Origin of the sequence: Pantoea sp. Fr-CA_6 (genome assembly GCF_024520895.1) — a bacterium.
In the GTDB taxonomy this organism is placed as follows: Bacteria; Pseudomonadota; Gammaproteobacteria; order Enterobacterales; family Enterobacteriaceae; genus Pantoea; species Pantoea agglomerans.
Genome location: NZ_JALNPO010000005.1, coordinates 115344 through 172129, shown reverse-complemented (window position 1 = coordinate 172129; position 56786 = coordinate 115344). Strand labels below are relative to the sequence as shown.

The 56786-nt window shown below is 56.6% G+C and carries 53 protein-coding genes and 2 tRNA genes (2 of these 55 cut by a window edge); 34 read left to right on the top strand and 21 right to left on the bottom strand.

From position 1 onward, the window contains the following. Positions 1–238 carry the 3' portion of a BolA family iron metabolism protein IbaG gene (ibaG, locus tag NR201_RS11500; RefSeq protein WP_010251880.1) on the top strand. It extends 20 nt beyond the left edge of the window, so only the last 238 of its 258 coding nucleotides appear in the window; its start codon lies off the left edge, out of view; its stop codon occupies positions 236–238. A 66-nt stretch (positions 239–304) separates the two neighbouring features. Beyond that, complete coding sequence (gene murA, locus NR201_RS11495) at positions 305–1564, top strand: UDP-N-acetylglucosamine 1-carboxyvinyltransferase (RefSeq protein ID WP_010251868.1); 1260 nt, start codon at positions 305–307, stop codon at positions 1562–1564. 73 nt (positions 1565–1637) lie between these two features. Here murA and NR201_RS11490 read toward each other — a convergent pair whose 3' ends face one another. Further along, positions 1638–1922, bottom strand: coding sequence for a helix-turn-helix transcriptional regulator (locus NR201_RS11490; protein ID WP_022625265.1), 285 nt, complete (start codon positions 1920–1922; stop codon positions 1638–1640). A gap of 238 nt (positions 1923–2160) precedes the next feature. Further along, a complete protein-coding gene (ispB, locus tag NR201_RS11485; RefSeq protein ID WP_008925415.1) occupies positions 2161–3132 on the bottom strand; it encodes an octaprenyl diphosphate synthase in 972 nt (323 codons plus the stop codon). 257 nt (positions 3133–3389) lie between these two features. On the opposite strand from ispB, the gene rplU reads away from it, so the two are divergent. The 3 genes from rplU to cgtA all read left to right on the top strand — a co-directional run bounded on the left by rplU (position 3390) and on the right by cgtA (position 5389). Next, complete coding sequence (gene rplU / locus NR201_RS11480; RefSeq protein ID WP_008925416.1) at positions 3390–3701, top strand: 50S ribosomal protein L21; 312 nt, start codon at positions 3390–3392, stop codon at positions 3699–3701. 15 nt (positions 3702–3716) lie between these two features. Further along, positions 3717–3974, top strand: coding sequence for a 50S ribosomal protein L27 (rpmA, locus tag NR201_RS11475; RefSeq protein WP_003851093.1), 258 nt, complete (start codon positions 3717–3719; stop codon positions 3972–3974). A gap of 242 nt (positions 3975–4216) precedes the next feature. Next, positions 4217–5389 (top strand): Obg family GTPase CgtA, encoded by a 1173-nt coding sequence (gene cgtA / locus NR201_RS11470; protein WP_003851092.1) that lies wholly within the window; start codon positions 4217–4219, stop codon positions 5387–5389. Between the two features lie 72 nt (positions 5390–5461). Here the strand turns inward: cgtA and NR201_RS11465 are convergent, their stop codons facing one another. From NR201_RS11465 to NR201_RS11445, 5 genes are read right to left on the bottom strand one after another with little or no spacing between them, the layout of a single operon-like run. After that, positions 5462–5881 (bottom strand): hotdog fold thioesterase, encoded by a 420-nt coding sequence (locus NR201_RS11465; protein ID WP_029519501.1) that lies wholly within the window; start codon positions 5879–5881, stop codon positions 5462–5464. 2 nt (positions 5882–5883) lie between these two features. Beyond that, positions 5884–6642 (bottom strand): 2,3-dihydro-2,3-dihydroxybenzoate dehydrogenase, encoded by a 759-nt coding sequence (dhbA, locus tag NR201_RS11460; RefSeq protein WP_033759623.1) that lies wholly within the window; start codon positions 6640–6642, stop codon positions 5884–5886. Next, entirely contained in the window at positions 6639–7493 is an 855-nt protein-coding gene (locus NR201_RS11455) for an isochorismatase family protein (RefSeq protein ID WP_010672010.1), read from the bottom strand. The genes dhbA and NR201_RS11455 overlap by 4 nt, the downstream gene beginning before the upstream one ends. Before the next feature lie 18 nt (positions 7494–7511). Next, positions 7512–9128, bottom strand: coding sequence for a (2,3-dihydroxybenzoyl)adenylate synthase (locus tag NR201_RS11450; RefSeq protein ID WP_010251844.1), 1617 nt, complete (start codon positions 9126–9128; stop codon positions 7512–7514). 10 nt (positions 9129–9138) lie between these two features. After that, positions 9139–10317 (bottom strand): isochorismate synthase, encoded by a 1179-nt coding sequence (locus NR201_RS11445; protein WP_187506879.1) that lies wholly within the window; start codon positions 10315–10317, stop codon positions 9139–9141. Positions 10318–10494: 177 nt separating this feature from the next. On the opposite strand from NR201_RS11445, the gene fepB reads away from it, so the two are divergent. Further along, positions 10495–11463, top strand: coding sequence for a Fe2+-enterobactin ABC transporter substrate-binding protein (fepB, locus tag NR201_RS11440; RefSeq protein ID WP_010672007.1), 969 nt, complete (start codon positions 10495–10497; stop codon positions 11461–11463). Here the strand turns inward: fepB and entS are convergent. After that, on the bottom strand, positions 11458–12702 hold the full coding sequence (gene entS, locus NR201_RS11435) for an enterobactin transporter EntS (RefSeq protein ID WP_256849794.1): 1245 nt from the start codon (positions 12700–12702) through the stop codon (positions 11458–11460). The two genes, fepB and entS, sit on opposite strands and share 6 nt — an antisense overlap. Before the next feature lie 145 nt (positions 12703–12847). On the opposite strand from entS, the gene fepD reads away from it, so the two are divergent. Genes fepD through NR201_RS11420 form a run of 3 tightly spaced genes read left to right on the top strand, consistent with a single transcriptional unit; the run spans position 12848 to position 15602 of the window. Further along, on the top strand, positions 12848–13837 hold the full coding sequence (fepD, locus tag NR201_RS11430) for a Fe(3+)-siderophore ABC transporter permease (RefSeq protein WP_256849793.1): 990 nt from the start codon (positions 12848–12850) through the stop codon (positions 13835–13837). Beyond that, positions 13834–14814, top strand: a complete 981-nt coding sequence (gene fepG / locus NR201_RS11425; RefSeq protein ID WP_256849792.1) for an iron-enterobactin ABC transporter permease — start codon at positions 13834–13836, stop codon at positions 14812–14814. Before fepD ends, fepG begins: the two co-directional genes overlap by 4 nt. Continuing rightward, a complete protein-coding gene (locus tag NR201_RS11420) occupies positions 14811–15602 on the top strand; it encodes an ATP-binding cassette domain-containing protein (protein WP_256849791.1) in 792 nt (263 codons plus the stop codon). The genes fepG and NR201_RS11420 overlap by 4 nt, the downstream gene beginning before the upstream one ends. 43 nt (positions 15603–15645) lie before the next feature. On the opposite strand, the gene NR201_RS11415 is transcribed toward NR201_RS11420, so the two are convergent. The 3 genes from NR201_RS11415 to fes form a co-directional block, all read right to left on the bottom strand. After that, positions 15646–19575, bottom strand: a complete 3930-nt coding sequence (locus tag NR201_RS11415; protein WP_256849790.1) for an enterobactin synthase subunit F — start codon at positions 19573–19575, stop codon at positions 15646–15648. Continuing rightward, positions 19568–19786 carry an MbtH family protein gene (locus tag NR201_RS11410; protein ID WP_029519500.1) on the bottom strand — a complete coding sequence of 73 codons (219 nt, stop codon included), beginning with the start codon at positions 19784–19786 and terminating at the stop codon, positions 19568–19570. The genes NR201_RS11415 and NR201_RS11410 overlap by 8 nt, the downstream gene beginning before the upstream one ends. A 102-nt stretch (positions 19787–19888) precedes the next feature. Beyond that, entirely contained in the window at positions 19889–21094 is a 1206-nt protein-coding gene (gene fes / locus NR201_RS11405) for an enterochelin esterase (protein ID WP_256849789.1), read from the bottom strand. A gap of 250 nt (positions 21095–21344) precedes the next feature. Between fes and NR201_RS11400 the strand changes: the two genes are divergently transcribed. Beyond that, positions 21345–23612 (top strand): TonB-dependent siderophore receptor, encoded by a 2268-nt coding sequence (locus tag NR201_RS11400; protein ID WP_256849788.1) that lies wholly within the window; start codon positions 21345–21347, stop codon positions 23610–23612. Positions 23613–23675: 63 nt separating this feature from the next. On the opposite strand, the gene dacB is transcribed toward NR201_RS11400, so the two are convergent. Further along, positions 23676–25109 carry a serine-type D-Ala-D-Ala carboxypeptidase gene (gene dacB / locus NR201_RS11395; RefSeq protein WP_010251813.1) on the bottom strand — a complete coding sequence of 478 codons (1434 nt, stop codon included), beginning with the start codon at positions 25107–25109 and terminating at the stop codon, positions 23676–23678. A 249-nt stretch (positions 25110–25358) separates the two neighbouring features. On the opposite strand from dacB, the gene greA reads away from it, so the two are divergent. Then, on the top strand, positions 25359–25835 hold the full coding sequence (gene greA, locus NR201_RS11390) for a transcription elongation factor GreA (protein WP_010251811.1): 477 nt from the start codon (positions 25359–25361) through the stop codon (positions 25833–25835). Between the two features lie 106 nt (positions 25836–25941). Here greA and yhbY read toward each other — a convergent pair whose 3' ends face one another. Beyond that, positions 25942–26235: a ribosome assembly RNA-binding protein YhbY gene (gene yhbY, locus NR201_RS11385; protein ID WP_010251809.1), complete on the bottom strand. Its 294-nt coding sequence runs from the start codon at positions 26233–26235 to the stop codon at positions 25942–25944. 127 nt (positions 26236–26362) lie between these two features. Between yhbY and rlmE the strand changes: the two genes are divergently transcribed. The 17 genes from rlmE (at position 26363) to NR201_RS11305 (ending at position 44384) form a co-directional block, all read left to right on the top strand. Then, on the top strand, positions 26363–26992 hold the full coding sequence (gene rlmE, locus NR201_RS11380; protein ID WP_010251807.1) for a 23S rRNA (uridine(2552)-2'-O)-methyltransferase RlmE: 630 nt from the start codon (positions 26363–26365) through the stop codon (positions 26990–26992). Positions 26993–27105: 113 nt separating this feature from the next. Beyond that, entirely contained in the window at positions 27106–29031 is a 1926-nt protein-coding gene (ftsH, locus tag NR201_RS11375; protein ID WP_010251805.1) for an ATP-dependent zinc metalloprotease FtsH, read from the top strand. A gap of 79 nt (positions 29032–29110) precedes the next feature. After that, positions 29111–29950: a dihydropteroate synthase gene (gene folP / locus NR201_RS11370; protein ID WP_033770873.1), complete on the top strand. Its 840-nt coding sequence runs from the start codon at positions 29111–29113 to the stop codon at positions 29948–29950. Next, positions 29947–31281 carry a phosphoglucosamine mutase gene (gene glmM, locus NR201_RS11365; RefSeq protein WP_256849787.1) on the top strand — a complete coding sequence of 445 codons (1335 nt, stop codon included), beginning with the start codon at positions 29947–29949 and terminating at the stop codon, positions 31279–31281. Before folP ends, glmM begins: the two co-directional genes overlap by 4 nt. Before the next feature lie 216 nt (positions 31282–31497). Continuing rightward, positions 31498–31836, top strand: a complete 339-nt coding sequence (gene secG, locus NR201_RS11360) for a preprotein translocase subunit SecG (RefSeq protein WP_010251798.1) — start codon at positions 31498–31500, stop codon at positions 31834–31836. 37 nt (positions 31837–31873) lie between these two features. Continuing rightward, a tRNA-Leu gene (locus NR201_RS11355) sits at positions 31874–31960 on the top strand. A gap of 59 nt (positions 31961–32019) precedes the next feature. Then, positions 32020–32096 (top strand) — tRNA-Met (locus NR201_RS11350). Positions 32097–32308: 212 nt separating this feature from the next. Further along, entirely contained in the window at positions 32309–32761 is a 453-nt protein-coding gene (rimP, locus tag NR201_RS11345; protein WP_010251795.1) for a ribosome maturation factor RimP, read from the top strand. Between the two features lie 24 nt (positions 32762–32785). Continuing rightward, the gene (gene nusA / locus NR201_RS11340) at positions 32786–34273 is read left to right on the top strand and encodes a transcription termination factor NusA (RefSeq protein WP_256849786.1); all 1488 of its coding nucleotides are present in this window, start codon (positions 32786–32788) and stop codon (positions 34271–34273) included. A gap of 17 nt (positions 34274–34290) precedes the next feature. Next, positions 34291–36984 (top strand): translation initiation factor IF-2, encoded by a 2694-nt coding sequence (gene infB, locus NR201_RS11335; RefSeq protein ID WP_010251789.1) that lies wholly within the window; start codon positions 34291–34293, stop codon positions 36982–36984. 65 nt (positions 36985–37049) lie between these two features. Then, positions 37050–37457 carry a 30S ribosome-binding factor RbfA gene (rbfA, locus tag NR201_RS11330; protein WP_010251785.1) on the top strand — a complete coding sequence of 136 codons (408 nt, stop codon included), beginning with the start codon at positions 37050–37052 and terminating at the stop codon, positions 37455–37457. Beyond that, a complete protein-coding gene (truB, locus tag NR201_RS11325) occupies positions 37457–38401 on the top strand; it encodes a tRNA pseudouridine(55) synthase TruB (protein ID WP_061901826.1) in 945 nt (314 codons plus the stop codon). The genes rbfA and truB overlap by 1 nt, the downstream gene beginning before the upstream one ends. Before the next feature lie 131 nt (positions 38402–38532). Further along, a complete protein-coding gene (gene rpsO, locus NR201_RS11320; RefSeq protein ID WP_003851063.1) occupies positions 38533–38802 on the top strand; it encodes a 30S ribosomal protein S15 in 270 nt (89 codons plus the stop codon). Positions 38803–39112: 310 nt separating this feature from the next. Beyond that, complete coding sequence (pnp, locus tag NR201_RS11315; protein ID WP_010251767.1) at positions 39113–41251, top strand: polyribonucleotide nucleotidyltransferase; 2139 nt, start codon at positions 39113–39115, stop codon at positions 41249–41251. 129 nt (positions 41252–41380) lie between these two features. After that, on the top strand, positions 41381–42265 hold the full coding sequence (gene nlpI / locus NR201_RS11310) for a lipoprotein NlpI (RefSeq protein ID WP_010251765.1): 885 nt from the start codon (positions 41381–41383) through the stop codon (positions 42263–42265). Between the two features lie 105 nt (positions 42266–42370). Continuing rightward, positions 42371–42427: a protein YrbN gene (gene yrbN / locus NR201_RS22735; protein ID WP_098053093.1), complete on the top strand. Its 57-nt coding sequence runs from the start codon at positions 42371–42373 to the stop codon at positions 42425–42427. 16 nt (positions 42428–42443) lie between these two features. Then, positions 42444–44384 carry a DEAD/DEAH family ATP-dependent RNA helicase gene (locus NR201_RS11305; protein ID WP_031592043.1) on the top strand — a complete coding sequence of 647 codons (1941 nt, stop codon included), beginning with the start codon at positions 42444–42446 and terminating at the stop codon, positions 44382–44384. A 55-nt stretch (positions 44385–44439) separates the two neighbouring features. Here NR201_RS11305 and NR201_RS11300 read toward each other — a convergent pair whose 3' ends face one another. Further along, positions 44440–45186, bottom strand: coding sequence for an SDR family NAD(P)-dependent oxidoreductase (locus NR201_RS11300; protein ID WP_223565801.1), 747 nt, complete (start codon positions 45184–45186; stop codon positions 44440–44442). 174 nt (positions 45187–45360) lie between these two features. On the opposite strand from NR201_RS11300, the gene NR201_RS11295 reads away from it, so the two are divergent. Beyond that, positions 45361–46281, top strand: coding sequence for an AraC family transcriptional regulator (locus tag NR201_RS11295; protein WP_022625283.1), 921 nt, complete (start codon positions 45361–45363; stop codon positions 46279–46281). Here the strand turns inward: NR201_RS11295 and NR201_RS11290 are convergent, their stop codons facing one another. The 3 genes from NR201_RS11290 to NR201_RS11280 form a co-directional block, all read right to left on the bottom strand. Beyond that, positions 46282–47292 (bottom strand): luciferase-like monooxygenase, encoded by a 1011-nt coding sequence (locus tag NR201_RS11290; protein ID WP_010251755.1) that lies wholly within the window; start codon positions 47290–47292, stop codon positions 46282–46284. 120 nt (positions 47293–47412) lie between these two features. Next, positions 47413–48291: a U32 family peptidase gene (locus tag NR201_RS11285; RefSeq protein ID WP_033759648.1), complete on the bottom strand. Its 879-nt coding sequence runs from the start codon at positions 48289–48291 to the stop codon at positions 47413–47415. 9 nt (positions 48292–48300) lie between these two features. Further along, a complete protein-coding gene (locus NR201_RS11280) occupies positions 48301–49296 on the bottom strand; it encodes a peptidase U32 family protein (RefSeq protein WP_062759370.1) in 996 nt (331 codons plus the stop codon). A gap of 204 nt (positions 49297–49500) precedes the next feature. On the opposite strand from NR201_RS11280, the gene NR201_RS11275 reads away from it, so the two are divergent. After that, entirely contained in the window at positions 49501–50025 is a 525-nt protein-coding gene (locus NR201_RS11275; protein WP_010251750.1) for an SCP2 domain-containing protein, read from the top strand. After that, complete coding sequence (locus tag NR201_RS11270) at positions 50019–50525, top strand: GNAT family N-acetyltransferase (RefSeq protein WP_010251747.1); 507 nt, start codon at positions 50019–50021, stop codon at positions 50523–50525. Before NR201_RS11275 ends, NR201_RS11270 begins: the two co-directional genes overlap by 7 nt. Here the strand turns inward: NR201_RS11270 and NR201_RS11265 are convergent. Continuing rightward, positions 50509–50802 carry a GIY-YIG nuclease family protein gene (locus NR201_RS11265; RefSeq protein WP_031292823.1) on the bottom strand — a complete coding sequence of 98 codons (294 nt, stop codon included), beginning with the start codon at positions 50800–50802 and terminating at the stop codon, positions 50509–50511. The two genes, NR201_RS11270 and NR201_RS11265, sit on opposite strands and share 17 nt — an antisense overlap. Before the next feature lie 75 nt (positions 50803–50877). On the opposite strand from NR201_RS11265, the gene NR201_RS11260 reads away from it, so the two are divergent. Next, positions 50878–51306 carry a YhbP family protein gene (locus tag NR201_RS11260; protein ID WP_029519474.1) on the top strand — a complete coding sequence of 143 codons (429 nt, stop codon included), beginning with the start codon at positions 50878–50880 and terminating at the stop codon, positions 51304–51306. 34 nt (positions 51307–51340) lie between these two features. Here the strand turns inward: NR201_RS11260 and NR201_RS11255 are convergent, their stop codons facing one another. After that, positions 51341–51862, bottom strand: coding sequence for a type 1 glutamine amidotransferase domain-containing protein (locus NR201_RS11255; RefSeq protein ID WP_010251739.1), 522 nt, complete (start codon positions 51860–51862; stop codon positions 51341–51343). Positions 51863–52006: 144 nt separating this feature from the next. Here NR201_RS11255 and NR201_RS11250 point away from each other — a divergent pair, with 144 nt between their 5' ends. Then, positions 52007–52642 (top strand): NAD(P)H-binding protein, encoded by a 636-nt coding sequence (locus tag NR201_RS11250; RefSeq protein ID WP_154209834.1) that lies wholly within the window; start codon positions 52007–52009, stop codon positions 52640–52642. On the opposite strand, the gene nrdG is transcribed toward NR201_RS11250, so the two are convergent. Both nrdG and nrdD read right to left on the bottom strand, forming a co-directional pair. Further along, complete coding sequence (gene nrdG / locus NR201_RS11245) at positions 52634–53101, bottom strand: anaerobic ribonucleoside-triphosphate reductase-activating protein (protein ID WP_033778405.1); 468 nt, start codon at positions 53099–53101, stop codon at positions 52634–52636. The genes NR201_RS11250 and nrdG overlap by 9 nt on opposite strands. Next, entirely contained in the window at positions 53098–55236 is a 2139-nt protein-coding gene (gene nrdD, locus NR201_RS11240; protein ID WP_256849785.1) for an anaerobic ribonucleoside-triphosphate reductase, read from the bottom strand. The genes nrdG and nrdD overlap by 4 nt, the downstream gene beginning before the upstream one ends. 249 nt (positions 55237–55485) lie before the next feature. Between nrdD and NR201_RS11235 the strand changes: the two genes are divergently transcribed. Further along, positions 55486–56786: the 5' portion of a beta-N-acetylhexosaminidase gene (locus NR201_RS11235; RefSeq protein WP_256849784.1), read on the top strand. 1072 nt of this gene lie beyond the right edge of the window; the window shows 1301 of its 2373 coding nt (coding positions 1–1301); the start codon lies at positions 55486–55488; the stop codon falls past the right edge of the window.

The following is a 56786-nucleotide window of genomic DNA, read 5'->3' as shown; positions in this document are numbered from 1 at the left end:
GGCCGTGCTGATGGCAGCATTGCCTTTAGACGAAGTGCATGTGATGAGCAATGATGGCAGCCATTTTCAGGTGATCGCCGTAGGCGAACTGTTTGGCGAACTGAGCCGCGTAAAAAAGCAGCAGGCTGTCTACGCGCCGCTGATGGAATTTATTGCGGATAACCGCATTCATGCTGTCTCTATCAAAACCTATACTCCCGCTGAATGGGCGCGTGACCGTAAACTCAACGGTTTCTGATCCCCAGCGGGGTGAACTCGTCGCTGGCGAGTCCAATCTTTAGCTAGTTAATTGAGAGCCGTGTTAATGGACAAATTTCGTGTGCAAGGCCCCACCCGCTTAAGTGGTGAAGTAACCATTTCCGGGGCAAAGAACGCCGCGCTTCCTATTCTGTTTGCTGCGCTGCTGGCTGAAGAGCCGGTCGAGATCCAGAATGTGCCAAAGCTGCGCGACATTGATACCACCATGAAGCTGCTGAGCCAGCTGGGTGCGAAGGTGGAACGCAACGGTTCTGTGCATGTCGATGCCAGCGCGGTAGATGTATTTTGTGCGCCTTACGATCTGGTCAAAACTATGCGTGCCTCAATCTGGGCGCTGGGCCCGCTGGTGGCGCGTTTTGGTCAGGGTCAGGTTTCCCTGCCGGGTGGCTGCGCTATCGGCGCGCGTCCGGTTGATCTGCACATCACCGGTCTTGAACAGCTGGGTGCCGAGATCAAGCTGGAAGAGGGCTACGTGAAAGCGTCAGTCAATGGCCGCCTGAAGGGCGCACTGATTGTCATGGACAAAATCAGCGTCGGCGCGACCGTGACCATCATGAGTGCTGCGACGCTGGCGACCGGTACCACCGTGATTGAGAATGCGGCGCGTGAGCCGGAAATTGTCGATACCGCCAACTTCCTTAACACCCTGGGCGCCAGAATCAGTGGTGCAGGCAGCGATAAAATCACCATCGAAGGCGTAGAGCGTCTGGGTGGCGGTGTTTATCGTGTCCTGCCGGATCGTATCGAAACCGGTACCTTCCTGGTGGCTGCGGCCATTTCGGGTGGCAAAGTGATGTGTCACAAAACCCAGCCGGATACGCTGGATGCTGTGCTGGCCAAGCTGCGTGATGCGGGTGCCGATATCGAAACCGGTGAAGACTGGATCAGTCTGGATATGCACGGCAAGCGGCCAAAAGCGGTCAACGTGCGCACTGCACCGCATCCAGGTTTCCCGACCGATATGCAGGCGCAGTTCACACTGCTAAACATGGTTGCGGAAGGCACGGGCGTGATTACCGAAACCATCTTCGAAAACCGTTTCATGCATATCCCGGAACTGATTCGTATGGGCGGACATGCTGAGATTGAGAGCAACACGGCGATCTGTCATGGGGTTGAAACCCTGTCAGGTGCGCAGGTGATGGCGACCGATTTGCGTGCGTCTGCCAGCCTGGTTCTGGCCGGTTGTATTGCGGAAGGAACGACGTTTGTTGATCGCATTTATCACATCGATCGTGGCTATGAGCACATCGAAGATAAGCTGAAAGCCATGGGCGCAAACATCGAGCGCGTCAGCGAAGAGTAATCCCGCAGATGCTCTGAAAGAGCCAGCCCCCTTTGGGGGCTGGTTTTTTTTCGCCTGAGGATCGCCTGAGTTTTCAGGCGGTATCGGAATGATCGACAGGCGCCCGGATACGTTTTCTGCGATCCAGCAGGCAGTGGGTCTCGGGATCGTAATAGCGGCTGGGCCAGATCTCACAAGGATGAACCTTGATCGCGTCAGCGATCAACCATTCGCCCTTGGGCCATGGACGCGTGAGCGCATTAGCCAGCGTAGATGAACTAAGACCTGCTGCGCGTGACAGCGCCGCGAGTGTCATTCCACGCTTATGCAGCGCCGCGATAATGTCAGCCGGGTGCCAGTCTTCCATCCTTTTTTGCATATCCTGTTCTCCTTTTCCCTGTCATTGCGTCGTCCAGCAGGACGTGAGCTTTCCTTTTTACCCTTATCTGGAAAGATTGGTGTTTTTATAGCAAATAGTTCCCATTAGTTTCCAGTAATATTTGGATCCAGCATCTGATCTGTGGGGTGGCATGCAAAAGGAGTGCAACAGCTAAGAGATAACAAAAAGAAGTGAGAGCAGGGACGTAAAAACGGAGCCTGTCAGGCTCCGTGAGGGATCAGAAATCGCGCTGAACTGACATGTGCGCCAGCGACTCCAGCGCACTGCGCCACGGCGATTCGGGCAGAATACGCAAGGCTTCAATGGCTTTATCCGCTTCCTGTTCGGCGCGGCTGCGCGTCCATTCGAGTGAACCACACTGATTCATCGCTTCCAGTACCGGTTCAAGCAGATGGCGGCCATTTCCCTGCTCAATGGCTTCACGGATCATCTTCGCCTGCTCAGGTGAGCCGTGCTGCATAGCATGCAGCAGTGGCAGCGTGGGTTTGCCTTCACTCAGATCATCGCCGGTATTTTTGCCCAGCGTCTCGCCGTCAGCACTGTAATCCAGTAAGTCGTCAATTAACTGGAAAGCGGTGCCCAGATAGCGCCCATAATCCTGTAGCGCTTTTTCCTCTTCAGGTGTGGCTTCAGCCAGTATCGCCGAGGCCTGCGAGGCCGCTTCAAACAGACGCGCGGTCTTGCTGTAAATCACGCGCATGTAACTCTCTTCGGTGATGTCGGGATCGTTGACGTTCATCAGCTGCAGGACTTCGCCCTCAGCAATCACGTTTACCGCTTCTGACATCAGCGCCAGGATACGCAGCGAACCCATGCTGGTCATCATCTGGAAGGCGCGGGTGTAAATAAAATCACCGACCAGCACGCTTGCCGCATTGCCAAACGCCGCGTTCGCGGTCGCTTTGCCACGACGCATATCGGATTCATCCACGACATCGTCATGCAGCAGCGTGGCGGTGTGGATAAATTCGATCAGCGCCGCATTGGTCACGTGAAGATCGCCCTTGTAGCCCATGGCACGTGCGGATAGCACGGCAATCATGGGACGGATACGCTTGCCCCCACCACTGATGATGTAGTAGCCCAACTGGTTGATGAGCGAGACATCTGAATTCAGCTGGTCGAGGATGGTCTGGTTAACGGCAGCCATATCCTGTGCGGTTAATTCATTAATCTGTTCTAAGTTCATTCGTCTTTTCAGCTATGACTCGTTATCTCTGCCATGGTAAGTGCTTTTACCCAGCCAGCGTTCAGGTAATCTGTTACTGATTGTACTTGAATTTTCTGCCTGAGAAACGGTTGCATTCAGCCTGTGTTTTTTTTCTGCAAGAGTGTGCAAAGTGCTCTTGTCTTCTTCTGGAGTTTTGCGTAGAATTCGCGCCCTATTGTGAATATTTAGCGCGCCGCCTGATGAACTAAAAGGCAAGCGCAGAAGCGGAGTTTTATATGTACGCGGTTTTCCAAAGTGGTGGTAAACAACACCGAGTAAGCGAAGGTCAGACCGTTCGCCTGGAAAAGCTGGACATCGCAACCGGTGAAACGATTGAGTTTGACCAGGTTCTGATGATTGCTAATGGCGAAGACGTGAAAATCGGCGCGCCACTGGTTTCAGGCGGAATGATCAAGGCAGAAGTTGTTGCTCACGGTCGTGGCGAGAAAATTAAGATCGTTAAGTTTCGTCGTCGTAAGCACTACCGTAAGCAAGCAGGCCATCGCCAGTGGTTCACTGATGTGAAAATCACTGGTATCACGGCATAAGAGGAGATCTGACAAATGGCACATAAAAAGGCTGGTGGTTCGACTCGAAATGGTCGTGACTCCAATGCAAAACGTCTGGGTGTAAAACGTTTCGGTGGCGAATCTGTTCTGGCAGGTAGCATCATCGTTCGTCAGCGTGGCACCAAATTCCACGCCGGTACCAATGTAGGTTGTGGTCGTGACCACACCCTGTTTGCTACCGCAGACGGTAAAGTACAGTTCGAAGTTAAAGGTCCGAACAACCGTAAATACATCAGCATCGTTGCTGAGTAAGGTTGTCGTGACGCAGACGTTTAACGTCTGAACGCACGAATTGAAGGCCCCGCAGCTCCTGCGGGGCTTTTTACATTCTGCGGTCTGTTGCGGTAAAAGCGACGCATCACAAAAGTTTGCTGTACACTTTATGTACGCACTGGCGAAAGCCAATCCTGATTTATCCGCCGCTGGTCAGCGCAGAAGACCCTGGCGGACCCGTCTGCAGAGTGCTGCAGGCGATTGTGTGACGGAGATAGAAAATGAAGTTTGTAGATGAAGCGACAATTTTGGTCGTCGCCGGTGATGGCGGTAATGGTTGCGTAAGCTTCCGCCGCGAAAAATATATCCCGAGAGGCGGCCCTGATGGGGGTGATGGCGGTGACGGCGGTGACGTTTATCTGATCGCTGATGAAAACCTCAACACCCTTATCGATTATCGTTTCGAAAAATCTTTCCGCGCCGAGCGTGGGCAGAACGGCCAGAGCCGCGACTGTACTGGCAAACGCGGTAAAGATATCGAAGTTAAAGTGCCGGTCGGCACCCGGGTTATCGATCAGGGTACCGGCGAGACACTGGGCGACATGACGCGTCACGGCCAGAAACTGATGGTCGGCAAAGGCGGCTGGCATGGCCTGGGTAACACCCGCTTTAAATCATCTGTAAACCGCAGTCCGCGCCAGAAAACCATGGGTACCCCAGGTGAAAAGCGCGATCTGCAGCTGGAGCTGATGCTGCTGGCAGATGTCGGGATGCTGGGCTTACCGAATGCCGGTAAATCGACCTTTATCCGTGCCGTATCGGCAGCGAAGCCAAAAGTGGCGGACTATCCGTTTACCACGCTGGTGCCGAGCCTGGGCGTGGTTCGTATGGACAGCGAGCAGAGCTTCGTCGTGGCCGATATCCCTGGCCTGATTGAAGGCGCAGCCGATGGCGCAGGCCTCGGCATTCGCTTCCTGAAGCACCTTGAGCGCTGCCGCGTGTTGCTGCACCTGATCGACATCGACCCCATCGATGAAAGCGATCCGGTTGAAAATGCCCGCATCATTCTCGGCGAGCTGGAAAAGTACAGCGAGAAGCTGTTCAACAAGCCACGCTGGCTGGTCTTCAACAAAATTGATCTGATCAGTGAAGAAGAAGCGCAGTCACGGGCTAAAGCGGTGGCTGAAGCACTGGGCTGGGAAGATAAGTATTACCTGATTTCTGCCGCAAGCCGTACCGGTGTCAACGAACTCTGCTGGGACGTGATGAGCTTCATCAACGCTAATCCGAAAGAAGCGGAGCTTGAAGAGAAGCAGCCGGAGAAAGTGGAGTTCATGTGGGACGATTACCACAAAGAAACCATTGAAAACACGGTTGAAGTGGAAGATGAAGAGTGGGATGACGACTGGGATGATGAAGACGACGAAGGCGTTGAAATTATCTATCAGCGTTAACCGATCGCCTGCTACAGCGTGATATGCAATGCCCCCTTTCAGGCCTGAAAGGGGGCATTGTTCTTTCTGCAGCTAGCTCATCACCGCTACACTCAGTCGCGCACTGCAGCACAGCTGATCCCGACCGTTCCGAATCTCAATCTGCCAGCTCTGACTGCGTTTACCCAGATGCAGTGGACGGCAAATTCCCCGCACCAGACCGGCAGAAACCGCACGATGATGGCTGGCATTCACTTCTACGCCAACCACGCTGCTGCCTTCCTCAACCGCCAGATATCCGGCAATTGAGCCCATCGACTCCGCCAGCACCACGGACGCACCGCCATGCAGCAGCCCGAACGGCTGTTGCGTACGGGCATCGACCGGCATCGTCGCTTCCAGATAATCATCACCTATCAGGGTAAAAACGATACCCAGATGGGCCACCAGAGAGTTCTCACCCAGCGCATTCAGGGCGGGAAGATCAATGGATCGCTTCCAGATCGCTGTCATCATCAGGCTCCCAGGGTTGCGCCACCATCAACCACAATATCCTGCAGCGTCACATGGCTGGCAAGATCCGACGCGAGAAACAGTACGGTGGCTGCAATTTCCTGCGGCTGCGCGATCTTGCCCAGCGGGATACCCAGCTTGAACTGATCCGGGAAGCCGGCAATCATCTCCTGCTCACCCGTCGGTGTGTGCCACAGGCTGCGCTGCATATCGGTGTCGGTGGAACCGGGTGAAACGATGTTGCAGCGGACGCCATAGGGCGCCATCTCCAGACCCACGGTCTGACAGAGACTGCGCAGCGCCGCTTTTGAAGCACCATAAGCGGACATGCCGATACGCGGGGCGTGAGCCGAATTAGACGCGACGGTGACGATGGCACCGGCGCGCTGTTCACGAAAGCGTGGCAATGTCTGCTGGAACAGATTAAACGCGCCGCCCGCATTGACGTTAAGACACGCCTGCCAGTCGGCAAACGACAGCTCATCGGTGGCACCAATCCGTAAGATACCGGCTGCGTTGACCAGCACATCAATGCGCGGCTGCGCAGCCAATACGCGCTGGCAGATCGTTTTGACCTGAGCCGGATCGGCTACATCCATCGTGTGGCAGGGAAACGGGTAATCATGGCCCTTAAAACGTTGATCAAAGGCCTCGACCTGTGCGCCAGCCTGATGAAAGGCTAACGCAGTATGATAGCCTATGCCCTGGCCGGCACCGGTTACCCAGACGATTTTACCGCTGAAGTCGAATGTATGGCTCATTTCGCCGGCTCCCGCGCCAGCAGCGCCCACCAGCCATCAATGCTCGGGTTTTTCGCCAGGCTGACGAAATCGATATCACGATGTACCTGACGCCAGCGTGCCGCCAGCGCCATCACGCGTACTGAGTCCAGACCGTAATCAATCAGGTTTTCATCATCTTCCGGCACCTCATCATCTTCCAGCAGCGGCAGGATCAACGCGCGCAAATCATCTTTGCTGAGTGGCACAGGCATCAGATCGGCGGTCATCACCACTTTTCCGCTACGGCCCGCGGTGTAGGTCAGCGCCATCATATGTTCCTCACGGCTGAAGTCAGCCAGCGCATCGGCCACCATGAACGGCTGAATATTGCGCATAAACGCATCGGTGGCGGTGGTCAGGCAGCCAATATGGGCATAGACGCCGGTGATAATCAGCTGATCGCGGCCCATCTCCTGCAGGATCGACTCCAGCGGCGAGCGGTGAAATGCACTGTAGCGCCATTTGGTCAGGACCTGATCGTCCTCATCCGGTGCCAGCGCATCCACGATCTTCTGCTGATCGGGATGTTTATTCAGGCCCGGTCCCCACATGTCGTTGAGCAGCGCACGATCTTCATCGCTCTGCGCGTTTGGCTGAGCGGTGTAAAACACCGGAATACCCTGCGCTTTGCAGTAGCGACGCAGGCGGGCAATATTGTCGACTACCTGCTCAACCAGCGGGCTATTTTCGCCCCAGAAGTTGAGAAAATAGCGCTGCATATCGTGGATCAGCAGGGCGGCACGGTCCGGCTCCAGCATCCATTTCACTTTGTTGTTGGGCAACTCGGTGGCGGCTGGCAGCGGATAAGAGGTCAGTTGTGGAATAGCCATTGAAAATCTCCGGACAGATCAGGCTTGCGCTTGTTGATCGGCAAGTTGTTGGCGCAGACGTTTTTTGTCCACCTTTCCGACCGCGGTCAGCGGCAGGGCATCTACGCAGGTAATACGGTCGGGCAGCTTAAATTCTGCCACGCCAAGTTCACGCAGGTGACGACGCAGCGCCACCGGTTTAACCGGCTGACGGGTGACGATAAAGGCACAACTCTTTTCACCCATCAGCTCGTCGCTCATGGAGACCAGCGCAGCGTGGATCACATCCGCATGGCGCTGCAGCAGGTTTTCGATCTCTTCGGCTGCGATCTTTTCGCCGCCCCGGTTGATCTGATCTTTCTCCCGGCCCTGCACGATGATGTTGCCAGAGGGCGTGATCTCAATCAGATCGCCAGAGCAGTAAAAGCCCTGGTCATCGAAGCTGGCGGCGTTATGTTCCGGGCTGTTGTAGTAGCCGCGGAAGGTATAAGGACCACGCGTCATCAGGCGACCGATGGAGCCTGCTGGCAATGGATTACCCTGATCGTCGGCGACCCACACCTCGTCATCCGGGGAGATCGGGCGTCCCTGCGTGGTGAGAATGGTCTGCTCATCGTCATCCAGTCGGGTGTAGTTCACCAGACCTTCCGCCATACCAAATACCTGCTGCAGGGTGCAGCCGATCTCGTTCTGGATGCGCGCGGCCAGCGTTTCGCCCAGCTTTGCGCCACCGACCTGAATGCGTTGCAGCGAGGCCAGCGCAGCATTGCTGCCCCATTCCTGAATCGCCTGCAGCCAGAGACTGGCGGCGGGCGGAACCAGGCCGGTATCGGTGACCTGATGCTTTTCAATCAGCGGGAAGCAGAGCGTTGCGCTGGGATCGGCGGCTAAGATCACCTGTCCGCCCGCGTAAAAAACGCCCAGCGCGCCCGGCGAACTCATCGGGAAGTTATGCGCGGCGGGCAGGGCGATCAGGTAGCGGGTGTCGGCGGTAACATCGCAGATAACGTCACTCTCACGGATGCTGTAGTAGTAATCATTATGGGTACGTGGGATCAGTTTCGGTGTACCGGTACTGCCACCCGACAGCTGGAAAAAGGCGACTTCATCGCCTGCGGTCGGGGTTGCGATGAAGTTGCCCGCGGGTTCAGCCAGCAGGGCGTCGAGGCTGTTTTCCGTCTGAGCATCATTACGCAGGATCACCTGTTGGAGTGAACGCTGATCGCGGCGAAGTTGCGCAATAAACGCATCATCGGCGAACAGTGCGTGGCTGCGATCGGCAATTAACAGGCTCGGCGAGATCTGACTGGCATAGGCGGCCAGTTCGGTGCGCTGATGGCTGAACAGGGCGTTAACCGGGGCAACGCCGATTTTGAACAGGGCAAACAGCGTCAGGTAAAATTCCGCCACGTTGCCAAGCTGCACCAGCGCCGTATCGCCTGACTTCAGGCCGCGACGCTGCAATGCCGCGGCCAGGTTGTCACTCAGCGCCGCCAGCTGGCGATAGGTAAATTGTCGTTCGCCATCAATCACCGCCACGCTCTCGCTGTCGCGATGACGTTCCAGGATGTCGGTCATCGGCAGATCGAGCCAGTAGCCTTTTTCACGGTAACGTGCGGCCAGATCGTCCGGCCAGCGGCTGTAGGAAATCGTCATACAGGTTCCTTTATTGCAGTCCAAAAGCGCGAAGCATGGTGTCGAGTTTGACGCCGGTTTCACGCCATTCTGATTCAGGTTGTGAGTCCGCTACGATGCCTGCGCCCGCAAACAGCCGCACCCGCGGGCCATTCACCGTACCGCAGCGAATGGTGACGACCCATTCGCCATTGCCCTGATCGTCACACCAGCCGACGATGCCGCCAAACAGCTGACGTTCAAATGGCTCCAGTCGCTGAATCAGCGTCTGAGCACGCTGATGCGGGAAGCCGCTGAGGGCCGGTGTCGGATGCAGCAGACAGGCCAGTGACAGCGCATTTTCGCGATCGTCCAGCACGTCACCCTGAATCTGCGTAGCGAGATGCCACAATGTTGCAGTGGTCAGCAGTGAGGGTGTCTCGGGGACCGACAGCAGGCGGCTGCGCGGTTGCAGCGTCGCGCGCATCGCATCCGTGACCAGCTTATGCTCATGACGATCTTTTGCTGAGTGCATCAGGCTGTCGCCAGAGGCCTGGTCACGCTGCGGATCGCGATGACGCGGCGCTGAACCGGCCAGCGGACAGGAGCTGAACTGGCGGCCCTGCTTACGAATCATCAGTTCCGGGCTGGCGCCAACCAGCGCGCCACCATCGGGCAGCGGCAGATGAAAGTGATAGCTGTTAGGGTTCTGCGCCACGATGCGCTGCATCAGGGCGGCCGTATCAACCGGCTGTTCCGCCACGATATCCATCAGCCGCGACAACACCACTTTATCCAGATCGCCGCGCTGCGTAGCCGCCACCGCCTGCGCAACCATGTCGATGAAAATGTCATGGTCCGGCACCGCCGTGCGGCGACGTACCTGCGGCAGTTCAGCCTCAGTTAGAGAGGCACTGGCGTTGAGATCGTCACGGTTAAAGGTCTGATACGACTCAGGGATAAACAGCGCAGCGGGCTGATCCACGTCGAAGGGGATTGCACCCACCAGAATGGGATGGGCAATGCCCTGTTTTCTGGCTGAAGCAAAATGGTGCTGTAGTTGCTGCTGAAACTCCCCTGTCAGCTGCTCACCCTGCCTTACCGGCGCGGTAAGGGTAGTAAAACAGCCCTGTGTGGTCAGGCTTTGCCAGGGAGAGGTAAACAGAAAGCCACGGCAGAGTGCCGGGAAATCCTGCAACAAGGGATGTTCAAACGCCAGCGATTCCACCATAATTTCCACCTATAAATGATAAGATAACTAATAATGATTATCATTTGTATTGTGGGCCAGTAACCTACGTTGATTAGCTGAAAGTGTCAATAATTACGCGGCGATTCAGCTGGTATGGCCGGTTAAATCAGCACAAATGGTCTCTCTCTTTTTCCGGGTAAAAGTGGACGAAAATCTATGAGTAAACATGGTGTCACATCGGCGATAGCGCTGTTTTTCCTGAGCATCAGCCTGTTCAGTGTTACCGCTGCTGCCCAGACCGGCTGGCCGCGAACTGTCGCCGGGGCAACAGGCAATATCACGCTGACCCAGGCACCGATGCGCATTGTTTCGACCAGCGTTACCCTGACCGGCTCGCTGCTGGCCATTGATGCGCCGGTCGTCGCTAGTGGCGCAACCGCACCCGGCAGTCGGCTGGCTGATAAGCAGGGATTCTTCCGTCAGTGGGGCGAAGTGGCCAAACAGCGCGGCGTAAAACGTCTCTACATTGGTGAGCCCAGTGCAGAAGCGATTGCTGCTGAAGCGCCAGACCTGATTGTGGTCAGCGCCACCGGGAATGATTCGGCGATCAAACTGGTCGATCAGCTTGCGGCGATTGCGCCGGTGCTGGTGGTGAATTACGACGATAAAAGCTGGCAGCAACTGGTGACGTTGCTGGGTGAGGCGACCGGGCATGAAGCGGAAGCTGCCGCCCGGAAAGCAGAGTTTGATGCGCGAGAAAAGGGTCTGAAAGCGAAGCTGACTCTGCCGCCGCAGCCGGTATCAGCGATGGTGTGGAACGGTGATGGCCGGGCAGTCAATCTGTGGACGGATGCGTCGGCGCAGGGGAAGTTACTGCAGCAACTGGGCTTCACCCTGGCGACGCCGCCGGCCACTCTTCAGGCTGGTCACAGCATGGGACAGCGTAAAGATATCCTGCAACTGTCAGGAGAAAATCTGGCGGCAGGCCTTAATGGTCAATCATATCTGCTGTTTGCCGCCGAAGAGCCCACCGCCGCACAGGTGATGAGCAACCCTTTCCTGGCGCAGACCCCAGCTGTGCGCGCAAAAGCGGTCTATGCGCTGGGGCTGGATAGCTTCCGGCTCGACTACTACAGCGCCAGTAATTTGCTGACGCGGCTGGAGACGCTGTTCGTTAAATCATGATCCCGTTTCCGCCGGTGCAGGCGGTTGATAGCGACGCAGACGCGCCATCAGCAGCCACATGATGATGCCCAGCACGGTGGCTGCCAGACCAGCCAGGCTGGCCGCCTGCTGCGGCAACAGCAGTGAACCCATCGCGCCAATCATCGCTGCACCTATCGCATCGCCGGTGACATTCTGCGCTGTCCAGAGGCTGTTGATCCTGCCGAGCAGCGCATCAGGCGTCAGCGTCTGGATCAGCGCGTACTGCACCAGGCTGTTGATGGCACTGAAATAGCCAAAGACCGCGAGGCAGACCAGACTCGCGCTGAACCACGGCATCAGGCTGAACAGAGCCAGCGCGACGAAAGCAGCAATAGCACTCGCCAGAATCAGGCGGCCCGGCTGCGGTGACTGTGCCAGCCGTCCGCTGGTGAGGGCACCTGTGGCAGCACCCAGCGGAACGGCGGCATACATCAGCCCTAACTCCGTCACGCCGACCTGCCAGTGTGGCGCCAGCGCCGGATAGAGCACGCGCACCGCGCTGGCTAACGTCACCAGCGCGCCGACCAGCGCCGCCATGCCAACAATCGGGCTGGCAAACAGGAATTGCACGCCGCTGGCCAGTGCTTTCAGCGGATGTTCACGCGGCTGCGGCGGTGGCGCCAGCCGCGGCAACCGCAGCAGGGTTAGCACCGTCAGCAACGTGCCGAACGCCGCCAGTCCATAGTTCCACGCCACACCGCCCTGCGCGATGACCAGTCCGGCAATGGCGGGTGAGAGAATCGCGCCAAAGCGCACTGTCAGCATGGTAATCGCACCTGCTTTCATCAGGTTTTCACGCCCGACCAGCGCCGGCGTCGCCGCCAGCAGCGCGGTGACGCCTATCGCGCCGAAAAAACCATCCCACAGTCCCAGCACAAAGACGGCGATCACCGACGGCGAAGGGAGCAGGGCATTGATGCATAAGGCGACAAAGCCCAGGCCACAGGTGGATCGGGCAAACAGGATCAGACGTCGGCGCTCATAGCGATCCGCCAGCACGCCGCCGGTCAGCAGGCCGATAAACATGCCGGCACCGGCCAGCGTCACCGCCAGACCCACCAGCAGCGGCGACTGCGTTAGCTGCTGAATCTGAACCGGTACCGCCACCGCCAGCATGCCGAGGGCAACGATGGAGATAAAGCGGGCGATAAAAATGGCGCGAAAGGCGGGGTGGGTTCTCAGCAGGCTGAGATCGATAAAGTGGGAGGGTTTGTTCATAACGTCGCTTTTTTGCACCCATTTTCCTCATCATTGAGTCCGGGAGTCATGGTAACATACAAAAAATCACTAATAACGATAACAAGTATCATTATCATAATGACTCGTGCTGCGATCTCAATGAATCGGTGAAGGTTTAAACGTTATGCGTCAACTTCGTGCAATAGCAGGTTCAGGGATGCTGCTGTTGTTGCTTCTCGCGCTCAGCCTGATGCTGGGTGCCAAATCTATCCCCTTTCATGATGTCACGCAGGCCTTATTCAGCGACTGTAACCGCGTCGATTGTGTCATCGTGCGCGATGCCCGACTGCCGCGCACCCTGGCGGGTCTGCTGGCCGGGATCAGTTTAGGTCTGGCGGGCGCGCTGATGCAGAGCCTGACGCGCAATCCGCTGGCCGATCCCGGCATTCTCGGTATCAACGCCGGTGCAGGCTTTGCGGTAGTGCTGGGCATCGCCCTGTCTGGCGCTGACTCCCCCGCGGACTGGCTTGGCTTTGCCTTTACGGGCGCACTGCTGGCCTCCCTGCTGGTGGCGCTGACCGGTGCGCTGGGCGGTGGCCGCGTTAATCCGGTGCGTCTGACGCTGGCAGGCGTGGCGCTGGGCGCGGTGCTGGAGGGGTTAACCTCTGGTTTATCGCTACTCAATCCTGACATCTACGATCATCTGCGTTTCTGGCACAGTGGCTCGCTGGATATCCGCAATTTTGCCATTCTGCGCACCACCTTTCCGGCGGTAGTCGCCGGTAGCCTGCTGGCGCTGCTGCTGGCGCGTTCGCTCAACAGCCTGAGTATGGGCGGTGATATGGCGACCGCGCTGGGTACCCGGGTGATGCGTACCCAGCTGGTGGGATTACTGGCTATTGCGCTGCTGAGTGGGGCGGCGACAGCCGCTGTCGGCCCCATCGCTTTTGTCGGCTTAATGACGCCACATCTGGCCCGCTGGCTGCTGGGTAACGATCATCGCTGGATGCTGCCCGGAACCCTTCTTATCACCCCCTGTTTGCTGCTGGCCGCCGATATTCTGGGACGGCTGCTGGTACCGGGCGAACTGCGCGTGTCGATTGTCACGGCCATACTGGGCGCGCCGATGCTGGTTGTGCTGGTGCGCCGCAAGTCGGGAAGAGGGCAGCTATGAAACGGGTGATGATTAATGCGCTGATGCTGCTGGTGGCCTGCGGGGTGCTGACCTTTCTGAGCATTACGCGCGGCACCTTACCGATCTCCGCCAGCCAGTTGTGGGCCCTTATCAACGGCGAGGCGGCGCGTAACATACAGCTGATTGTACTGGAGTGGCGACTGCCGCGTGTCATGATGGCGCTGCTGATTGGTGCGGCACTGGGCGTCAGCGGGGCAATTTTTCAGTCGCTGCTGCGCAACCCGCTGGGCAGCCCCGATATTCTGGGTTTCAATACCGGCGCTTACAGCGGCGTGCTGGTGGCACTGGTGCTGTTCCAGCAAAACATGGAGGGCATGACGCTGGCGGCACTGCTTGGCGGACTGCTCACGGCGGGCGTGGTCTGGCTGTTGAGCTGGCGCAACGGCGTGGAGACCTTTCGTCTGATCATTGTGGGCATCAGCGTGCGGGCGCTGCTGATGGCGCTGAACAGCTGGCTGATTATCAGCGCCTCACTGGAGGCGGCACTGAGCGCCGGGCTCTGGAGCGCCGGTTCACTCAACGGCATTACCTGGGCGAAAACGACGCCGGTGATTATCGTGCTGCTGCTGGCGCTGCTGGCGACAAGCATGCTGGCCCGGCGCATGCGTCTGCTGGAGATGGGTGACGACACCGCCTGCGCGCTGGGCGTACCGGTTGAACGCAGCCGCGTTTTGCTGATGCTGACGGGCGTGATCCTCACCGCCGCCTCTACCGCGCTGGTCGGTCCTGTCTCCTTTATTGCGCTGCTGGCACCGCAGATTGCTCGTCGGCTATGTGGCGGTATCAAAGGCGCGCTGCCGCTGGCTGCCTTGTGCGGCGCGCTGCTGTTAACCGCCGCGGATTACGCCGCGCAGCACTTTTTCCTGCCTTATCAGCTGCCGGTTGGCGTCATCACGGTTAGCCTGGGCGGACTCTATCTGATTGCTTTACTGGTACGGGAGGCGCGACGCCAATGACAGTGAAAACACGTTTGCAGGGCGACGCGCTGACGCTGGGGTATGACAAAAAAATCGTGGCGGAGAATCTCACCGTCGCGATCCCCGACGGTGAACTGACCGTTATTATTGGCCCAAATGCCTGTGGAAAGTCGACGCTGCTGCGTACCTTATGCCGCCTGGTCTCGCCCCTGAAAGGCCAGGTGCTGCTGGATGGCAATGCGATTGCTCACTACGCTACCAAAGAGGTGGCGCGTCGGCTGGGGCTGCTACCGCAAAGCTCGAATGCACCAGCGGGCATCAGCGTCAGCGAACTGGTCGCGCGCGGGCGTTATCCGCACCAGTCGCTGTTTGGTCGCTGGCGACAGAAAGATGAGACGGCTGTTCAGCAGGCAATGCAGGCTACCGGCGTGGCAGACTTAGCGCAGCAGCAGGTTGATACGCTCTCTGGCGGCCAGCGGCAGCGGGTGTGGATTGCGATGGTGCTGGCTCAGCAGACGCCACTGTTGCTGCTGGATGAACCGACCACCTGGCTCGACATCGCCCATCAGATTGAGTTGCTGGAATTAATGCAGGATCTCAATCAGCAGCATGGCCGTACGCTGGTGGTGGTGCTGCATGATCTCAATCAGGCGTGCCGCTATGCCAGCCACCTGATTGCGATGCGAGACGGGAAAATCATTGCCGAAGGGAAACCGGCGGAGATCGTCACGCCGGAACTGATAGAAGCGATCTACGGCCTGCGCTGCATCATCATTAACGATCCGGTGGCCGGTACGCCGATGATTGTGCCGCTGGGAAGAGGCTGACCTGCGCTTTCTCCACCCGAAGAAAGCGCAAAGTCAGAACGGTTCAGGGATCCAGCGACGCCAGGCACTGCTGCAGTCGTGGCCCAATCTGTTCGAACATGCGCGGTGAGATGATCTCGACGTGCGCACAGTCCAGCGGCCAGATAGTCAGCTCGCCGACATAGGGCGCCCAGGCGCGGCGCGCATCCTGACCGGGCTGCTGCGTCTGTTCCGCCAGGAACAGGGTTGCGTGTCCGGTGAAGCGGGCACTGCGCGCTGTTGCCAGCAGGCGCACTGAACTGGCGTAGTTGGCTTCAATGGTGGTAAACAGTGCCTCCATTCCTTCACCGGCCTGCTGCCGTTGCGCAGCGATAAACTGCTCGCGCTCACGATTAACTTCTTCCAGCACCGCCGGATCCAGCACGTTTTCACCGCGCCGTTCATCCCAGTTCTGCGTCTCCGGCGGCCAGGTATCCAGCAGTCCGAGGAAGGCAACGGTTTCACCTGCGGCCTCCAGCCGCGCGGCGATACCCTGCGCCAGCGTGCCGCCCAGCGAGTAGCCCAGGAAATAGTAAGGCCCCTGTGGCTGCTGCTGACGCACCGTCGCCAGATGCGCCTCACACACCGCGTCAAGGTGCTGCGCCTGGTTCAGCGGGCTGGTGATGTCGGGTGACTGAATGCCGAGTAGCGACCAGCGTGCATCCAGATAGCGCTGCAACACGCTGAACTGCCAGGCAAAACCGGAGGCGGGATGGAAGCAGAACAGCGTCGGGCCAGTGCTGCGTCGCAAGGGTAATACCGCTTCAAATCCGGCGCGAGCCACATCCGCGGGCTCGCTGCTGAGCAGTGCCGCCAGCTTTTCTACCGTGGATGCCACCATAATCTGGCCCACCGACACAGGCTGATTCAGCGTCCGGCGCAGCTGTGCTGCCAGCCGCATCGCCAGCAGCGAGTGGCCGCCCAGCGAGAAGAAATCATCCTGGGCGCTCACCGGTTCGCACTCCAGCAGCCTGGCAAACGCCTGTGCCAGTGTCGTTTCGAGTCCGGGATGCGGCGCGCGACCAGCCAGCGCTGCCTGCGTTTGCGGCAGCGGCAGCGCTTTGCGATCCAGTTTACCGTTGCTGCTGAGCGGTAACGCCGCCAGCTGAACAATCGCCACCGGCACCATATGCGCCGGTAACTGTGTGGCCAGAGTCTGACGCATTGCGTCGGTATCGATCGGGCCATCAGCCACAACATAGCCGACCAGCTGGCGGGCATCGCCCTGCTGATCGCTGCTGCTCCCCAGCACCACCGCATGTGTGACGGCCTGCTCAATGCCAGGTAGCGCAGCCATGGCGTGGTCGATCTCGTTCAGCTCAATACGCTGTCCGCGAATTTTAAGCTGATCGTCGCTGCGGCCCAGATACTCCACCGCACCATCCGGCAGCCAGCGCGCCACATCACCGGTGCGGTACATCCGGGAGCCGTGTCCCCACGGATCGGCGACAAACCGGCTGGCAGTAAGGTCGGGACGATCAAGATAGCCATGTGCCAGCTGCACGCCGGTCAGATAGAGATCGCCAGCCACGCCCGGTGGCACCGGCTGCAGACGCGCATCCAGAATCCGTAAGCCGGTGTTCCAGACCGGGAAGCCAATCGGCACGCTGGCCCCTTCGACGGCCGCCAGCTCCGGGCCAAAGGCCGGATAGTAGCTGACATCAACCGCCGCTTCGGTCGGGCCATAAAGATTATGCAAGGGCACACGGGTCAGCGCCTGCCACTGGCGCGATAACTCTGCGGGCAGCGCTTCGCCGCTACAGAAAACCCGGCGCAGGGTGGCGCAGCGCGCTATCGCGTCACCTTCCTGCAGCGAGGCAATAAAAGCAGCCAGCATCGACGGAACAAAATGGGTGGTGGTCACGCGGTAGCGGGCAAACAGCTGCTGCAGCGCGTCCGGGTCGCGATGAGCGTCGGGCGGAGCCATCACCAGCTGTGCGCCGACAATGAGCGGCCAGAAGAACTCCCATACCGAAACATCAAAGCTGCTCGGGGTTTTCTGCAACACCACATCATCGCTGCCGAGCGGATAGCGATCCTGCATCCATAACAGACGGTTGACGATCGCCTCATGACTGACCAGCACCCCTTTTGGCCGGCCGGTCGAGCCGGAGGTATAGATGATGTATGCGCCATCCTGTGGACGCGGGGCCTGCATCAGCACGCTATCCACGGGTGTTAACAGCGCGTCGTAAAACAGCGGCGCGACGGGTGAGAGTGCCGCCAGCCGCTCGGCCAGTTCACGACAGGTGATCAGCGTTTTCGGCGCGGCATCTTCCAGCATCATCTGTAACCGATCGTCCGGGTAGCCGGTATCAAGCGGCAGCCAGGTTGCCCCCACGCTGACGATCGCCTGCAGCGCCAGCGATAAAAAGACCGAACGCGGCAGCGCTACGGCGACGATATCACCCGGCGTCACTCCCTGCGCAATCAACTGCTGCCCCAGCGCGGCGACCTGCTGCTGCATCTGTTGATAGTTAAGCTGATGCCCCTCATCTGCCAGTGCCGGAGCGCGCGGCGAACGCTGTGCCTGCCGAAGCAGCAGGCTGCTCAGGGTTTCTGCAGGCAGCATTACGGCAGTCTGGTTGATCGCCGCGAGCTGCTGATGCTCTTCCGGCATCAGCATGTCCAGCTCGCCACAGGCACTGGCTGGCCGGACGGCAAGCTGCTGAAGCAGCAGGCCAAAGCGGCTGGCGTGTTGCTTTAGCGTTGTGTCGTTATAGCGCTGTGCATTAGCCAGTAACTCCAGCGTCAGGTCGCCCTGTTCGCTGAGGTAGATAGCAATCTCCAGATCGCGTACCGGTCCTGACGCCAGCTGATGGGTTACGCCTTTGATGCCAGCGAAATCGAGCTGGTAATCAAACATCTTCAGGTTGATTACCGGCCCATAGAGCGGATCGCTGTCGCCGGAGCGACCCAGATCGCGCTGCACCTGTTCAGCGTCGTAGCGCTGATGGCGACGCATTTTTTTGACTTCGCCCGCCAGGCGCCCGGCCAGTGCCGTCAGCGGCTGTGCCGGATCGTAATGCACCGCCATTGGCAGCACGTTAATCACCGGACCGGTGGCGCAGAGCGCGGCCGAGCCGATGCGGCGCATAAAGATGAAACCGGCGGCGAACGCATGCTGACCGGTGAGGCGCGCCAGCCATAACGCCACCAGCGCAAAGGCGGTATCCGCAGCACTGAGGTTGTGCTGCCCGGTGTGCGTCAGCAAAGCCTGAAAAGTGTCGCGATCCACGGCAAACGTGTGGCGCAGCAGGTCGGTACTGGCGCTCTGACCGGCCAGCGGCAGAGCGGACAACGAGGCGGGCGCAGGTAGCTGCGCGCCTTTCTCCAGCCAGTACTGGCGATCGCGCTGCCAGCCCGAAGATTGCTGATAGCGCTGATATTCATCAACGACGTCGCTGAACGGCACAAACGGGCTTGGCTCCGGCGTGTCGCCGCGCTGCCAGGCGCTGTAAAGATTGGCGATACGGCGGGTCAGGGCGGTGAAACTAAAACCATCGACCACCAGATGATGGTATCGCTGATACCAGTACCAGTGATCCTCATCCAGCCGAAGCAGGCTGTGATGGTAGAGCGGCGCGCCGCTCAGCACCCGCAGATCGCCGGTCATATCCTGCTGCATCAGCGCACGTGCTTCGGCCTCCGGATCGGCGGCATCGCGCAGATCGATCACCTCAGGCTCGCGGAAAGCCTGGGGTTCAGGCCACTGTAGCGGTTCACCCTCCTGCTCGCCAAAGGCCATATTCAGTGTGTCCGCTTCCTGCATGCCAGCAATTATGGCCCGTGACAGCAACGCGCTGTTCAGCGCACCGCGCAGTTCGACAAAATGCGCCACGGCGTAAGCATTGGAATAGGGCGATAGCTGGTCAGCGATCCAGATTCCGGGCTGAGCGGCCACCAGCGGCAGCGTTTTTTGTTCTGTCTGCGGGTTGAGGGTGATCTCAGACATTTTCGCCTCTGTCCTGCGTCATAACCGGACGGATATCGTGCCAGTTTTCATTCAGCCAGCTCAGACAGTCAGCCTGTGGCCCGGGGCCAAACACCGGCTGCCATCCTGCCGGAACCGCACAAAAGGCGGGCCATAAACTGTACTGCTGCTGATCGTTCTTCAGCACCTGACAATCCTGTTGCGGATCGTCGAAAGGGTTAAGTTGTTGCATGTCGGTCTCCTGTCCGCAGTCACCGGGCGCGCTAACGCCGCTGTCCTGCATATCCAATATCTTTCAGTGGCGCGCAGAAGGCGGAATATAAGCGGGTTAGGGCTATTGCCACATGGCTTTAAGGCCTGCCAGCAGTCCGCCGCGCCAGCACAGCGCATCGTGACCGCCTTCGACCGGGTGATAGCTGACCTGATGTCCGGCAGCGGTCAGATCGTGCTGAAACTGCTGGTTTGCTGCCAGAATCAACCGTTCGCGTCGTCCCGCTTCCAGGTAGAAGCGGCGAGGGGGGGCCTGCAGTAAGCCCTGTTGTAACTGCTGTGGCAGCCAGCCATTGGGATCGCCGCGCGCGGGCCACCAGAACGACCCGGAGAGGCTGATCGCCCCAGCAAAGGTTTCCGGCCAGGTCAGGGTGGCGTAAGCGGCAGAAAGGCCGCCAAAACTCTGTCCCGCTACCAGCGTGCTGTCGGCACGAAACGGCGCCCAGCGCTGAACCTGCGGCAACAGCTCGTGCTGAATCGCCAGCCAGAAGTCAGGGTTACAGGTCAGCTCACGTGTGCGGTGTTCGCGGTCGATGATGTCGATCATGACATAGACCGCAGGGGGCAGTTCGCCTGCCTCTGTCAGTTGCTGAAGCGGGCCGGCAACCGGCATGTTCTGTGCCCAGAACTGACCATCCAGCAGCAGCACCAGCGGACGATCGCCTGCACTGGCGTCTCCGGTAACAGAGATCCAGATCTGACGCTGGTTTCCCAGCCGTTCGCTGCGCCACAAATAGTGTTGCAGCGAAATATCGGCGGCACGGCCCTCATCAACCGCACGCCACACCTGCTGATCCGGCGCGTGTGGCAGGTGCAGTGGCGAGACCCTCATTCCGCGTCCACCCGCCCAGCTTCGCAGAGGATTCAGCGGATCGCTTTGCGCCTGCGGGAATTTCTGACTCCACCACTGGCGCACTGCCTGCATATCGGCCTGCCCGGTAAAAGTCTCTTCCTGACTATCAGGAATCAGGCAGTAACTGCCGCGCCAGTCAGCGGGCAGGGCGGTCTGCCACCACCAGACATCGGTATCGGGAACAGGCGTTAATGAGGAGGGGACCGCTGAATGATGATGATCGGTTACGCCGGTAATATTGATCCAGACGCGCCGGGTATCGGAGTGCTGCGTGTCACCCTGGGGATCGCGCCAGAAAAAGGTGACCTGACAGGTTCCCTTTTCGCCAGCTTCAACCAGAGGAATGCCCCGTTGCTGCTGCTGTTGCCACCAGCGTTCACTGCCGGTTTCTTCATTTAACCACGTCATACGCGCCATCTTTCGATCACCCTTGATTAGGGTCATGCATGTTATGAATAATAGTATTGATAATTATTTGCATTTGCAATAGGGTGTTTCCGCCCGACAGGGAGCGCGCGCATCCTCTCTGCCGCACCGGCTTTCAGACTGATGCAAAGCAGTTCTGACGCTGGCCCGGCGACAAGGGGAAAACGTTGCAGGCAAGGTTATTACTTTTTTACCGGCACGCCGGCAGTGGCATCCTCGCCGGCACTCCAGGAACAGAAAAATGAAAAAGTTATCCCGGCTTTCGTTAGCCATTATGATTGAACTGGGTTTCACCGCCTCTCTCATTTCTGCCGGTGCCGTGGCTGCTGAAGCCACCCGCGAACCGGCTATCGACAGCAGCACCTCCGATACCCTCCACGACGACACCATGATGGTGACCGCCGCCGAGCAGACGTTGCAGGCACCTGGCGTGTCGACCATCACCGCCGACGAAATTAAAAAACATCCACCCGCACGCGATGTCGCCGAAATTATTCGCACCATGCCTGGCGTCAATCTGACCGGTAACTCCACCAGCGGCCAGCGCGGAAACAATCGCCAGATCGATATCCGCGGCATGGGGCCGGAAAATACCCTGATTCTGATCGATGGATTGCCGGTGACCAGCCGCAACGCGGTTCGGCTTGGCTGGCGTGGCGAGCGTGATACGCGCGGCGACACTAACTGGGTGCCGCCAGAGATCATTGATCGCATTGAGGTAATCCGCGGTCCGGCAGCGGCCCGTTACGGTAACGGTGCAGCGGGCGGCGTAGTGAACATCATCACCAAAAAAGAGATGGATAATCAGTGGCACGGCTCATGGAGCGCCTATTACAACGTGCCGGAACACAAGGAGGAGGGCGCGACCCGTCGCACCAACTTCAGCCTTGAAGGGCCGCTGGGCGATGATGTCAGTTTCCGGCTCTATGGCGGTCTGGCAAAAACGCAGGCTGATGCTTACGACATTAATGAAGGGCACGCCGCAGACCGCACCGGCAGTTACGCCGGATCGTACCCGGCGGGCCGGGAAGGCTCGATCAACAAAGATATTCATGGCCTGCTGCGCTGGGCATTTGCGCCGATGCAGACGCTGGAAGTGGGGGCCGGTTACAGTCGTCAGGGCAACCTCTATGCCGGGGACACGCAGAACACCAACACCAACGCCCTGGTGAAAAGCAAATATGGTGACGAGACCAACCGGCTCTATCGGCAGAACTTTTCTGTTAAGTGGACCGGTGCCTGGGATAATGGCATCAGCACCAATACCTACGCGCAATATGAGAACACCCGCAACGCGCGTCTGAATGAGGGGCTGGCGGGCGGCACCGAAGGCATCTTCGCCAACAGCAACTTCAATACCATCCAGCTGGATGATGTGTTGTTGCACAGTGAGATCAGCGTGCCGTTTGAATGGCTGGTGAACCAGACCGCGACTTTCGGGACGGAATGGAATCAGCAGCGGATGAAGGATCCTTCATCGACGACTCAGGCCGCCAGCTACGGGTCGATTCCCGGTATCGCTACGACCGGCCGCACACCCTATTCGGAGGCGGAGATCTTCTCGCTGTTTGCCGAAGACAATATTGAGCTGACCGACAGCACCATGCTGACGCCGGGCCTGCGCTTCGATCACCATTCGATTGTGGGCGATAACTGGAGCCCGTCGCTCAACCTGTCACAGGGATTAGGCGATGAGTTCACCCTGAAAATGGGCATTGCGCGCGCCTATAAAGCCCCGAGCCTCTATCAGACCAACCCGAACTATCTGCTCTACAGCAATGGTCAGGGCTGCGCCGCCAGTGCCGGTGCCTGTTATCTGATGGGTAATGACGATCTGAAAGCGGAAAACAGCATCAATAAAGAGATTGGGGTTGAATGGAAGCGCGATGGCTACCAGGCGGGCCTGACCTGGTTCCGCAACGACTACCGTAACAAGATCGAGGCTGGCACGGCGCCAACCGGCACCGCATCTAACGGCAAAACCGACATCTACAAATGGGAAAATGTGCCCAAAGCAGTCGTCGAGGGGCTGGAAGGCACGCTCAATGTCCCGTTCTCTGACAGCGTGACGTGGAACAATAACTTCACTTACATGCTGCAGAGTAAGAATAAAGAGACCGGCGATCGTCTGTCGATTATTCCGGAATATACGCTCAATTCGACGCTGAGCTGGCAGGCGATGCAGGACCTCTCCCTGCAAACGACCCTGACCTGGTACGGTAAACAGGTACCGAAGAAATATGACTATAAAGGTAACGCCGTTACCGGTAGCGCCACCGATCAGGTGAGCCCCTATTCGGTTGTGGGCATGAGCGGCACCTATGACGTTAATAAATATGCCAGCGTCACCGTGGGTATCGACAACCTGTTCGACAAGCGCCATTTCCGTCAGGGCAACGCGCAGACCACCGGCAATGCCACCACCGGAGCGTGGCTCTATGGCGCAGGGGCCAATACCTTTAACGAGTCGGGCCGCACCTGGTATATGAGCGTGAATACCCGCTTCTGATGGACGGGCAATAAAAAGCGCAGCGGTTGATCTGACCGCTGCGCTTTTTTTATGACTGAATAATCAGTTGTTCTGATTGATATCGCGGTAGAGACGGCTCTCAAATCGCACCAGCGGAATACGGCGGGTACGCTGATCTTCCGGCGGGACCGCATAACCGGAAAGGAACTGAACGAATGCCACCCGCGCACCACTGGAGGTGGTGATAAAGCCCGCCAGGTTATAGACGCCCTGCAGTGAACCGGTTTTCGCCGAGACTTTGCCATCCAGCCCCGCCTCATGCAGCCCGCCGCGATACTGCAGCGTGCCGTCGTAACCTGCCAGCGGCAGCATCGAAATATAATCCAGCGTGTTGTCATTCTTCGCAATGAACTGCAATACCTGCATCATGGTTTGCGGCGAAATCAGGTCATGGCGGGAGAGACCTGAACCATCCACCTGAATGCTATTACCCATGTCGACATTGGCTTTGGCTTTCAGGATGCGGCGAACGGCATCCTGTCCGGCGCGGAACGTGCCGGGCACATTGAAGTAGTGATGACCAATGGTGCGAAACACCGTGTCGGCAATCATGTTGTCTGACTTCTTCAGCATGGTGTGCAGCAGCGTATGCAGCGGCGCGGACTGGGTCGATGCCAGCACGGTACCCGGTTCGGTGACCTGCGTCTGTCGCACCAGATGCCCGCTGTAATCAATCTCAGACGACCGCAGTTCCGCCTTGAGGATTTCGCCAGCCCAGGCCGCGCCATCCTGCACCGCAAATGCCAGCGGCAGCGGTTCCGCGCGCTGGCGCATACAGCCCGTGAGGGTGTAGCGGTTCAGCTCGCCCGGCACCACATCCAGCTCGCAATATTGCCCTTCTCCGCTGTTGCGGCCAATGGTGCGCACCTGGCTGTACATATGCGCCGGATAATAGGAGGCGATACGTACAAAGGCATTCTCACCCGGCGTATTAGCACTGTAGAGCGACACCGAGAAGCAGTTTTTATCAACGATTGCCGCACCCGGCGGAGCACTGAAGCACTGGGTCATATCGTTCCACGGCCAGCCCGGCGCCATATCGTGACTGGCAAAAACGGAGGTGTCGATAACCAGATTGCCTTTGATATGGTTAATGCCCTGCTTCTTTATCGCCGCCACCATGTTGCGCAGATCCTGACGGCTTAAGGTGGGATCACCGCCGAAACGTGCGACTAAATCGCCGTTCAGGGTGCCATCGATAATGGCGCCGCGAGTCTCAAAAGTGGTCTGAAAACGGAAGTCGCCACCCAGCTCCAGCAATGCTGCCAGCGCCGTCACCACTTTCATGGTACTGGCGGGCAGGGCCATCTGTTTTCCGTGATAATCAATAATCGGTGTTGATGCGCCTACTTTTTGTACCATCAGCGCCAGATTGGCGCCGTCTGGCAGGTACTGCATGTATTCATCAACTGGCGCTGCGTGTGCCTGCAGCATAAATGCGCAGCTTAATCCGGTAACAAGTCGTGAAAATCGCATAATCTCGCGGTAACTGGCAGGTGAGGGCGTCAATACTACGTCGCTGGACGGTGCAAAGTAAACGATGACCCGCAGGGAACTCTGGGGTAAAATACGTATCAAATTGCAAAACTCTTTTCTGGCCTGGAAGCATCTCCGGGTCAGGATTCTTTTATTTGCAAAAACGGGCTAATGCGCCGCAGAACGCTTTTTTCTGCAGTCACCGGTCAGGATGACATCGTTAAACAGGAAAGATGGCGAGGAGCTTAAATGAATCAGATTCCGATGACGTTAAGAGGCGCTGAAAGATTGCGCGAAGAGCTGAACGAGCTGAAAACCGTGAAGCGCCCGCGCATTATCGCCTCTATCGCTGACGCACGCGAACATGGCGATTTAAAAGAGAACGCGGAATATCACGCTGCGCGTGAAGAGCAGGGTTTTTGCGAAGGCCGTATTCAGGAGATTGAAGCCAAACTCTCCAATGCGCAGGTTATCGACGTCACTCAGATGCCGAAAACCGGACGCGTGATTTTCGGTGCAACCGTTACCGTGCTGAACGTCGAAACCGACGAAGAAGCCACGTATCGCATTGTGGGCGATGACGAAGCGGACTTTAAGCAAAATCTGATTTCGGTCAATTCGCCGATGGCGCGTGGCCTGGTGGGTAAAGAGGCCGATGACGTGGCTATCGTGAAAACCCCGGGCGGCGACGTTGAGTATGAAATCCTGAAGGTGGAATACCTTTAAGATGTTGCTACGCTTTGAAAAGCGTTAAAGCACAATGTAAAGAAAGGAAAAAGGCCGCATTGCGGCCTTTTATCTGAGGTAAGAGCATGTCACTTTCTTTGCCCACTTAGCGTGGCAGAGAAATTTTGCTCTCTTTAGAGGGGCGATACAGCACCAGCGTTTTGCCGATCACCTGTACGTTGCTGGCACCGGTCTCACGCACGATAGCCTCAACGATCAGCTGTTTCGTTTCACGATCTTCCGAGGCGATTTTTACCTTGATCAGTTCGTGATGCGACAGAGCCTGCTCGATTTCGGCCAGCACGCCTTCAGTCAGGCCATTGCCACCCAGCATAACCACTGGCTTGAGCGGATGGGCGAGGCCCTTGAGGTGCTGTTTTTGTTTGGTACTTAGATTCATCGTAGTTTTTTACTTACTCAGGGATTGAAAACGGTTCATTCTACCGCCATCTCGGGTATATCACCAAATCGACGCAACCCATTGCGTGCAGGTTTATCGCTACGATGACGATTTAGTTGGAAATATTATGACGGGTAAAAAGCGTTCGGCCAGCTCCGGCCGCTGGCTTCAGGAACACTTTAGCGATAAATATGTGCTCCAGGCGCATAAAAAAGGGTTGCGTTCGCGCGCCTGGTTTAAACTTGATGAAATACAACAGGGTGACAAGCTTTTCAAACCCGGCATGACCGTGGTAGATCTGGGTGCTGCACCCGGTGGCTGGTCGCAATATGTGGTACAGCAAATTGGGAACAAAGGGCGAGTCATTGCCTGTGATATCCTGCCAATGGATCCGATAGTCGGTGTCGATTTCCTTCAGGGCGATTTTCGTGAAGAATCGGTGGTCAATGCGCTGCTTGAACGCGTTGGCGATCAAAAAGTTCAGGTTGTCATGTCCGATATGGCGCCGAATATGAGTGGTACACCTGCCGTAGATATTCCCCGGTCGATGTATTTAGTCGAGCTGGCGCTGGAGATGTGTCGGGATATCCTGGCACCTGGCGGCAGTTTTGTAGTGAAAGTGTTTCAGGGAGATGGCTTCGATGAATACCTGCGGGAAATTCGCTCCCTGTTTACGAAAGTGAAAATTCGTAAGCCGGACGCTTCACGTTCACGTTCACGTGAAGTGTATATTGTGGCGACTGGGCGCAAACTATAACCAAATTGCTGGAGAAGTCCGCAGTTTTGCTGCGATTCCATGTATGCGGGATCTATAGTACCCTACGCTATCTGTTAACACCGTTGTAATATGAGGTTAATCCCTTGAGTGACATGGCGAAAAACCTGATTCTCTGGTTAGTCATCGCGGTCGTGCTGATGTCAGTATTCCAGAGCTTTGGGCCCAGCGAGTCGAATGGCCGTCGGGTTGATTATTCAACCTTCCTGTCGGAAGTGAACCAGGATCAGGTCCGCGAGGCACGTATTAACGGGCGTGAAATTAACGTCGTTAAAAAAGACAGCAATAAATACACGACCTACATTCCTGTCAACGATCCCAAGTTGCTCGATAACCTCTTGACCAAAAACGTCAAAGTGGTTGGCGAACCGCCGGAAGAACCAAGCCTGCTGGCTTCAATCTTCATTTCGTGGTTCCCGATGTTGCTGCTGATCGGTGTGTGGATCTTCTTTATGCGTCAGATGCAGGGCGGCGGCGGTAAGGGCGCGATGTCCTTCGGCAAGAGCAAAGCCCGCATGTTGACGGAAGACCAGATTAAAACCACTTTCGCCGACGTAGCAGGTTGTGACGAAGCGAAAGATGAAGTTGCTGAGCTGGTGGAATATCTGCGTGAGCCGAGCCGTTTCCAGAAGCTGGGCGGTAAGATTCCAAAAGGCGTTCTGATGGTGGGGCCACCGGGTACCGGTAAAACCTTGCTGGCAAAAGCGATTGCCGGTGAAGCGAAGGTGCCTTTCTTTACCATCTCCGGTTCTGACTTTGTGGAAATGTTTGTCGGTGTCGGTGCATCCCGTGTGCGTGACATGTTCGAACAGGCCAAAAAAGCGGCTCCGTGCATCATCTTTATCGATGAGATCGACGCAGTCGGTCGTCAGCGTGGCGCCGGTTTAGGCGGTGGACATGACGAACGTGAGCAGACGCTGAACCAGATGCTGGTTGAGATGGATGGTTTCGAAGGTAACGAAGGTATTATCGTTATCGCCGCAACTAACCGTCCTGACGTACTGGACCCTGCGCTGCTGCGTCCAGGACGCTTTGACCGTCAGGTTGTTGTTGGCCTGCCAGATGTTCGCGGTCGTGAGCAGATCCTTAAAGTGCATATGCGTCGTGTGCCGCTGGCAACTGATGTTGATGCAGCGATCATTGCACGTGGTACGCCAGGCTTCTCGGGTGCCGATCTGGCCAACCTTGTTAACGAAGCAGCGCTGTTCGCGGCCCGTTCAAACAAGCGTGTGGTTTCGATGGTAGAGTTCGAGAAAGCGAAAGACAAAATCATGATGGGTGCGGAACGTCGCTCCATGGTGATGACGGAATCGCAGAAAGAGTCAACTGCCTACCACGAAGCAGGCCACGCCATTATTGGTCGCCTGGTGCCAGAGCATGACCCGGTTCATAAAGTAACGATTATCCCGCGCGGTCGCGCACTGGGTGTGACCTTCTTCCTGCCTGAAGGCGACGCGATCAGCGCCAGCCGTCAGAAACTGGAAAGCCAGATCTCAACGCTTTACGGCGGTCGTCTGGCAGAAGAGATCATCTATGGTGCAGAACGTGTTTCTACCGGTGCGTCCAACGATATTAAAGTTGCGACCAATCTGGCACGTAACATGGTGACGCAGTGGGGCTTCTCTGAAAAACTGGGCCCGTTGCTCTATGCAGAAGAAGAGGGTGAAGTGTTCCTTGGACGTTCTGTCGCGAAAGCGAAACATATGTCTGATGAAACGGCCCGCATCATCGACCAGGAAGTTAAGCACCTGATCGACAGCAACTACCAGCGTGCTCGTCAGATTCTGGGTGAGAACATGGACATCCTTCACGCGATGAAAGACGCGCTCATGAAGTATGAAACCATTGATGCACCGCAGATCGACGACCTGATGGCACGCCGCGAAGTGCGTCCGCCAGCGGGCTGGGAAGATCCAGGCAGCAACTCAGACAGCAACGGTACGCCAAAGGCGCCACGTCCGGTTGATGAACCGCGTACGCCAAACCCAGGCAATACCATGTCAGAGCAGTACAACAAATAAGACGCAACATCGTCAGACAAAACCCCGGCTGGTCCGGGGTTTTTTACATCCAGATATTGATCAGCAAGGAGTTTCCGCTATGAAGTTGTTCGCCCGTGATTCCCATCTCGATTTATCTTTTCCACATGTGATGGGCATTCTTAACGTCACGCCGGACTCCTTTTCAGATGGTGGAAAGCATAACGCGCTGGTTGATGCGCTGACGCATACCAATGAGATGGTCAATGCAGGCGCAACCATCATCGATGTGGGCGGGGAATCAACCCGTCCTGGCGCGGATGAAGTGAGTGTGGAGGAGGAGCTGGAGCGGGTGATTCCGGTCATCGATGCCATTGCCCAGCGTTTCGAAGTCTGGATTTCAGTGGACACCTCTAAAGCTGACGTCATCCGGGAAGCCGCGCGAGTAGGTGCTCACATCATAAACGACGTGCGTTCGCTTTCTGAACCCGGAGCACTGGAAGCCGCCGCCGCGACCGCACTGCCCGTCTGTTTAATGCATATGCAGGGCGAACCGCGCACCATGCAGCAGGCACCGGTTTACGAAAATATTTTAAGCGAAGTGGATACTTACTTCGCTCAGCAGATAGCGCGCTGCGAAGCAGCGGGCATTAAAAAAGAGCGTCTGATACTCGACCCGGGCTTCGGTTTCGGTAAAAATCTCAGCCACAATTATGAACTGCTGGCTCATCTTGGCGATTTTCACCACTTCGGCCTGCCGCTGTTAGTGGGGATGTCGCGTAAATCGATGATTGGCCAGCTGTTAAACGTCGGCCCGTCACAGCGTTTAACCGGCAGCCTGAGTTGCGCGGTGATTGCTGCTATGCAGGGCGCGCAGATTATTCGCGCCCATGATGTAAAAGAGACGGCTGAAGCGATGCGCGTGGTCGAAGCGACCCGAAGAGCAAAAGGAGTATCATGAGTAATCGTAAATATTTCGGTACAGACGGCATTCGTGGCAAAGTCGGTGAAGCACCCATCACCCCCGATTTCGTCCTGAAGCTGGGCTGGGCCGCAGGTAAAGTGCTGGCGCGCCACGGTTCAAAGAAGATCATTATCGGTAAAGATACCCGTATCTCTGGCTATATGCTGGAGTCCGCGCTGGAAGCCGGTCTCGCAGCAGCAGGCCTGACGGCCGCCTTTACCGGCCCGATGCCGACACCAGCCATCGCCTATCTGACCCGTACCTTCCGCGCAGAGGCAGGCATTGTGATTTCAGCGTCACATAACCCGTTTGACGACAACGGGATTAAATTCTTCTCGTCCGAGGGCACCAAACTGCCCGACGACGTTGAAGAGGCGATTGAGCTGGAGATGGAAAAGCCGATTACCTGTGTTGAATCAGCGCAGTTAGGTCGTGCCAGCCGTATTGTGGATGCAGCAGGGCGTTACATTGAGTTCTGCAAAGGGACTTTCCCCAGCGAACTGAATCTGAATGGCCTGAAAATTGTGGTCGACTGCGCCAATGGCGCCACCTACCACATTGCGCCGAATGTATTACGTGAACTGGGCGCGACGGTGATTGCTATCGGTGTCCAGCCAGACGGCATGAACATCAACAAAGAGTGCGGTGCCACCGACCTCAAGCTGCTGCAGCAGCGCGTGCTGGCAGAGAAGGCGGATATCGGCCTGGCCTACGACGGTGACGGCGATCGCATCATGATGATTGACCATCTGGGTGACAAAGTTGATGGCGACCAGATCCTCTACATCATTGCGCGTGAAGCCCTGCGTCAGGGACAGTTACGCGGCGGCGTCGTGGGTACGCTGATGAGTAACATGGGGCTGGAGTTAGCGCTGAAACAGCTCGGCATTCCGTTTACCCGTGCCAAAGTCGGTGACCGTTATGTACTGGAAAAGATGCAGGAGAAGGGCTGGCGTCTCGGTGCAGAGAACTCCGGTCATGTGATCCTGCTGGATAAAACCACAACCGGTGACGGTATCGTTGCAAGTTTGCAAGTGCTCACTGCGATGGTGCGTAACCACATGAGCCTGCACGATCTCTGTAGTGGCATGAAGATGCTGCCGCAGGTCCTGGTTAACGTACGCTTTGCGGGCGAACATGATCCGCTTCAGAGTGACGTGGTGAAAGCTGTCACGGCCGAAGTGGAAAAAGCGCTGGCGGGTCGCGGACGCGTTCTGCTGCGTAAATCAGGGACTGAGCCACTAATTCGTGTCATGGTCGAAGGCGAAAATGAGGCGCAGGTCACCGAACTGGCGAATCGCATCGCCGACCAGGTCAAGGCCGTTTAAAACCGTAACAGGCGGTCTGCAGGGTGCTGAACTGCCTGTAAAATCACCGGGATGGCGTTTTTTTCTGCAAACAGTATGGGTGGTAAAAATTGCACTTGCAGAGATATGCGCCTTTGGTTAGTATTCACACCCGCTTCTGATGGGTGATGACGAGACTCCCCATCAATACTGGTTGAAGCTTTAACTGTACGATTACCGTGCAAGGAACAGGATGATATGTACCAAGCTCTTTTAGTAGTTTTCCTTATTGTAGCTATCGCCCTCGTGGGTATGATCATGCTGCAGCAAGGCAAAGGCGCTGATATGGGAGCCTCATTCGGTGCAGGCGCATCCGGTACGGTGTTTGGTTCTTCGGGTTCAGGTAATTTCATGACTCGTACAACCGGCATCTTAGCAGCGCTGTTTTTCATCATCAGCCTGGTTCTGGGTAATCTGAACAGCAATAAAGCGTCTAAAGGAAGCGAGTGGGAAAATCTTTCTGCGCCGGCGCAGTCTTCTCAACAGACTGAAAAGCCAGCTCAACCGGTAACGCCGGGCAGCGATATTCCTAAGTAAGGTCGTCAGCACAACGAATCGTTGTGGTCAGTGCAGTGCCGTGGTGGTGGAATTGGTAGACACGCTACCTTGAGGTGGTAGTGCCCGATTGGGCTTACGGGTTCAAGTCCCGTCCTCGGTACCAAATAGCAGTATCCCTTGCATTTTATGCAGGTCTGGCGTATTATTCGCCACGTTTTCGGACGCGGGGTGGAGCAGCCTGGTAGCTCGTCGGGCTCATAACCCGAAGGTCGTCGGTTCAAATCCGGCCCCCGCAACCAATTTTCCCTTTGAGTTCTTTTTCAAATATACTGTATGCATCGACGGACGCATTCACGGTTATTTTTTGAAAGAAAATTCTTTGGATGGAGTCCGGGCCGCATTGCGGCATACAGGGTCCAGTGATTAAAAGCCCCGAATATTCGGGGTTTTTTGTTATTAGCGAATCGTAATACTGGGCTATAGGCCCTTTTTTTATGTCTTGGGGGTGGGCTTGTCCACATTAGAGCAAAAATTGACAGAGTTGGTATCGGCTCCCGTAGAAGCGCTGGGTTACGAACTGGTTGGAATTGAATTCGTTCGTAGTCGCACATCTATCCTGCGCATCTATATTGATAGTGAAGATGGCATCAATGTCGATGATTGCGCCGATGTCAGCCACCAGGTAAGTGCGGTAATGGATGTTGAAGATCCCATTACGGTCCCTTACAACCTAGAAGTCTCTTCACCGGGACTCGATCGTCCTCTGTTCACTGCAGAACACTACACCCGCTTTATGGGTGAAGAAGTGAGTCTGGTGTTGCGTATGGCCGTTCAGAACCGCCGTAAATGGCAGGGAACCATTAAGTCAGTTGATGGCGAGATGATCACGGTGCACGTTGAGGGTAGCGATGAAGTGTTCGCACTGAGTAATATTCAGAAAGCGAACCTGGTCCCCCACTTTTAAAAGTCCGGATTGAGGCTAACCAGGATGAACAAAGAGATCTTAGCTGTTGTAGAAGCCGTTTCTAACGAAAAAGCCCTGCCGCGTGAGAAAATCTTCGAAGCGCTGGAGAGCGCGCTGGCGACTGCGACCAAGAAAAAGTACGAGCAGGAAATTGAGGTACGCGTCAGCATTGATCGCCGCAGTGGCGATTTCGATACTTTCCGCCGCTGGGAAATCGTAGAAGAGGTGACACAGCCGACGCGCGAGATCACGCTGGATGCGGCCCGCTTCGAAGATGAAGCATTCAATCTGGGCGAATATGTCGAAGATCAGATTGAATCGGTCACCTTTGACCGTATCACCACCCAGACTGCTAAGCAGGTTATCGTGCAAAAAGTGCGCGAAGCTGAGCGCGCAATGGTGGTTGATCAGTTCCGTGAGCAGGAAGGCGAAATTATCACGGGCGTGGTGAAGAAAGTTAACCGCGACAACATCTCCCTCGACTTGGGCAGCAATGCCGAAGCGGTGATTCTGCGCGAAGATATGCTGCCGCGTGAAAACTTCCGTCCAGGCGACCGTATTCGTGGCGTACTCTACTCTGTACGTCCGGAAGCGCGTGGCGCGCAACTGTTCGTGACGCGTTCTAAACCAGAAATGCTGATTGAACTGTTCCGCATCGAGGTGCCAGAAATTGGCGAAGAACTGATTGAAATTAAAGCCGCTGCCCGTGATCCGGGTTCGCGCGCTAAAATTGCAGTCAAAACCAACGACAAACGTATTGATCCGGTGGGTGCCTGTGTGGGCATGCGCGGCGCGCGTGTTCAGGCAGTTTCCAGTGAACTGGGCGGCGAGCGTATCGATATCGTGCTGTGGGACGATAACCCGGCGCAGTTTGTTATTAACGCCATGGCTCCGGCCGATGTGGCGTCAATCGTGGTTGATGAAGATAACCACACCATGGATATCGCCGTAGAAGCTGGCAATCTGGCTCAGGCGATCGGCCGTAACGGCCAAAACGTGCGTCTCGCTTCACAGCTGAGTGGCTGGGAGCTGAACGTGATGACCGTCGATGATCTGCAGGCTAAGCATCAGGCTGAAGCACATGCAGCGATCGATATGTTCACTAAACATCTCGACATCGACGAAGAGTTCGCCACCGTACTGGTGGAAGAGGGCTTCTCCTCGCTGGAAGAGCTGGCATACGTGCCAATCAACGAGCTGCTGGAAGTCGACGGCCTCGACGAAGAGACCATTGAAGCCCTGCGTGAACGAGCAAAAAATGCGTTAACCACCCTGGCACTGGCGAAAGAAGAGAGTCTTGGAAATCAGGAGCCCGCTGATGATCTTCTGAATCTTGAAGGCCTCGATCGTGCGCTGGCGTTCCGCCTGGCGTCGAAAGGCGTTTGCACGCTGGAAGATCTCGCTGAGCAAGGTGTTGACGATCTGACGGATATTGAAGGCATGTCTGATGAACAAGCCGGCGCGCTGATTATGGCCGCACGTAATATCTGCTGGTTCGGCGATGACGCGTAATAACAGGAAGGAACAGCATGACAGATGTAACCGTAAAATCGCTGGCCGCAGAAATTCAGACTCCGGTCGATCGCCTGGTACAGCAATTTGCTGATGCGGGGATCCCTAAGTCTGAAAATGACGCGGTGACCCAGCAAGAGAAAGAAACCTTACTATCTCATCTGAACCGTGAACACGGTCAGGTCGGTTCAGCTAAGCTGACGCTGCAGCGTAAAACGCGCAGCACCTTGAATATTCCAGGCACCGGGGGTAAAAGTAAGTCGGTGCAAATTGAAGTCCGCAAAAAGCGTACCTATGTGAAGGGTGATGCAGAGGCTGAGCAAGCTCAGGCAGAAGCTGAAGCCGAGGCGCAGCGTGAAGCGGAAGAGCAGGCGCAACGCGAGGCTGAAGAAAAAGCCCGTCGCGAAGCTGAACAGAAAGCGCAACGTGAAGCCGAAGATAAAGCCAGGCGCGAAGCCGCTGACAAGGCCAAACGTGCAGCAGCGGAAAATGAAAAAGTGACAAATCAACCTACCGACGAAGTGACCAGGGCTGCGCAATCAGACAAAGCCCGTCGCGAAGCTGAAGCTGCCGAACTGAAGCGTAAAGCTGAAGAAGAAGCCCGCCGTAAGCTTGAAGAGGCTGCCCGCCTCGTAGCAGAAGAAGCCCGCCGTCTGGCTGAAGAGAAATCAGCTGAATGGGAAAAACCGGAAGAAGAGGATAAAGGCGACTATCACGTCACCACTTCGACCCATGCCCGTCAGGCGGAAGACGAAAACGACCGTCAGGTTGAAGCAGGTCGTGCGCGTGCGCGTACTACGGCTAAAGCTGCGCGTCCGGCGAAAAAAGGCAACAAACACTCTGAAGCCAAAACTGACCGTGAAGAAGCGCGTGCGCAGGTTCGTGGTGGTAAAGGCGGCAAGCATCGCAAACCTAGCGCACTGCAGCAGGGCTTCAACAAGCCAGCGCAGGCCGTTAACCGCGATGTTGTGATTGGCGAAACTATCACCGTAGCCGAACTGGCTAACAAAATGGCGGTGAAAGGTTCTCTGGTCATTAAAGCGATGATGAGAATGGGCGCCATGGCGACCATCAACCAGGTCATCGACCAGGAAACTGCACAGCTCGTTGCCGAAGAGATGGGCCACAAAGTGACCCTGCGTCGTGAGAACGAGCTGGAAGAAGCGGTAATGGACGATCGTGATACTGATGCTGCGCAGGAGTCTCGTGCTCCGGTTGTCACCATCATGGGCCACGTCGACCACGGTAAAACATCCCTGCTGGACTATATCCGTTCCACTAAAATCGCCTCTGGCGAAGCGGGCGGTATTACTCAGCACATCGGTGCTTACCACGTTGAAACCGACAACGGTATGGTCACCTTCCTGGATACCCCAGGCCACGCCGCGTTTACCGCGATGCGTGCACGTGGTGCGCAGGCGACCGATATCGTTATCCTGGTGGTTGCAGCAGACGATGGCGTGATGCCACAGACTGTCGAAGCTATTCAGCACGCCAAAGCCGCTAAAGTGCCGGTTGTGGTTGCAGTGAACAAGTGCGATAAGCCAGAAGCGGATCCGGATCGTGTTAAAAACGAACTGACTCAGTACGGTATCATCCCGGAAGAGTGGGGCGGCGAAAACATGTTCGTTAATGTCTCTGCGAAAGCGGGTACCGGCATTGATGACCTGTTAAACGCTATCCTGCTGCAGGCGGAAGTGCTGGAACTGACCGCTATCCGTGAAGGTATGGCGAGCGGCGTGGTGATCGAATCGTTCCTCGACAAAGGTCGTGGTCCGGTTGCCACCGTGCTGGTACGTGAAGGTACGCTGAACAAAGGCGACATCGTTCTTTGTGGTTTCGAATATGGCCGCGTTCGTGCAATGCGTGACGAACTGGGTCGCGAAGTCATGGAAGCGGGTCCATCTATCCCGGTTGAGATTCTGGGCCTGTCCGGCGTGCCGGCTGCGGGTGATGAAGCGACCGTGGTACGTGACGAGAAGAAAGCACGTGAAGTTGCGCTCTATCGTCAGGGCAAATTCCGCGAAGTTAAACTGGCTCGCCAGCAGAAATCTAAGCTCGAGAACATGTTTGCTAACATGACCGAAGGCGAAGTGTCTGAACTGAACATCGTTCTGAAAGCTGACGTTCAGGGTTCTGTGGAAGCAATCTCCGACTCCCTGCAGAAACTCTCCACCGACGAAGTGAAGGTGAAGATTGTGGGTTCAGGCGTGGGCGGGATTACCGAAACCGATGCGACCCTGGCTGCTGCCTCTAACGCCATCCTCCTTGGCTTCAACGTTCGTGCCGATGCCTCTGCGCGTCGCGTCATTGACGCAGAAAGCCTGGATCTGCGCTACTACTCTGTCATCTATAACCTGATTGACGAAGTTAAAGCGGCGATGAGCGGCATGCTGGCACCAGAGTACAAACAGCAGATCATCGGTCTGGCTGCGGTGCGCGATGTGTTCAAATCACCGAAGTTTGGCGCGATTGCCGGTTGTATGGTGACGGAAGGTAACATCAAGCGTCACAATCCAATCCGTGTCCTGCGCGACAACGTGGTAATTTACGAAGGCGAGCTGGAATCTCTGCGTCGCTTTAAAGATGACGTCAACGAAGTGCGTAACGGCATGGAGTGCGGTATCGGCGTGAAGAACTACAACGACGTTCGCGTTGGCGATATGATCGAAGTGTTTGAAATCATCGAAATTAAACGCACCATCGAGTAATAGACTGCTGATGTGTTGCAATTTGGGAGGCCTCTGGCCTCCCGAATTATTTGGGAGAAATAATGATGGCGAAAGAATTTGGTCGCCCGCAGCGCGTTTCACAAGAGCTGCAAAAAGAGATTGCGATGATCCTGCAGCGTGAGATCAAAGATCCACGTCTTGGCATGATGGTCACCGTATCAGGCGTTGAAGTCTCACGCGATCTCGCTTACGCAAAAGTGTTCGTGACTTTCCTCAACGACAAAGATGAAGAAGCGATTAAACATGGCCTGAAAGCGCTGAAAGAAGCGTCAGGTTATATCCGCATTCTGCTGGGCAAAGCGATGCGTCTGCGTATCGTGCCTGAGCTGACTTTCTTCTACGACAACTCGTTAGTCGAAGGGATGCGCATGTCCAATCTCGTCACCAGCGTCGTGAAGAACGATACTGAGCGCCGTGGTCCGGACGCCACTGGCGATGACGAGGAGGCGTAATGAGTCGTCCGCGTCGTCGCGGTCGCGACGTCCATGGCGTGTTGTTGCTGGATAAGCCACAAGGCGTCTCGTCGAATGATGTCCTGCAGAAAGTGAAGCGTATCTTTAACGCGAATCGCGCAGGACATACCGGCGCGCTGGATCCTCTGGCTACCGGCATGTTGCCGATCTGCCTGGGTGAAGCGACTAAGTTTTCGCAGTATCTGCTCGATTCCGACAAACGCTATCGCGTGATTGCCCGACTGGGCGAGCGGACCGACACGTCAGACGCCGATGGCAACATCGTGCAGACGCGTCCGGTCAGCTTCAGTCAGGCCGATCTGGACAGTGCTCTGGAGAGCTTCCGTGGCGAAACGCTGCAGGTGCCTTCGATGTTTTCGGCACTGAAGCATCAGGGACGCCCGCTGTATGAATATGCGCGTCAGGGCATTGAGATTGCGCGTGAACCGCGTCCGATCACTGTCTATGAACTGCAATTCATTCGCTGGCAGGATAACGAGCTGGAGCTGGAAATTCATTGCTCCAAAGGCACCTATATCCGCACCATCATCGATGACCTGGGCGAAAAGCTGGGATGCGGTGCGCACGTGATTATGCTGCGTCGCGTGCAGGTTGCCCGTTATCCGTATGAAAGGATGGTGACGCTGGAACAGCTCAACACCCTGCTGGCGGAAGCCACAGAAGCCGGCATTCCACTGGAAACGCAGCTCGATCCGCTGTTGTTGCCAATGGACAGCCCCGCCTCTGATTTCCCTGAAGTGAATATCCCGCCTGCCGTGGCAGATTTCTTCCGCCAGGGACAGCCGGTACAGGCCAGCAATGCGCCTGCCCAGGGGCTGGTAAGGGTATCGGAAGGCGAAGCGCGTAAGTTTATCGGTATGGCAGAAATTGCCGACGATGGCCGGCTTGCGCCACGTCGTTTAGTGGTTGAGTATCAGGATTGAGCCAGGCGTTCACTTTTCGCTGATAGGGCATTTGCGTTGCTATCGGGCGCAGAGTAGAATAGTGCGGCTTTAAAGCGGGATGCTGAATTAGAGATCGGCACCCATACATTCATTTATTACTGGAGTTTATTATGTCTCTAAGCGTAGAAGCTAAAGCAGAGATCGTTGCTAAATATGGCCGTGGTGCTAACGACAGCGGTTCAACTGAAGTTCAGGTTGCCCTGTTGACCGCGCAGATTACCCATCTGCAGGGTCACTTCTCTGAGCACAAAAAAGACCACCACAGTCGCCGCGGTCTGCTGCGCATGGTATCTCAGCGTCGTAAGCTGCTGGACTACCTGAAGCGTAAAGACGTTGCACGCTACAGCAGCCTGATCGAAAGTCTCGGTCTGCGTCGCTAAGTCTGAAGAATCTGATCGTCGGGGCATTATGCGGGCTTTTGCACTCTGTGCAGCTTACGATCAGATTTGTGCGAGTTTCGTGAAGAGGGGGCCTTTATGGCCCCTTTTTTCGAGCAATCGGCAGCAATCCGGACCAAACTGATGTATTGTTGCTTAGTGTGATCTTTAGTTTGCAGAATTTCGCGCGGCTAATGAGAGGCTTTACCGCAGGGGCGGTCGAGGGTTGTCATTAGTCGCGAGGATGCAACTGAAGATTGGTAATCAATGGCGGGCTACAGATAGCCATGCCCCGAAGTTAAGGACTTTGATTTTGCTGAATCCGATCGTACGCAAATTCCAATATGGTCAACATACCGTCACGCTGGAAACCGGCATGATGGCTCGCCAGGCGACAGCCGCTGTTATGGTGAGCATGGACGATACTGCAGTATTCGTCACTGTAGTAGGTCAGAAAAAATCTAAACCAGGTCAGGATTTCTTCCCACTGACCGTGAACTATCAGGAGCGTACTTACGCTGCTGGTCGTATCCCAGGCAGCTTCTTCCGTCGTGAAGGCCGTCCAAGCGAAGGCGAAACCCTGATTTCGCGTTTGATTGACCGCCCGATTCGTCCGCTGTTCCCGGAAGGTTTTGTTAACGAAGTTCAGGTTATCGCCACTGTTGTCTCTGTGAACCCACAGGTTCATCCGGACATCGTTGCCATGATCGGTGCTTCTGCTGCACTGGCGCTTTCTGGTCTGCCGTTCAATGGCCCAATTGGTTCTGCGCGTGTTGGTTACATCAACGATCAATATGTCCTGAACCCAACCGCAGATGAGCTGAAACAGTCTCGTCTGGATCTGGTGGTTGCCGGTACGCAGAATGCCGTTCTGATGGTTGAATCTGAAGCTGAGATCCTGTCAGAAGAGCAGATGCTGGGCGCCGTGGTCTTTGGTCACGACCAGCAGCAGATTGTTATCGAAAACATCAATGCCCTGGTTGCTGAAGCGGGCAAACCACGCTGGGACTGGCAGCCAGAAGCGGCCAATACCGCACTGATTTCTCGCGTTGCTGCCCTGGCAGAAGCGCGCATCAGCGATGCTTACCGCATCACTGACAAGCAGGAGCGTTACACCCAGGTTGGCGTCATTAAAGACGAAACCATCGCTGCGCTGCTGGCTGAAGATGAAACGCTGGATGGTTCAGAAATCGGCGACATCGTGCATAGCCTTGAAAAAACCGTCGTTCGTACTCGCATCCTGAATGGCGAGCCACGCATCGATGGTCGTGAAAAAGATATGATCCGTGGTCTGGACGTGCGTACTGGCGTATTGCCACGTACACACGGTTCATCACTGTTCACCCGTGGTGAGACGCAGGCACTGGTTACTGCAACGCTGGGTACGACCCGCGATGCGCAGAACCTTGATGAGCTGATGGGCGAACGTACCGACAGCTTCCTGTTCCATTACAACTTCCCTCCATACTCTGTCGGCGAAACCGGCATGGTAGGTTCGCCGAAGCGTCGTGAGATTGGTCACGGTCGTCTGGCGAAGCGCGGCGTGTTAGCGGTAATGCCTAAAGCGGAAGATTTCCCTTACACCATTCGTGTTGTTTCTGAAATCACCGAATCTAACGGCTCTTCTTCAATGGCCTCTGTCTGCGGTGCCTCACTGGCGCTGATGGATGCAGGCGTGCCAATCAAAGCCGCCGTTGCCGGTATCGCAATGGGTCTGGTGAAAGAAGATGAGAAGTTTGTTGTTCTGTCTGACATCCTGGGCGATGAAGATCACCTGGGCGACATGGACTTCAAAGTAGCCGGTAGCCGTGAAGGTATCACCGCGCTGCAGATGGACATCAAAATCGAAGGCATCACGCGTGAAATCATGCAGGAAGCGCTGAACCAGGCCCGGGGTGCACGTCTGCACATTCTGGGCGTTATGGAACAGGCTATCAGCACACCGCGTACTGAGATTTCTGAATTCGCACCACGCATTTACACCATCAAAATCAGCTCTGACAAGATCAAAGATGTGATCGGTAAAGGCGGCTCAGTGATTCGTGCACTGACCGAAGAGACCGGCACAACGATTGAAATTGAAGATGACGGCACCGTGAAAATCGCTGCGACCGATGGTCTGAAAGCGAAAGAAGCGATTCGTCGTATCGAAGAGATTACCGCAGAGATCGAAGTGGGCCGCGTTTACAGTGGTAAAGTGACCCGTATCGTTGACTTCGGCGCCTTCGTTGCAATCGGTGGTGGTAAAGAAGGTCTGGTTCACATTTCACAAATCGCTGATAAGCGCGTTGAGAAAGTGACTGACTATCTGCAGATGGGTCAGGAAGTACCGGTTAAGGTGATGGAAGTTGATCGCCAGGGCCGTGTACGTCTGAGCATCAAAGAAGCGACAGAATCTAAGCCGCAGGCTGAAGAAGCTGTCGCGGTGACCACGCCTGACGCTGCTGAATAAGTCGTTGCTGATTTGCCCCTCTCTGCCTGGCAGAGAGGGGCGTTTGTATCATCGCGAGGGCGGGAATCCTTGTGCACAGCAGGCGGATGACAGGATGGTTATCCCAATGTTTGTATTCGGGAGTGGGAAATGAAGCCTTTTCTGCGCTGGTGTTTTGTTGCGACAGCTTTGACGCTGGCAGGATGCAGCAACTCCAATTGGCGTAAGAACGAAGTTCTTGCAGTGCCTTTACAGCCCACACTGCAGCAGGAAGTGATACTGGCGCGCATGGAACAAATTCTTGCCAGTCGCGCTCTCACCGATGATGAACGCGCACAGCTGTTATATGAGCGCGGAGTGTTGTATGATAGTTTAGGTCTGCGGGCATTAGCGCGGAACGATTTTTCGCAAGCGCTGTCTATAAGACCAGATATGCCCGAAGTGTTTAACTACTTAGGCATATATTTAACGCAGGCGGGCAACTTTGATGCCGCCTATGAAGCGTTTGATTCTGTACTTGAGCTTGATCCAACTTACAACTATGCGCATTTAAACCGTGGTATCGCCCTCTATTACGGCGGTCGATACAAGTTAGCGCAAGATGATCTGCTGGCGTTTTATCAAGACGATCCTAACGATCCTTTCCGCAGTTTGTGGCTCTATCTCGTTGAACGTGAGATGGATGTCGACAAGGCAAAAGTCGCGCTTCAACAGCGTCACGACAAAGCGGTCAGAGATCAATGGGGATGGAATATTGTCGAGTTCTACCTTGGAGATATCAACGAGAAAACGTTGATGGAAAGTCTCAAGGCGGACGCAACGGATAACACCTCGCTCGCTGAACATCTCAGTGAAACCAACTTCTATTTAGGTAAGTACTACCTAAGTCTGGGGGAGAAGGACGACGCGAAAGCGTTGTTCAAACTGGCGGTGGCCAACAACGTCAATAACTTTGTTGAACACCGATACGCATTGTTGGAACTGGCGCAACTCGGCCAGGCACAAGACGATTTATCAGAATCTGACCAGCAATAGCTGACGAACTTAATTTGCCTGTAAAACCTGTTAAGTCATCATCTTAAAGGATGAAGGCTTTTCTGTTCGTCAAAACTTTTAATTTGAGCCGGTTCACACTTTTTGATGAAAATGACTGAAAGTTTTCACGACGAGTTATGTAGACTGGCCGCCGCAATCTAAGAGGCACGTGTACTACATGACTGATATTCAAACCACTTTTGCTGACCTTGGCCTGAACGCCGACATCCTTGAATCACTGAATGGCATGGGCTACGTAAAGCCATCCCCAATCCAGGCTGAGTGTATTCCTCACCTGCTGGCGGGCCGTGACGTGTTAGGCATGGCGCAGACCGGGAGTGGTAAAACCGCGGCGTTCTCTCTGCCGCTGTTACATAACATTGATCCTACTGTTAAAGCGCCACAAATCCTGGTGCTGGCACCTACCCGCGAACTGGCGGTACAGGTTGCTGAAGCAGTTACCGAATTCTCTAAACACATGCGTGGCCTGAACGTGGTTGCCCTTTACGGCGGCCAGCGTTATGACGTGCAGCTGCGCGCACTGCGTCAGGGACCACAGGTTGTTGTGGGTACGCCTGGCCGTCTGCTTGACCACCTGAAACGCGGCACGTTAGACCTTTCTAACCTGCGTGGCCTGGTGCTGGATGAAGCAGACGAAATGCTGCGCATGGGCTTCATCGAAGACGTTGAAACCATCATGGCGCAAATTCCAGCCGATCATCAGACCGCGCTGTTCTCTGCAACCATGCCGGAAGCGATTCGTCGTATCACCAAACGCTTCATGAAAGATCCACAGGAAGTGCGTATTCAGTCAAGCCTGACCACGCGTCCTGATATCAGCCAGAGCTACTGGACCGCTTACGGTCGTAAAACAGACGCACTGGTTCGCTTCCTGGAAGCAGAAGACTTTGATGCTGCCATCATCTTCGTGCGTACCAAAAACGCAACCATGGAAGTAGCAGAAGCGCTGGAACGTAGTGGCTATAACAGCGCCGCGCTGAACGGTGACATGAACCAGGCTCTGCGTGAGCAGACGCTTGAGCGCCTGAAAGATGGTCGTCTCGACATTCTGATTGCAACCGACGTTGCGGCCCGTGGCCTGGACGTTGAGCGCATCAGCCTGGTTGTTAACTACGACATCCCGATGGACTCAGAATCTTACGTTCACCGTATCGGCCGTACCGGTCGTGCTGGTCGTGCTGGCCGTGCGCTGCTGTTCGTTGAGAACCGCGAACGCCGTCTGCTGCGTAACATCGAACGTACCATGAAGCTGACTATACCTGAGGTAGAACTGCCTAACGCAGAACTGCTGGGTGAGCGTCGTCTGGCTAAGTTTGCTGCTAAAGTTCAGCAGCAGCTGGAAAGCAGCGATCTGGATCAGTACCGTGCTCTGCTGGCTAAAATGCAGCCAGAAGAAGAAATGGATCTGGAAACACTGGCAGCCGCACTGCTGAAGATGGCACAGGGCGAACGTCCTCTGATTCTGCCACCAGAAGCACCGCGTCCGGCACGTCGCGAATACCGCGATCGTGACGAGCGTGATGGCCGTCGTGACAGCCGTGAAGCGCGTGGCGATTCTCGTGCTCCGCGTGAAAACCGCGAAAGCCGTGATGGCGATCGTCCACGTCGCGAACGTCGTGACGTTGGCGAAATGCAGCTGTACCGCATCGAAGTAGGCCGCGATGATGGTGTTGAAGTTCGTCACATCGTTGGCGCTATCGCTAACGAAGGCGACATCAGCAGCCGTTACATCGGTAACATCAAGCTGTTCGGTACCCACTCGACTATCGAGCTGCCGAAAGGCATGCCAGGCGATGTGCTGCAGCACTTTACCCGTACCCGTATTCTGAACAAGCCGATGAATATGCAGTTACTGGGTGATGCACAGCCGAACGAAGGCCGTGGTGACCGTCGTCCAGCTGGTGCTGGCGGTGAGCGTCGCAGCGGTCCAGGTGCAGGCGGTCCGGGCGCAGCTAATCGTGAAGGTGGTCGTCGCTTCTCTTCTGAACGCCGTGAGGGTGGTCGTGAAGGCGGCGGACGTACTTTCAACCGTGAAGGTAGCCGTGGTCCACGTCGTGAAGAGGGCGCAGCCGCCGCTCCACGTCGTCGTGATGCATAACGACTTAGCGTCGTAACAAAAAGGGAAGCCAATGGCTTCCCTTTTTTTATGCCTGTCAGGCACCGCCGCTGATCATCACGCGTTCGCCGCTGACCCAGGCGGACTCTTCAGAGGCCAGAAACAGCGCAACCTGCGCCACATCTTCCGGCAGACCAAAGCGTCCCAGCGGCGTGGCTGCCAGCAGTTGCGCTTTGAGCTGTGGGCTCATCCTCTTCGCGGCCAGTAATCCCTCCGTCAGAATCATGCCTGGTGCCAGGGCGTTAACCCGGATGTTCTTTGCGCCCAGTTCGCGCGCCAGTCCCTGGGTCAGGGTATCCACTGCGCCTTTGGTTGCTGCCCAGAGCACGGAACCTGGCGTGCTGTTTTTACTGTTCAGGGCGCTGAGATTAATAATGCTACCGCCGTGCGACGGGAAGTGACGAATCGCCTGCTGACAGACCATCAGCGTACCCAGCAGGTTAACGTTAATCTGCTGCTGCATCTCCTCCAGCGTCAGCGCCGCAAACTCGCCGTGATGAAAGCTGCCCGCATTGTTCACCACAATGTCGGGCGCGCCGAAGCACTCTGCGGTGGTGGCGAAGAGCCGTTCCACATCCCGCAGGAGAGAGATATCTGCCTGTACCGCCACGGCTTCACTGCCCAGGTTGACGATATCGCTGACCACGTCAGCCGCTCCCACTTCATCCTGACGATAATTGACCACGACGCGGGCGCCAGCCGCGGCAAAAGCGATGGCAATCGCCGCACCAATGCCTTTTGAGGCGCCTGTTACCAGCGCGATTTTATTCTGCAGTGCCTTCATTATGTTGTTCTCCGCCGTAATGATTGCGTCGAAAGACTATGCGCGCTGGTGCCGAAAAGCGGGTAGTGCAATCCTGCAAGCTTCTTGCACGATCCTGCAAAAGTAACGCAACGGGCCAGGTATTCCGCTCAGCGTCAGGTAATATCAGCACAGATAGCGGGAGGGGAGAACACAGTGACAGAGAGTGAGAAGTGGCAGGGGCTGGCGCAGTTAATTGCCCGTCATGCTCCGGAGGATGGGCGGCATTCAAGCGCCATAGATTGCCTTTTTTTTGGCCGGGTTTCAGCACCGACTGAGCCAATGCACTTTGCTCAATGGGCCAGTTTTGCCCTGGTGGCACAGGGCGGTAAGGCGCTGCATATCGGTGATGAGGTGCTGCACTATGGTCCGGGCGATCTGCTGCTAGTGACGCTGGATATGCCGGTGCGCGCCTGCGTCACCGTCGCCACGCCGGAAAAACCCAATCTGGGGATTGGTATTGCCATCAATGAATCCCGGCTGATGCGCTACCTCGAACAGTTTCCCCCGACGCTGCCGCTGGTGACACCAGACAGTGAACGCGGCGTCACCGTGCATAAGGTCTCACCTTTGCTGGTGGATGCGGTTATCCGGCTGGTACGCCTGCTTGACCACCCTGAGGACATTGAGGCGCTGGCCCCGCTCATTGAGCAGGAGATTTTCTATCGGCTGCTGACCGGGCCGGAAGGTTCGCGCATCCTGAATATGGCGCTGGCTGAGCGGCCGGGCAACCGGGTCGCGCAGGCTGCCCGCTGGCTGCGGGAAAATTTTCATCAGCCGCTGAAGATCGATCGGCTCGCCAGCAGTGTCGGCATGAGCATCTCTTCGCTGCATCATCACTTCAAAGCCGTGACGGCCATGACGCCGATGCAATACCAGAAACAACTGCGGCTGAATGAGGCGCGACGTTTGATGATGGTGGAAAAGCTGGATGCCGGTACGGCAGGCTATCGGGTGGGGTATCAGAGCGCGTCACAGTTCAGCCGGGAGTATCGCCGCCTGTATGGGCAATCTCCGGCCAGGGATAGTCGTCAGCTGGCGGTGAGCCCGGAGAGATTGCGCCCACCGCAGAACTGATTACAGGCTGTTAGCCGCTTCCATCGCAATGGCGAAGGAGCGCAGGCGCGCTTCGGAATCAAAAATCTGGCCATTGACCATAATTTCATCCGCCTGGGTTTCACGCATCAGTGAGGCCAGCCCATGACGCACTTTGTCCGTATCGCCGACCAGCGACATGCTGAGCGCCTGCTGTACGCCATACTGTTCTGATGGCGACCAGAGGTTATCCATGTTTTCAACCGGTGCCGGTAACGGGCCCGGTTTGCCGCGGCGCAGGTTGATAAACTGCTGCTGCTGCGAGGTAAACAGGAAGCGCGCATCACGCTCACTGTCTGCGGCGATCACGTTAATGCAGACCATGGCATAAGGCTTGTCGAGACGCGCCGATGGCTGGAAGTTTTCGCGGTAGACGTGCAGCGCCTGAAAGAGCTGGTCAGGGGCAAAATGGGAGGCAAACGCAAACGGCAGGCCCATTTTCGCTGAAAGCTGTGCGCTGTAGAGACTGGAGCCGAGCAGCCAGACCGGAATCTGCAGGCCCAGACCAGGTACCGGCTGCACTGGCGGCTGCGCATCCGCTTCGGCATCGAACCAGCTAATCAGTTCAGCCACATCCTCGGGGAACGTGTCGATGTGCATGTTGGCCTGATGACGGCGTAGTGCCATCATGGTGCGCTGGTCAGAACCTGGCGCGCGCCCTAAGCCGAGATCGATACGGCCAGGATAGAGAGAGGCCAGCGTACCAAACTGCTCGGCGATTACCAGCGGCGCATGGTTAGGCAACATAATGCCGCCGGAGCCCAGCTTCAGAGTCTCGGTATTCGCCGCCAGATAGCCAATCAGCACGGAGGTGGCTGCGCTGGCAATCCCCGTCATGTTGTGATGTTCAGCCAGCCAGTAGCGTTGATAGCCCAGTTTTTCAGCCTGACGCGCCAGCGCCAGCGAATTATGGAACGCATCCCGAGCGGTCGCGCCCTGTGGAATCGGCGCGAGATCCAGCACGGACAGGCGAAGAGGTTTTTTATCAGACATGACTACTCCCGTTGTATGGCGCAGGCGTTAAGTTAAGGCCTGCACCATTTAGTATTACGCATCATTCCTTATATTAAAACTGCTAACCTCAGCAGGAATATAGCCGGTATGTGCTTTTATTCAGGATGCCAGCGTCATGCCCGCCAGTTTGCGCCAGTAACCGTTACAATCACTGCCTTTTGCGACCATTAGCGGAGCCTGACCGTTTTCATTGGCGCGGAAACGGTCGATCTCTGCCAGCGTCGTCACATCCTGCGGCGAGAGCCGTATGCAATCGACCTGGCCGTGCATACCAGCCAGATCGTTACCCAGGTTATAGCAGTAGCCGCTCATGGTCTGAATGCCATTGAGGACGAACACCTGCTGCCCCTCCTGGGAGTTGACGCGCCGGCCTGTCGGATAGTTGATACAGCAGGTTTCGCAGTCATCTTTCGCGCGGTTTTCCGAGCGGGCGGTGAAGCAGCGCGCTGAGAGCGCCAGCGGCAGATGACCGTAGCCCAGCACCTCCACCTCAAACTGCTGCCGGATACCCCGCGTCTCGCACTGCTCCAGCAGCTGTAGCAGCCAGTCACGTGACATCTCCACCGGCATACACCAGCGCGTCATGCCCTCTTTGACCAGCAGCTGCAGCGTGTCGGCGTTATAAACATTGAGCGTCGGACCCGCGACAAAGGGCAGATGACGCTCAGCGGCCATGTTAACCGTGCCGATATCATTGGCTTCAATCAGGAACTCACCGTTCTCTACGTAACGCTGCAGCTCTTTCAGCTCAGAGGGCGATTGCAGCAGCGCCAGCGTGCTCAGCACCACCTGTTTGCCGCTGGCCGCGAGTTCACGAGCCAGCGCCATCCAGCGGGCATAGGGCGTGGCGCGACGTTTACTGCACACCGCTTCGCCAAGGTAGATAATATCCGCGCTACTGCGGGCAGCCTGCTGGTAAAAATCTTCCAGCGTATCGGTCGGCCAGTACCAGAGCACCGGCCCAAGGGCATATTGCATCATGACTCCTTATTGCCATTCACGGTGATAAGCACCCAGCGTGGTTTGCGAACCTTCTGAGAGATCGCCCAGCGTCTGCATCCACTGTGGTGCAACTTCAAACTGTTCCGGCTGCGCCTTGCAGCGATCAATTGCCTGACGCCAGACGCGCGCCACGTCAGCGACATAGGCAGGGCTGCGCTGACGGCCTTCGATTTTCACCGAGGCGATGCCTGCCCGCAGCAGTTCCGGCAGCAGTTCCAGCGTGTTCAGACTGGTGGGCTCCTCCAGCACGTGATAACGCTTGTCGTTAACCACATACCGTCCTTTGCAAAGTGTCGGATAACCCGCGCTTTCGTCCGGGGCGTAGCGATCGATCAACACTTCATTAAGCCGTGACTCCATGCCCTGCGGCGTCTGCTGCCAGCGCACAAACTTTGCCGGAGAGCAGGCACCGGCGCTGTTAGGTGATTCACCGGTCAGCCAGGAAGAGAGGTAGCAGCGGCCTTCCGCCATGATGCACAGGCTGCCAAAGGCGAATACCTCCAGCGGCACCGGTGTGCTGCGCGCCAGCTGTTTAACCTGGTGAATCGACAGGACGCGCGGCAGCACCACACGCTGCAGATTGAAGTGGCGATGGTAAAAGCGAATCGCCTCCAGATTGGTCGCCGAAGCCTGTACAGAAAGATGACGTTCGACCTGGGGATAGTGCGTCGCGGCATACTCCAGCGTGGCGATATCCGCCAGGATCAGCGCGTCAGCTCCGTTTTGCGCCGCCACATCAATCGCCCGCTGCCAGCGACCCATGCCATCCGGATGGGCAAAGGTGTTGATCGCAACATGCAGTTTGCGACGATGCTGATGAAGATAGCGCGCGGCTTCAGCCAGTTTCTTATCGGTGAAATTCAGACCCGCAAAATGACGGGCATTGGTGTCATCTTTCAGCCCCACATACACCGCATCAGCGCCATTCTCTACAGCGGTGCGCACTGCGGGTAAGTTTCCTGCCGGGCAGAGCAGTTCCATAGATATTCCTCTCAACATGCAGATGGGCGTCGAGTCTAGGCATCTGGTCCGGGCTGCGTGTTGATTTGGGGCAGTGAAATTCAAATTCATCCGCCCTGCGGCGCTTTTTTTCCTTTCATGGCAGCGGTTTTTATTGATCTCAGAGGAGGCGCGCAGAAAAGGATATGGCAATATACGTAAAATTTTCTGAAGGGAGTGACGAAAGTGTTAGAGCGGATACATGCCCATTGTGTGAAAAACGGTCCTAAAATCTTAGGGTTACCCGCTGCGTTCACCCCATTCCCGGTCAAAAAGTTGCTTCTGCAACAACTCTTAAACTGGCAATTTCGTCATGCTTTGGCTGAAGGTGAGTTAGACTTTCTGGATGGTCGCCTGCTGGGTATTGAAATTGCCGATCTCAATCTGCAATGGATAACCACGCTGCAGGACGGCCGACTGGCGGTATTGCAACAGTCCGAAGCGGATGTCTGGTTTCGGGGCAATGCCAATGATCTGTTGCTGGTGGCAGCACGTAAAGCAGATCCCGACATGCTGTTCTTTCAACGCCGGCTGGTGATTGAAGGTGACACTGAACTGGGACTTGAGGTGAAGAACGTAATGGATGCTATTGAACCCGAGGCTATGCCCACCGCGTTACGCACGGCAATTGAGCAGATGGCGGCATTTGTCGACGCCGGCATGAAACAGGACGCGAAGGCCGCTCAGGCGCGCGCAGGTGCTGCATGTTGATTCGTAGTGAAATTGGCGTGGATGCCGCAGGCATCGACGCGCTGCTCAGACGCTGCTTCAGTACCTCTGCAGAGGCGGAACTGACTCAGGCGCTGCGTGAAGATGGCTTGCTAACGTTAGGCGTGGTCGCGACGGATGACGAGGGACAGGTGCTGGGTTATGCCGCATTCAGTCCGGTCAGCGTGCAGGGTGAAGATCGCGGCTGGGTTGGGCTGGCACCGCTGGCCGTCGATGAGACGCTGCGCGGTCAGGGTATTGCCAGCAAGCTGATCTATGAGGGGCTGGATACGCTCAATGAATTTGGCTACAGCGCGGTAGTGGTGCTGGGCGATCCGGCGCTGTTCAACCGTTTTGGTTTTGAACCGGCGGCACGCCACGGCCTGCGCAGCCGCTGGCCGGGTACAGAGGCAACGTTCCAGGTCTACCGTCTGGCCGATAATGCGTATGACGGGGCGGAAGGGCAGATCGACTACGCCGAACCCTTTAATCGCCAGCCGTAATACCCAGCCAGCTCTCCAGACAGCCGGGCTGGCCCGCCACCAGCAGTAATTTCTGCTGGCGGGTCAGTTGCTTGACCTGATACTCCAGCCTGGAGGCGCTGGCGCGATCGCCCGCGTCACAGTGAAACACCAGGTCCAGCGGCCCTTTGCCGCGCAGCGCGCGGGCGCCGCGTCCGCTCTGGTGCTGAGCGACCCGGCGCACCACATCCGTGGTGATACCGGTATACAGGCTCCCTTTCGCCGTACGGACGATGTAGAGTTGCCACTGCTGACTCATCGCAATCATTTCCCAAAAAAAGGTGCCGGGCAGTGTAGCGCGCTTCACTCTCCGGTGCACCGCCAGGAGTCTATCTTGTCCGATCACGCCCATCTGGTTCGCTATCTGAGAAAGCAGCATGTGCTTTCACTCTGCTGTACCGCCGACGATCAACTGTGGTGCGCTAACTGCTACTACGTCTTTGACGAGACGCGCATGGCCTTCTGGATCATGACGGAACCCGATACCCGCCACGGTGAGTTAATGGTGCAGAATCCGCAGGTTGCGGGCACCGTCAATGGCCAGCCCAGAAGTGTGCTGCTGATTAAAGGGGTGCAGTATCGTGGCCATGTCAAACGGCTGGAGGAGACAACAGAGCAGATCGCCAGAGCCGCTTACCAGAAACGTTTTCCGGTCTCACGCAAAGTGTCGGCACCGCTGTGGGAGATTGTGCTGGATGAAGTGAAGATGACGGATAATGCGCTGGGATTCGGCAAGAAAATTGCCTGGCAGCGGGAGAAATAGGAACGCCCTTTTCAGCAGAAAAGGGCGTCGCGGCTTACAGCGCTTCGAGGATCCGCAGGGATTCACGATTAAAAGCCGGTAAATCGGCCGGGGTGCGGCTGGTGACCAGCTTATCGTCGTCTACTACCACTTCCTTATCATGGAAGTCGGCACCGGCATTGATCAGGTCAATGGCAACGGCTTTAACGGTAGTCATCTTGCGACCGCGCACGCCGTTAGCGCTAATCAGCAGCTGTGGCCCGTGGCAGATGGCAAAGATTGGCTTGCCGCTGGCGACAAACTCTTTGGTAAAAGCAACAAAACGATCGTCGCCGCGCAGGGCATCGGGCGAGTGACCGCCAGGCAGGAGCAGAGCGTCAAATTCAGCCGGGCTGACGTCATCAATGCTGCGATCGATGGTCACTTCAGCTTCGCCTTTCTTGCCTTTAACGACATTACCGGCTTGTTTCTCAATGGTAACCACCTCAAAACCAGCACGTTTGTAAACTTCCGCAGGTGAGGTAAATTCTGAGTCTTCAAATTCATCGGTAATTAAAACCGCCACTTTCTTGCTCATTTTTTCCTCCTTCAGCATGTGGAGCGCGAGACGCGCTTTCCGGATAACGCTATAAGCCTGGTCGCTGAGAGTGAGAACGCAAGCCAGCCCGTTAAGATCAGCTATCTTTTAACCAGTCAGCAGTGAAATAAGGATGAATCTGAGATGAATCGCGTATTACTGACCGGTGCCACCGGCTTAGTCGGGTCGCATCTGCTGCGCTTACTGATTGAAGATCCACGCGTCGATGAGATCATCGCGCCAACCCGTCGGCCACTACCCGCCATGGACAAGGTGGTGAATCCGGTTGAGGCCGATCTCACCGATGTCCTCGGGCCGCTGCAAAGTTCGCTGGACACGGTGTTCTGCTGCCTGGGCACCACGCGTAAGCAGGCGGGCAGTAAACAGGCTTTTATCCACGTTGATTACACCCTGGTGGTGGACAGCGGGTTAAGCGGATTACGTCTGGGGGCGAAGCAGATGCTGGTGGTCAGCGCGCACGGGGCCAGTCGTCACTCACCGTTTTTATATAATCGCGTCAAAGGCGAAATGGAGAATGCGCTGCGCCATCAGGGCTGGCCGCGCCTGACGCTGGTGCGGCCTTCATTGCTGCTAGGGGATCGCGCGCAGAAGCGCCGGGGTGAAAGCCTGGCGGGACCGCTGTTCTCACTCCTGCCGGGCAACTGGCGGGCGGTCAGCGCGCACGACGTGGCACGCTGTCTGCACCAGCAGGCTTTTACGCCGGGGAGTGAGAGCGTCAAAATCATTGAGTCTGGCGAAATCCCGCGCCGCTCAGCGTAACTGCCAGATAATCTGATTACGGCTGCCGCGCCATTGCAGCGTGGCATCCTTCTCCTCTTCGACAAAACGGCCATCGATCAGCACGTCGAGATAGACCAGCACAGCGCGCTGCGCCGCATTCAGCTCCTGCATCCGGTAACCGGTCCAGAGCCAGATATCTTTACCGGGACACGTCTGTCGCACCCGTTTCACCAGACGGCGAATGTGCGGCACGTTATGCGGATGCAGCGGATCGCCACCACTCAGCGACAATCCCTGGCGTGGAATGCGGGTGTCCTGCAAATCCGCCAGCAGTTGCTCCTCCATCTCAAGCGTAAAGGGCACGCCGGAGTCGAGCCGCCAGGTGCTCTGGTTATAGCAGCCGCGGCACTGATGTTCGCAACCGGCGACAAACAGCGTGCAGCGGGTGCCAGGGCCATTAACGATATCCACATCATAGTAGCGATGGATATGCATCATCCCAGCGGTCCTTCAGACAGATGCTTCACCCGACGCTGCACTTCCTGCTGTTTACCAGCATTAAAGGGCCGCGCATCCGGGCTGCCCAGATAGCCGCAGACCCGCCGGGTAACGGAGACGCGCGCCGGATCGTGGTTGCCGCAATTGGGACAGGTGAAGCCGCGGCTGGTACAGGTGAACTCGCCGTTGAAGCCGCACTCGTAGCACTCATCAATCGGGGTATTAGTGCCGTAATAGGGCACGCGGTCGTAGCTGTAATCCCAGACATCCTCCAGCGCCTTGAGGTTGTGCTGCACATTCGGGTATTCGCCGTAACAGATGAATCCGCCATTCGCCAGCGGCGGATAGGGCTCTTCAAAGTCGATTTTGTCGTAAGGATTGACCTTCTTCTCAACGTCGAGATGGAAGCTGTTGGTGTAGTAGCCCTTGTCGGTAACGCCTGGCACCAGACCAAACTGCGCCGCATCAAGACGGCAGAAGCGGTCGCACAGATTCTCGCTTGGCGTGCTGTAAAGGCTGAACCCATAGCCTGTTTCTGCTTTCCAGCGCTCGGTGGCATCGCGCATGTAAGCAATGATCTCTACCCCTTTGGCGCGCAGGGCCGCGTCATCGTAAGGATGCTGATGACCGCCGCTGAGCGCATTCAGGGTTTCATGCAGGCCGATATAACCCAGCGACAGCGACGCGCGGCCATTACGGAAAATAGGACCGACTTCATCATCCGCATTCAGCCGAACGCCACAGGCGCCTTCCATATAGAGGATGGGCGCGACGCGCGCTTTGGTCTTCTCCAGCCGCGCCACCCGCGTCATCAGCGCCCGCTTAGCCAGCTGCAGTCGTGCATCGAGCAGCGTCCAGAAGCGCGCTTCATCCCCGCCCGCTTCCAGTGCGATGCGCGGCAGGTTCAGGCTGATTACCCCGATATTGTTGCGGCCCTCATGAATCTGCTCGCCGTTCTCTTCATAAACGCCAAGGAAACTACGGCAGCCCATTGGGGTTTTAAACGAGCCGGTGACTTTAACCACCTGATCGTAATTGAGGATGTCGGGATACATCCGCTTGCTGGCGCACTCCAGCGCCAGTTGTTTGATATCGTAATTAACGTCGCCCGCCCGGCGGTTGACGCCTTCGCGAATGCTGAACACCAGTTTAGGGAACACCGCCGTCTTGCGATTTTTACCCAGTCCGGCCAGCCGGTTAAGCAGAATCGACTGCTGAATCAGCCGGGCGGCCCAGTCCGTCCCCAGACCAAAACCAAAGGTGACAAACGGCGTCTGGCCGTTGGCGGTGTGCAGGGTATTCACCTCATACTCCAGCGACTGAAAGGCGTCGTAGCACTCTTTCTCCGTACGCTGGCGCGCATACTGCTCGGCCTGCGGGATCTGCCACTGCTCAGCAATCGCCAGATGCCGGGCATAGCTCTGCTCAACAAACGGGGCCAGCACTTCATCAATACGGTTAATGGTGGTGCCGCCGTAAATATGGCTGGCGACCTGCGCGATGATCTGCGCGGTCACGGCGGTGGCGGTAGCGATCGATTTAGGCGGCTCGATTTCAGCATTGCCCATTTTGAAACCGTTGGTCAGCATGCCTTTCAGATCGATCAGCATGCAGTTGAACATCGGGAAGAAAGGGGAGTAGTCGAGATCGTGATAGTGGATCTCGCCGCGCTCGTGCGCCAGAACCACATCGCGCGGCAGGATCTGCTGCTGTGCGTAGTGTTTTGCCACGATCCCGGCCAGCAGATCGCGCTGCGTCGGGATCACTTTGCTGTCTTTGTTGGCATTCTCGTTCAGCAGCGCCGCATTGGTCTGATCGACCAGTCCGCGAATGGCGTGATGTAACTGGCTCTGACGATCGCGGGCGACGTCGCGATCGTGGCGGTATTCAATGTAGGCGCGGGCCAGTTGAGGGTAAGGACCCGCCATCAGCGTCTCTTCTACCGCACACTGAATTTCACGGATATCCACTTCCGGACGATCGGCCAGCCGCAATGCCACCCGCTCAGCGACCTGCGCGCACCAGGCCGCGTCTTCTACTTCGGCTGCCCGTGCTGCTGCCGCCACGGCCTGCTCAATACGCTGCGCATCAAAGCCTGTCCGGCATCCATCACGCTTGATTACCACCGTCGCCATTTTTCTCTCCATAAACTACATATAGGGGTCGGGAGGATTCTATTCGCTACATGTAGTGATTGCTGAGAATTATTGCGATCAGATTTGACCTGAAACAAGGAAGCCTCAACCCGCTGGAAAACTCTGGCTGATGTAAAAAATCGGGTGCTGATTCAGGTTTCCTGCAGGATTCACTGGCGGATTGGCGTGCAGCAACTTTAATCAACGTTCTGCCCTGTCAAAACGTTGACGTTACAAGGATGCCCGCCAATGTGGTTACCCCGTTCTTTGCTCCTGCTCTCGGCCCTCAGCCCAATCGCCCTGGCCAGTCCGCTGCCGCTGATGCCCTGGCCGCAACAGGTGGAACAGCCCGCCAGCGGCGGCACGCTTATCCTGACGCCGCAGCTGACGCTGCAAATCGCCGGCGATCATCTGGCGGGTGCCGAAGCGCGCTGGCTGGAGCGCATCAGCAATCAGACCGGCTGGCCGCTGTTGCCTGCCACCCAGCCGGTGGCAGCACCGACTATCCGCATCGTCATTGCGAAGGCGGTGGATCCGCTGCCGCTGCCTGATAGCGATGAGAGCTATCAGTTGCAGGTCGATGGCGACGGCGTCCTGTTAACCGCGCCCAGCCGTTTCGGCGCGATGCGCGGCATGGAAACCCTGCTGCAGCTGATACAAAACGGCGCACAGGGGACAACCATTCCTTACGTCACCATCCACGATCATCCGCGCTTTCCGTGGCGCGGCGTGCTGATCGACACGGCGCGTCACTTTATGCCGGTGGAGACGCTTAAACGTCAGATCGACGGCATCGCCGCCGCGCGCATGAACGTCTTTCACTGGCATCTTACCGACGATCAGGGCTGGCGCTTCGCCTCCAGCTACTATCCCCAGCTGCAGCAGAAAGCCAGCGATGGCAACTATTACAGCCAGCAGCAGATGCGGGAGATCGTGAAATATGCCACCGATCGCGGGGTGCGTGTGGTGCCCGAGCTGGATATGCCGGGACATGCGTCCGCGCTGGCGGTGGCGATGCCAGAGCTGATTAGCGCACCCGGCCCCTGGCAGATGGAGCGCGGCTGGGGCGTCTTTAAACCGCTGCTCGATCCCAGCAACGAACAGGTTTATCAGGTGATCGACACGCTGGTGGGTGAGATGGCGGCGATCTTCCCCGATCCCTGGCTGCACATTGGCGGCGATGAGGTGGATCCGACACAGTGGAACGACTCGCCTGCTATCCAGCAGTTTATGCGCGATCACGATCTGAAAGATGCCCATGCGCTTCAGGCATATTTCAATCAGCGGGTAGAGAAGATCCTGGAAGTCCATCACCGTCAGATGGTGGGCTGGGATGAGATTGCCCATCCCGATCTGCCGCGCAGCATTCTGATCCAGTCGTGGCAGGGCCAGGATGCGCTGAGCGCGCTGGCAAAAGAGAACTACCGCGGCATCCTCTCCACCGGTTTCTACCTTGATCAGCCTCAGCCTGCCAGCTATCACTACCGCAATGAGGTCACGCCACAGGGCCTCAACGGCCAGGATCGTCTGCGGCCAGGCGATCAGGCGCA

Excerpts from the sequence above, each read along its gene's own strand:
- murA (WP_010251868.1), top strand. The coding sequence starts at position 305 with ATGGACAAATTTCGTGTGCAAGGCCCCACCCGCTTAAGTGGTGAAGTA.
- NR201_RS11490 (WP_022625265.1), bottom strand. The coding sequence starts at position 1,922 with ATGCAAAAAAGGATGGAAGACTGGCACCCGGCTGACATTATCGCGGCG.
- ispB (WP_008925415.1), bottom strand. The coding sequence starts at position 3,132 with ATGAACTTAGAACAGATTAATGAATTAACCGCACAGGATATGGCTGCC.
- rplU (WP_008925416.1), top strand. The coding sequence starts at position 3,390 with ATGTACGCGGTTTTCCAAAGTGGTGGTAAACAACACCGAGTAAGCGAA.
- rpmA (WP_003851093.1), top strand. The coding sequence starts at position 3,717 with ATGGCACATAAAAAGGCTGGTGGTTCGACTCGAAATGGTCGTGACTCC.
- cgtA (WP_003851092.1), top strand. The coding sequence starts at position 4,217 with ATGAAGTTTGTAGATGAAGCGACAATTTTGGTCGTCGCCGGTGATGGC.
- NR201_RS11465 (WP_029519501.1), bottom strand. The coding sequence starts at position 5,881 with ATGACAGCGATCTGGAAGCGATCCATTGATCTTCCCGCCCTGAATGCG.
- dhbA (WP_033759623.1), bottom strand. The coding sequence starts at position 6,642 with ATGAGCCATACATTCGACTTCAGCGGTAAAATCGTCTGGGTAACCGGT.
- NR201_RS11455 (WP_010672010.1), bottom strand. The coding sequence starts at position 7,493 with ATGGCTATTCCACAACTGACCTCTTATCCGCTGCCAGCCGCCACCGAG.
- NR201_RS11450 (WP_010251844.1), bottom strand. The coding sequence starts at position 9,128 with ATGACGATTTCCTACAGCCGCTGGCCGGACGATCTGGCCGCACGTTAC.
- NR201_RS11445 (WP_187506879.1), bottom strand. The coding sequence starts at position 10,317 with ATGGTGGAATCGCTGGCGTTTGAACATCCCTTGTTGCAGGATTTCCCG.
- fepB (WP_010672007.1), top strand. The coding sequence starts at position 10,495 with ATGAGTAAACATGGTGTCACATCGGCGATAGCGCTGTTTTTCCTGAGC.
- entS (WP_256849794.1), bottom strand. The coding sequence starts at position 12,702 with ATGAACAAACCCTCCCACTTTATCGATCTCAGCCTGCTGAGAACCCAC.
- fepD (WP_256849793.1), top strand. The coding sequence starts at position 12,848 with ATGCGTCAACTTCGTGCAATAGCAGGTTCAGGGATGCTGCTGTTGTTG.
- fepG (WP_256849792.1), top strand. The coding sequence starts at position 13,834 with ATGAAACGGGTGATGATTAATGCGCTGATGCTGCTGGTGGCCTGCGGG.
- NR201_RS11420 (WP_256849791.1), top strand. The coding sequence starts at position 14,811 with ATGACAGTGAAAACACGTTTGCAGGGCGACGCGCTGACGCTGGGGTAT.
- NR201_RS11415 (WP_256849790.1), bottom strand. The coding sequence starts at position 19,575 with ATGTCTGAGATCACCCTCAACCCGCAGACAGAACAAAAAACGCTGCCG.
- NR201_RS11410 (WP_029519500.1), bottom strand. The coding sequence starts at position 19,786 with ATGCAACAACTTAACCCTTTCGACGATCCGCAACAGGATTGTCAGGTG.
- fes (WP_256849789.1), bottom strand. The coding sequence starts at position 21,094 with ATGGCGCGTATGACGTGGTTAAATGAAGAAACCGGCAGTGAACGCTGG.
- NR201_RS11400 (WP_256849788.1), top strand. The coding sequence starts at position 21,345 with ATGAAAAAGTTATCCCGGCTTTCGTTAGCCATTATGATTGAACTGGGT.
- dacB (WP_010251813.1), bottom strand. The coding sequence starts at position 25,109 with ATGCGATTTTCACGACTTGTTACCGGATTAAGCTGCGCATTTATGCTG.
- greA (WP_010251811.1), top strand. The coding sequence starts at position 25,359 with ATGAATCAGATTCCGATGACGTTAAGAGGCGCTGAAAGATTGCGCGAA.
- yhbY (WP_010251809.1), bottom strand. The coding sequence starts at position 26,235 with ATGAATCTAAGTACCAAACAAAAACAGCACCTCAAGGGCCTCGCCCAT.
- rlmE (WP_010251807.1), top strand. The coding sequence starts at position 26,363 with ATGACGGGTAAAAAGCGTTCGGCCAGCTCCGGCCGCTGGCTTCAGGAA.
- ftsH (WP_010251805.1), top strand. The coding sequence starts at position 27,106 with ATGGCGAAAAACCTGATTCTCTGGTTAGTCATCGCGGTCGTGCTGATG.
- folP (WP_033770873.1), top strand. The coding sequence starts at position 29,111 with ATGAAGTTGTTCGCCCGTGATTCCCATCTCGATTTATCTTTTCCACAT.
- glmM (WP_256849787.1), top strand. The coding sequence starts at position 29,947 with ATGAGTAATCGTAAATATTTCGGTACAGACGGCATTCGTGGCAAAGTC.
- secG (WP_010251798.1), top strand. The coding sequence starts at position 31,498 with ATGTACCAAGCTCTTTTAGTAGTTTTCCTTATTGTAGCTATCGCCCTC.
- nusA (WP_256849786.1), top strand. The coding sequence starts at position 32,786 with ATGAACAAAGAGATCTTAGCTGTTGTAGAAGCCGTTTCTAACGAAAAA.
- infB (WP_010251789.1), top strand. The coding sequence starts at position 34,291 with ATGACAGATGTAACCGTAAAATCGCTGGCCGCAGAAATTCAGACTCCG.
- rbfA (WP_010251785.1), top strand. The coding sequence starts at position 37,050 with ATGGCGAAAGAATTTGGTCGCCCGCAGCGCGTTTCACAAGAGCTGCAA.
- truB (WP_061901826.1), top strand. The coding sequence starts at position 37,457 with ATGAGTCGTCCGCGTCGTCGCGGTCGCGACGTCCATGGCGTGTTGTTG.
- rpsO (WP_003851063.1), top strand. The coding sequence starts at position 38,533 with ATGTCTCTAAGCGTAGAAGCTAAAGCAGAGATCGTTGCTAAATATGGC.
- nlpI (WP_010251765.1), top strand. The coding sequence starts at position 41,381 with ATGAAGCCTTTTCTGCGCTGGTGTTTTGTTGCGACAGCTTTGACGCTG.
- NR201_RS11305 (WP_031592043.1), top strand. The coding sequence starts at position 42,444 with ATGACTGATATTCAAACCACTTTTGCTGACCTTGGCCTGAACGCCGAC.
- NR201_RS11300 (WP_223565801.1), bottom strand. The coding sequence starts at position 45,186 with ATGAAGGCACTGCAGAATAAAATCGCGCTGGTAACAGGCGCCTCAAAA.
- NR201_RS11290 (WP_010251755.1), bottom strand. The coding sequence starts at position 47,292 with ATGTCTGATAAAAAACCTCTTCGCCTGTCCGTGCTGGATCTCGCGCCG.
- NR201_RS11285 (WP_033759648.1), bottom strand. The coding sequence starts at position 48,291 with ATGCAATATGCCCTTGGGCCGGTGCTCTGGTACTGGCCGACCGATACG.
- NR201_RS11280 (WP_062759370.1), bottom strand. The coding sequence starts at position 49,296 with ATGGAACTGCTCTGCCCGGCAGGAAACTTACCCGCAGTGCGCACCGCT.
- NR201_RS11270 (WP_010251747.1), top strand. The coding sequence starts at position 50,019 with ATGTTGATTCGTAGTGAAATTGGCGTGGATGCCGCAGGCATCGACGCG.
- NR201_RS11265 (WP_031292823.1), bottom strand. The coding sequence starts at position 50,802 with ATGAGTCAGCAGTGGCAACTCTACATCGTCCGTACGGCGAAAGGGAGC.
- NR201_RS11255 (WP_010251739.1), bottom strand. The coding sequence starts at position 51,862 with ATGAGCAAGAAAGTGGCGGTTTTAATTACCGATGAATTTGAAGACTCA.
- NR201_RS11250 (WP_154209834.1), top strand. The coding sequence starts at position 52,007 with ATGAATCGCGTATTACTGACCGGTGCCACCGGCTTAGTCGGGTCGCAT.
- nrdG (WP_033778405.1), bottom strand. The coding sequence starts at position 53,101 with ATGATGCATATCCATCGCTACTATGATGTGGATATCGTTAATGGCCCT.
- nrdD (WP_256849785.1), bottom strand. The coding sequence starts at position 55,236 with ATGGCGACGGTGGTAATCAAGCGTGATGGATGCCGGACAGGCTTTGAT.